A 46,310-nucleotide genomic window follows, 5' to 3' on the forward strand; every position below is an offset into this window, starting at 1 on the left:
AGATTTAGTGCAACCCTTTTCTGAGAAAAAGTGCCATTTAATCCAATTAATTTAAAAGAATCGCAAAAGCGATCAATTAACCAACAGAAAAGGGTGTTTTTGTTTATAAAACAACCAGGCTTCTGCACTATCCCCTTAACCGCTAAGGCAATTCTGGCATCTTTACGGGAACAGAATGCGTCACCAACATGCCTTGAGGGTCGATCGAGACTTGATAGGCGAGCACTTCTACCCCTCTTTCTATGACTTCGACAAAAGCTTGTGCGTATTTGGGGTCAATATGTGTTGCTGGGGTAACTGAATCAATGCCGGTGTGGCTCACACAAAAGAACATCACGGCTCTATGGCCTTCTTCTACCATGTTTGCCAACTCATAAAGATGCTTTCTGCCACGCTCTGTCACCGCATCGGGGAAATAGCCTAACCCGTCTTCTTCTAATAAAGTGACGTTTTTCACTTCCACATAGCATTTACGTCCATCCGCTCCTGTTAGCAGCCAATCGATTCGACTCTTCTCGCCGTATTTCACTTCGGCTTTTTGCTCGCTGTAACCGACCAGTTCAGACACAACACCATTGGCAATGGCTTCCCCTACTAACTTATTAGGGTATCCGGTATTTATACAGGCAAGGTGCTGTTCGTCTACTTCGACCAACTCCCAGGTATAAGCCAGTTTTCGTTTCGGATTATTGCTTTCAGAGACCCATACTCTTGCATTATCTTGCTGACAGCGTTTCATTGACCCTGTGTTGGGGCAGTGGGCGACAATGACCTCACCCGTTGATAGCTCAATGTCTGATAAAAAACGCTTATAGCGTTTAATCAAACGCCCTTCCAATAATGCTGTCGGAAACTTCACTGATTAACCCCTTACCCATCAATACGATATCTAATGTAATACACGCTTGCGCCAAAGTTTACACGCTCAGCGGCCTCAAGGATAAGCGCTTTCCTTTGCAGCCAATCCGAACACCATGCACTGAAACAAAGAAGCTGTCATAAAAATATAACAAAACAGCGCGACACTATACGGCATCCGCCTTATGGCTTTACTTTCATCATTAGTCCGCCACCCTCACCCACATCGAGTGTTGACATTACGAGAGTCACGATTAACATATATGGATATACGTATATCATGATTGGAGCTTAATATGCTGCCTCACCAGTTTTTTAAATTACTTGCGGACGAAACCCGAGTGCGTTGTTTGTTAACCATCGCCCGCGAAGAAAAGGTTTGTGTAGCCGAACTCACACATGCTCTTAATGAAGGGCAACCTAAAGTCTCACGCCATTTGGCTCTACTGCGCTCAAGCGGAGTCATTGTCGACACCCGACAAGGCCAATGGGTGTTTTACCGCTTATCGGATACGTTACCTGGGTGGATGAGAAAACAAATTCGTGGGTTAGTGGAATCTAACTGCCTGAAAGAAGAATACCAACAGGACATTAAACGCTTATCAGAGATGAGCACCCGTCCAGAATGTTGCCTTTAAAGGAGAATGACAATGTCTATAAAAGTAGGAATCAATGGTTTTGGTCGTATTGGCCGTTTGGCACTGAGAGCGTCATTCGATTGGCCTGATATTGAGTTCGTCCACATTAACGATGTCGCAGGTGACGCCCCTACTCTAGCTCACCTACTGGAATTCGACTCGGTACAAGGTCGTTGGGCGCACGAAGTCAGCAGCAATGGTAACCACATCATCATTGATGGGAAAAGCATTCCTACTTCACAGGAAAAAGACATCGATGCGGTGGATTGGTCCGTTTGTGATGTGGTCATTGAAGCAACTGGCAAACACAAGAAAACTGAGATATTAAATAAGTATCTCGAACAAGGCGTTAAACGCGTTGTGGTTTCTGCGCCGGTTAAAGAAGCCGGTGTGGCGAACATCGTCATGGGAGTGAACGATCACACCTTCGACCCTGAGCAACATCGCATTGTGACGGCGGCGTCTTGCACAACAAACTGCATCGCGCCTGTTGTTAAAGTGATTCATGAGAAACTTGGCATTGAGCAATCCTCCTTCACGACAATTCACGATCTAACCAACACACAAACCATTCTCGATGCACCTCATAAAGACCTACGTCGTGCTCGCGCTTGTGGCATGAGCTTGATCCCGACCACCACAGGGTCAGCCACCGCCATCATCGAAATTTTCCCGGATCTAGCAGGCAAGATAAATGGCCATGCGGTGCGAGTGCCTCTGGCGAATGCCTCACTGACAGACATCGTCTTTGATGTGAAACGCGACACCACGGTGGAGGAAGTAAACGCGCTATTAAATGAAGCTTCTGAAGGTGAATTAAAAGGCATTCTTGGTTTCGAAGACCGCCCGCTGGTTTCCATCGATTACAAAGGCGACCAACGCTCCACTATTGTAGACGCACAATCGACCATGCTCGTTGGCTCTCGTATGGTGAAAATATACGCTTGGTACGATAACGAAATGGGCTATGCAACGCGTACAGCAGAGTTAGTTAAAAAAGTAGGCATGGCTTAAGGAGCAAACAAGATGACCCACCCGACATGGGAGCTGCCAGTAACAGGATCACAAGCCAGTCTAGTACTGACTCCTTGTCCTGGCACTAAAAGTACATCGCTAAGCGACAGCATTGCTCAACTCAAAGAACAAGGTGTGACGACCATTGTCACAGCGTTGAATGCAGATGAGATGCAAGCACACGGTGTTGAGGCGCTCCCGGCAATAATAAAAGCCGCTGGGCTCTCATGGTTCCATCTTCCAATCGAAGATGACTGCGCGCCTGGCAACGATTTTATTGCGCAATGGCAGCAAGCCTCACCGCAACTGCATCAAGCGATTGAGAAAGGGCAAAAGATCGCCCTGCATTGCATGGGCGGGTCCGGTCGAACAGGCCTATTAGCCGCTCACCTCCTATTAGAAAGAGAATGGCCCTTAGCGCAAATAATTAGCCAGGTGCAATCGTTAAGGCCGTCGGCGTTTACCAAACAAGTGCAAGTGCAATACATACAGCAATTCGCGAATCAGTAACCAACATAAAAGAGCTGCCTAGGTAGCTCTTCTCTTAAAGAGAGCGGCTATGTTTTCTCAGCTTAACCAGAACGTTCGTCAGTATATGCTGGTCACGTTTAATTATTGGAACTTCACGGTAACCGACGGCGCCTTGCGTATGCTGGTTATTTTGTACTTTTATGATTTAGGTTATTCCACGCTAGAAATAGCATTACTATTTTTATTCTACGAATTCTTTGGTGTGGTCACTAACTTAGTCGGCGGCTGGATAGGCGCTCGACTCGGTTTAAACCGTACCATGAACGTGGGCTTGGCCATGCAGATTGTGGCCTTACTGATGCTCGCACTACCAGCACCCTGGCTTACCATTCCTTGGGTCATGGCGGCGCAAGCCTTATCGGGCATCGCCAAAGACTTGAATAAAATGAGCGCCAAAAGCGCCATCAAAACCCTAGTGCCCGCCGATGCCCAAGGCACTTTGTACAAATGGATTGCGATCCTTACTGGCTCCAAGAACACACTAAAAGGTGCAGGTTTTTTCTTGGGTGGCGCTCTGCTCTCTTTAATAGGCTTCCAGTATTCTGTAGCAGCCATGGCAATCGTGCTGATGTTTGTCTTTATCGGCAGCTTAATTGGTTTAAAAGCGGATTTAGGCAAAGCCAAAACCAAACCTAAGTTCTCGGAAATATTTTCCAAGTCAGGCAGCGTTAATATTCTGTCCGCAGCGCGTATGTTTTTGTTCGGCGCTCGGGATGTTTGGTTTGTCGTCGCCTTACCGATTTACCTAGGCTCGGTGTTTGATTGGGACCATAGCGCGGTGGGTGGTTTTCTTGCCCTATGGGTGATTGCTTATGGCTTGGTGCAAATCATTGCACCTAAAATCACCAAGCTAACATCAGGTGAATCACCGGATGGCAGCGCCGCTTTGCTCTGGGCTTTAGTCCTTGCGATGGTCACTGGCTTAATTGCATACGCCATTCAAAATGCATGGCATCTAGAAGTGGTGATTATTGTCGGCTTAATGGTGTTTGGCGCTGTGTTTGCGGTTAACTCCTCGCTGCACTCTTACTTAATCGTAAGCTACGCCAAAGACGATGGCGTGTCCCTTGATGTAGGCTTCTATTACATGGCCAACGCCATGGGACGCTTGATCGGCACAATGCTGTCTGGCTGGGTCTTCCAAGTCTGGGGATTCTCCGCTTGCCTCTGGGTGTCATTTGCTTTTCTCATCACCACCACCCTAGTGTCTTTGTGGTTACCAAAACACAAAAAACACGTCACAGACCAATAACGAAACCATCAGAAACAAAAAAGCCCGCTATCTAGCGGGCTTTAGAGTGTCTATTGCTGTTCAGTGCAAGACGTACTTTTGCGTCTTCCCTACTCCTCCATAATTCGCAGCATAAACTCATCAAATAACGGCACAGTGAAAGCGGTGTCACCATGATTAGGCGCCCAGATCATACCTTTCTTAATTAAGCTATTTCGAACCGGTGCCACATCAGAGACTTTTTTCTTCATCGAATCCGCAATATCGCCTGAGCGATGCGGTCCAGCCCCAAGTTTGGCCATTTCATTAAGATATGTCTTTTCTTTGGGCGTTAACCTATCAAATCGTACTCTAAAAAAACTCTCATCAAGTTTAGCAATTGTAAGGTCCGTAGAATTAACCACATCGTCTTTAGTAATTGGACTCTCTTCTGCTAAGTCCCAGGTATGGCTTCCCCACTCCTGAATAAAATAAGGGTACCCTTGCGTTTTACTGATGATTTCATCGACCGCTTCGCTGTCAAACTCAACACCCTCATCCTTAGCAGGGTTAACAATCGCCTCTTTAGCCGCATCCTCACCGAGCGCCCCCACCTCAGGGTAGTTAAACAGTCGCTCTGCGTAGGATTTTGAGTTACCAGCTAAGCCCCTTAACTGCGGCAAGCCTGCGCCAACCAAGGCAACGGGCAGCTTTAATTGAGCACATCGATGAAGCGCGGTAATCAAAGCAGCAAACTGTTCTGAGCGAACATATTGAAGCTCGTCAATGAACATTACGATAGCCGTTTCACCTGCTTTAGCAGCATGACCAACTTCTACCATTAATGCCGTCAGATCGGCTTCTAAATCACCATTATCGGCAAGCCCAGCCTCAGGTTCTTGGTCAAACCCAACTTCGATATCGCCAAAAGTAACTTTAAGCGACTTGGCAAACCCCGCAAGCGCCTTCAAGGCGCGAGTTGCCGCTTCTTTTGATTGATCAAGGCGACTAAGCTTGAGTAGCCCTAGCCGTAATTGAGGACTAAGAAGAGAGGGAAGAGAGCGATTTTCTGGCGCCTCAATATAAATAGTATGAACGCCCATTGCCTCAACATCCTGGCGCATCTGTTCAAGCAAAACAGTTTTTCCAACGCCCCTCAAACCAACCATAAGCATGCTTTTCACAGGCTTAGCTCGCATAATTCTGGCAACGGTAATCTTCAAGTTGTTTCTAAGCTCATCCCTGCCTGCTAATTCATGAGGCTGAGTGCCCGCGCCCGGAGTGTAAGGGTTATCGATTGGGTTCATTTTCACACCAACATAAGAGAGTTATTGAAGTTATCAATAAATAATAACTTCAATAACTCTCTTATGCAAAGAAATAGCTCATTTTTTGAACACCAAAAATACAATAGACATCACAACCTGAGAAATCCTCTCGTCTTTCTTTAGGCCTCTTGGCAATAGCAACAAAAAAAGCCCGCTAGAAAGCGGGCTTTAGAGTGTTTATTGCTGTTCAGTGCAAGGGGTTACCTAGCGCTAAGTTATTCCCACTCTATCGTTAATGAGGGCCGTAAGCCCTTTAACTACGGCTATTTGGGGCTTGGCTCTGTCGTAGTACCATTATTAGTACCATGTTCAGCGCTTTGTTTCGCCTTTTCTTCCCGGCGACGCTTGAGCTCGGCACGCGCCCAAGCAGAAGACTTGGCCATGTCGCGACGAAGTGCATCTTTCTCTTTGACTGAAAGGAAACAAGGAGTCACTTTAACTCGACACATACGGACTTCCATCTAATTAGAGCACATTAGTTCAGGAAAAGTAGTTACAATACAGGGATGACCTCGGGGTGCTCCTCAGAATAACTATCGAAAGCTTCTGAAATCTGATCCAAAGATTCCCATTTAATAGCACCAACGGGGAGCTGACCGTCTTCAACAATAGCTGTAAGTAACTCTTTTACTGTTCTATATATATCTTCGTCACGTAATTTATCAATAGCATTTTGAGGCTTACCAGCATGTATACATTCATCAAAATATGCTGCTTCAAAGTTAATTATAGATGCATAAACACTGCTATAAACACTCATTTGATCTGCTATTTTAGCATTATTAGTCCATGCTGGATTAGTTTCAATATTCCTTCTATTTTCATCTTTAAACTTTCTGTTTTTTATAATCTGCTTAGTATCTATATCATGAAGAACAAAATAATCTTTCTTGAAATGATTTAGTATTTTCATGAACATGCTCACTTGTACCTTACCATTACACCTAAGTACAAGAAGCTCATTGAATATAGAATTTTCATGATGTTCATTTTTATCATCATAGATAATTTTACTAAAGGCACTAAATTCAGTGTCGCCCTCTACCAGTAACACTTTACCCCCAAAGAAGAACTCTAATGCATCAGGTCTCATCAAGTTTAGAAGTTTCAAATCTTCACTTTCATCTTCATTGAAAGCAACATCTTCTGGTCGAAATATAGTTGTAGCCTGAACATTATCGTTCTCAATTTCAACTCGTATAATCTTTGTATGATCTCTTGTTAAGTCAATAAAACTAGGAGAATGTGTTGTCACCATGACCTGCCAATTATCATGCATTTCAGCAAGATCATAAAGCATATCTCTAGTCTGCCTACACGCTGAGGGGTGTAAGCTAAGCTCTGGCTCGTCTAACAAAAGTAAATGGGACTTTATAGAGCCAAGTTCAGCTATTTTTTTACCTTTCGACTCATACCCAAGATCAGCAATTGCCTTTAAGAGAGACCATAGTAAGGTTCGTCGAGCTCCACTGCCATGCGACTCGATGGGAAATAGTGAATCATTTTTACCAAATGATATTTCAACGTCATTAGAATCAAATATTTTTATATTACTTGAAACTACCTCATCGCTAACAACATTTATGTGTAAATTATGATTAGGAACTATTTTCTTTACGTATCTAGATATATCACCAGCTATAGACTCCAACCCTTCTCTTGCATTATCAATAAATTCAGACTTCAAACTATTTAAATTCTCATATATAGACGAGAAATCAAAGTCATGCTTTTCTGACTTAAAGCTTTTTATCTGGTCTTCCAGTAATACTTCAACTACTAAGGATTTAATCACATTGTTTTGAGCGTTAGGATCATCGAATGTATCAATTAAGTGTGCTTTCGGTCTCTTTTTTCGAGATGCATTATCAGAGGCCCAAGGGCATTTAGGTGGTGCATCAGTATCGACAGCGAACCTTCCCAAATCAACTCGATAGCCTTTCCTAACAGGTGCTACATTAGGTCTTTCCCATACAAATTGTTCTTTAACTCTAACATACTCACTATCTTCAATCGGCTCTTGAAACTTCTCACCTGGAGTATCATCGCCTGAACAAAGAATATGTAGTTCAACTGTAGGATAAGACTCTGGATCACTAATAATACAATTATGAAAATCGTCTTTAGTCAACTTCTCACTATTTACAGCAGCATGGTAAGCCTTCAGAATTGTGCTCTTACCATAGTTATTTCCACCTACTAGAATTACGATTTCATCTAGCTCAATTTCAACAGGCTGATGGCCAATTGATTTGAAATTTTTCACCACAAATTTTTCCAGCTTAACTGCCATGTTACATATACTCATCATTGAAGGATTTTTAAGAGGATAGACCCAAAGCACACACGATAAAAGACATGACAGAAATAAGCTGATTCCTATCAAGAGAACAACCAACTCTGGGCTAATTAGAACTTATAGGTAATCGAGTACTTGATTCCACCGCTCTAGACTCACCATTGCCTTATTTTTTAAGGCACACCCCAAAAAAGAATTACAGAAAGTTATCCCACAAATTCAAATAGTTTTGAGATAAGGCCTGAATTTTGTATTCACTTTAAGTTAGGCCATAGAGCCCTTTCCAACAAAACTCGCTATCTCTTCGTTCCGCTCTCTTTGCTTCTCCTGGGCGTAGTCGACGTAATCCTCTACATCAAACGTGTGTTTCTCAGGGTCGCGTTCTTGCCAGTCGGCGTGGGCCTGGTGGGCTTCTTCCTGGTCTGACTCAGATAACTCATTAAAACCACCGCTTTGGTTTATCCAGCCTTCTTGGCCGCCAAGTGAGTCACTGCCGAAAGATGGCGATTGTTCGTCGCTGGAGCCTTCCCCTTCTTGGTGTCCCATCGAATCATTGCCTGTGTCCATGCTTTCGCGGATAGATGAAGCCAAACGGCCACCCGCAGTTTGGCTGACTTTATTCTGGAAGCCACCCATTGCTTTAGAGCCCATACCTTTGGCAAGGGCCGATGCGGTACCGGCAGCCACTCGGCCAGCGTTGGCCGCACCAGTCATAAAGCCACTTGATGTTTGGGCCTGCTCGCTGGAATGGGTATCGCCAGCACTTTCAGATACAGATTCTTCACCAGGTGCGTGAGACTCACCGCCAGAGAAGCCAGCGGCTTGAGCAAAAGGCGTTTCACCCTCACTGCTGCCGGTATCGCTATTTGAAGCGCTAGAACTAGAGCCTCCAAACTCAGGCATCGGGCCTTCTGACATGCTCATTTGAGCTTTCTCAAAAGCCGCCTTCACGGCACTGGCTCCACCGGCCATATTGGTCGCTCCAGACATAGCCGCTCCGCCAAGTGCTGCGCCGCCGGACATAACGGCTGCACTGGCTCCCACTGCTCCACCGATCAATGCACCCACACTAAATGAACTACCTGAGCTGGCCGCAGCTCCACCACCAGGGATTAAACCCGCAATCACATTCGGCACAGAGTTTATCAATATCACCATAACCAGCGACACCACGAAGATCACTAGCAATTCATCAAGGGGCGCGCCTTCCGATAAATCGGTGTGGTAGCCATCAATGATGGAAACGGCAATACCGACTAACAACGTCATAGTCATCAGTTTTAAGGCGATACCGGCCACACTGCGAAAGTAATTCACCGCAATATCAGAGGTCCAACGAGAGCCACCAAAACCCAAGACAAAGATACCGGCGTAAGCAATGATCCAAGCAGTGATCAATGCTAGTAAGACGTTTGCAGCCACGATGGCCATACAAGCTAAGATAGCTAACGAGGTGAGAAAGATAGATAAGTTGTCAATCGGACTGGTGACACTGTAGCTATCCACCGCCTTTGCCAGAATATCGAAGGCAATATCTATCGGCGTAGATGGATGATGGCTGTAACAGGCAGATTGCCGAAGCGATTAAAGCTTTTGAAGATGAATGGAAGCCCTACTCATTAGAGTCTAAGTGCTATCCGTTGATGGGCCTCATTAACCGGTTACTTGATCCTGCAATTGACGATTACGTTCGCTCTCTACCGAGCAGTCCTCCACACAACCTATGTGGCATCGGCATTAAACACAGCTTCGGCGGCCTACTTGATCAAATAGGTTTTGAAACAACTTATCGCTGTCTCCGTGAAAGCATTAGGCGTTTTGAAAAATCGGATTATTTCTCTTCTGAACAGGGCGATGAGTTCATAGCAACAGCATCGACTCTTATGTTCTTAGCTGATCAGTTGCGCGCAAAGAGACCTGTCCGAATTCCTATTAAAGATGAGCAACAAAAGCCTCGTGGCGTTTATAAACGCTCAGTCTCTAACTTCTGGCCGGAGTTCTGCCCACTATCTGGCGAAATATCCGAGTACCAAGCCTTTATCTCAAATCCAAACATGAGTAAGGGTAAAGAAGATGATCTTCTGCTTAGCTAGTACTGCTCGAGTCATAGGCCTCGAAATTCCGATGGGACATGGAACCCTCTATACAAGCAGGCGATCCAGTCTAAAGAGCAGTTCGATATTGAATTTAAGAGACTGCTATGCCTAGTCAGCCAGCCACATAAGCCCAATGCTATGTCTGGTGATGAACTGATCGATAAGTATTTTTTCTATTACCTACAAGACAAAATGCCTACCCCTGAACAAATAGACGATTGCTGGAATAGTGTTCAGGATATCTTTGCTGAGCAAGATAGGCTTGATAGCGCTACATGCGAATTGATAAATGAGAGAATCTCTGAGATATACGGTACGTCTAATGCCCTAGAGCGTATGGATATACGCCAATTACGCCATATGGCCCGCCGTATGGTTGATTTAAGGCTCAACGATAGAAAGAAGAGAATGCTTGCCCTAAAAAAGCAGGATCTCAACCATAAACAGATTTCAGCAAAATTAGCTGAAACTGAAGGTAGAACAATCTCATCTCAGGCAGTATCGAAAGCGTCAAACGGTATCAGAAAAGAATTCATCTTGATATGATGTTTGATGGGGTTGAGCCTTTATGGGTCGTAATTTAGAATTTGGTGTCCTAGACTGAAATGTATATTTAGTAACGAGCATTTCTAGGAGCTCACTATGGTATGAAGCAATGAATTACAGGCAGCTCGCAAAAATTTTTACCAGCTCAAATATCTCAAAGGTCGCTGCAGGTGACCTTGAGCTAGTGCAAAGGATCACCAGTGAGTTCCCTTCGTTGAAAGCTGCACAGACTCTTCATGATATATTCGAAGAGTCCTATAAATTGCTATGTAAGCATTATCCGAATGAATATGTGGTAAAGAATATAATTGCTAACAATATATTGTTGGGGACTCACTCACTTAACACTGCGAGCATGTTAAGTGAGTTACGAATCGGCTCAAACAAAGCTGATTGTGTAATCATCAATGGCCATTCAACCTGTTATGAAATAAAAACAAAATTTGATTCTTTAAAACGGCTTCCAGAGCAGCTTCTCTCTTATACCTCATCATTTGATAAAACATACGTAGTGACTCACGAGACACACCTTGCCGAGTTACTCGAAATACATGAGTCTATGCCTAAGTTTGGGATATTAATTTTGAACGAAAGAAAGCAGCTAAGCCGAAAAATTGAAGCCCCTTTAAACACAAATTTTGATGCCGATTTAATGTTCCACACACTGCGAAAAGATGAATATACTGAGATTGCAAAACTTATTACTGGCTCTATACCATCATGCTCTCCAACAGACCTATTCAGCCAGTGTAAGGAAATATTCTGCAACGCCAATAATGCGGATGCAAACGAGTATTTTAAAAAGGTTCTTAAGCGTTATAGGAAAAATGATCATAACTTCGTGAGTCGGCTACCAAGATCAATGAAAAACCTTGGAATTAGTTATAATATTCACACAAAAGAAAAGGACTCTATCTTATCTTATTTATCGCGTTTAAATAATTTGAACAAGGAGATGTGTAATGTACTTCCCATACATGAGGGGCAAGCAGTATGAGCTTCTGGCCCTAAAAGAAGTCGCTCTTAGACTTAACCCTAAAAAAGTTAGTCCGATCATTGAACCTGTAACCGATGATATTAAGAGACTATGCTCTGCTGTTGAGGTATTAAATAACCATTCAGTAACCCCCCACATCATAGTCAACCCTCAAGTAGGGGATCTTGCAAGCGATTCTCCTGATTCGTTGTATACTGAAATTTCAAATAATTACTCTGTATCCTTCATCCCGTGTATTAGGATAAGCAACCAGAACCTAGCGTACACCCAACAACTTCTGCAGCAGCTGGCATCAGATGAAATATCTTTTTCGTTACTAATAGAAGAAGACATACCATCAAACATAAATAGTTACACATCAAGATCAGTAGCAAATATAATTCGGGGTATTACTAGCTACTCTCATTCTTTCAGTAATTCCCTTCCAAATAGCGTCATTATTGAAAGTTCATTTCCATCAAAAAAGCGTAACGCAGACTATAGTAGAACACCGCAATTCTTCTCAGATGCTCATTTGACTTTTAAGCAGCCTTTGATTCATCACCAAATTGGCTTTGGAGACTTCTTAACAATTGATGATGTTTGGTCAACATCTGGTGGGCCTGCTTTTGTTATTGCTATCCATATCACATTCATAGATAGCTCAAATAAAAACATGTATGTAAAACATAGCTTGTCAATTAAAAACCCTAATGATCAGAGTGACCCTGCAGGTAAATTTAAAGAAGCACTTCAGGAAATGATTCACTTCGCAAATGCAACGCCAAGTATTGATCAAAACACTTTAGGTTTTCAACAGTACATAAATATACATCAAAATGGGAGCTACCCAGGACTAGCCGTACCTAAGAAGTTAAGTATGATGCATCATATTGAAACTATAAATAATTATATTTAACAGCAATCGAATAACCAGAGAATAAAAATCATTCTCTGGTTATAGACTGACATCTTAATCCCCTGCAAATAACCCCTAATCCTTCGACAAACTAGATTGATCTTTCTTCTGACGAGCATGGTTTTCATTAACCCTCTCATCAATCATATCCGCCCAATCCTGCAACATGGCCGCGCGCTGTTCTCGGTACTCGGCTTTGTTGTAAATGGCTCTGACGCCTTTCTGTTCATGGGCTAGGCATTTTTCGACCCAGTCACTATTATAGCCCGCTTCATGGAGCAAGGTACTTGCTGTACGGCGTAGATCGTGGGCTGGTCACTGGCTTAATTGCGTACGCCATTCAGAATGCATGGCATCCAGAAGTGGTGATTATTGTCGGCTTAATGGTATTTGGCGCTGTGTTTGCGGTTAACTCCTCGCTGCACTCTTACTTAATCGTAAGCTACGCCAAAGACGATGGCGTGTCCCTTGATGTGGGCTTCTATTACATGGCCAACGCCATGGGACGCTTGATCGGCACAATGCTGTCTGGCTGGGTCTTCCAAGTCTGGGGTTCTCCGCCTGCCTCTGGGTGTCATTTGCCTTTCTCATTGCCACCACGCTGATATCGATCGGCTTACCGAAACACAAACGCCCAGTCACAGCCCAATAACGAAACCAACAGACACAAAAAAGCCCGCTAGATAGCGGGCTTTTTAATGGTTTGGCTGGTTAGAGTCTAAGGCACTTAATGATTTTCCCCTTGAGAGGGGTTTATCAAAACTATATTAGCACTACTCAAAGTACGCCATAGCAAAGTCGATAAATAAGCGCACTCGCATTGGCATATGGTCACGGTCGCGATACAACATAAATAGTGTGCGAGCTTTACTGTGCCAATCTGGCAGCACATGTTTGATTTCACCTTGCTCAATCATCGGCTGTGCAAAATAATCTGGTACATATCCAATACCAAGCCCTGCCTTAACAGCATGAGTTAGCATGAGAATTTCATCAACTTCTAACCTAACATTCTTATGAGGATAGTAGTCAAACGACTCACCAGTTTCCTTTTGCACTAAATACCAAGGTGTCATTGGCCGGCAAATGATAGAGGCATGTCCACTCAAATTTTCCGGCTTAGCTATGTCCGCTATATCGAAATTGGGATGCGCACATAAAATGAAGTGAATATCTTTTAACGGTCTCGCCACCCAATTTTCAACTACAGGATCACCAACTCGAAACACTACATCTATCGCTTCTTCTTCAATATCTATTAGAGAGTTAGAAGAACTAAGGTCCAATTGAATATCTGGATACTTAATCAGGAAATCATAGAAAATAGTGCGCAATAACTGTGAGCCCAGATTTATAGGGGATGAAATACGAATTTTCCCTTGCGGCCGATACTTATCTTGATGCAATCCTATATCAATCTCATCGATTTCATCAAACAACGAAGCAAAACGCTGAAAGTAATGCTTTCCCGTACTTGTTAGAACAACCTTGTGGGCATCTCGGTTTAATAAACGAAGCTGCAAATCTAATTCTAGCTGACGAATACGACGACTCAAAGTAGACAGCGGCATTCCAAGAGATTGGGCAGCATTTTTGAAACTACCTAAATGCGCTATAGAACAAAAGCAACGCAGGTCGTCTAAAGAATATCTAGGTTTCATTATCGGTATCTATGCTCCCATTTTTAGCTATTTATCCAATTATTGAAATCTATACACTAAGTGACTCATTTAGACAAATCACTTGGAGCGACCATGAAGCTTGATTCCACACTAAAAGCCATTGTACTTTTGATTATTTGTACCTTTTTTTGGGGTAGTTGCTTCCCTATTGGTAAACATGTTTTAGATGAGGTTAATGCGCTTACTTTAGTATTTTGGCGCTTTATGATTGCAGCCATATGCTTAGCGGTATACCTCAAAGTCATACGTACACCTAAGCCACACTTAGAATTTCAGCAATGGATTTGGGTTATTTTTGTCAGTGTCATAGGTGTTGGTGGTCTAAACCTTTGTCTATTTACCGGCTTAACTTACACAAATGCGACTAATGGCTCCTTGATCATGGCGCTTAGCCCACTAATAACGTCACTGATTGCATGTATTGCACTTCGTATACCGCCTTCGTCTTCTCAGTGTTTTAGCCTGTTAGTAAGTTTAACCGGTGTCCTTATAGTGATTACAAATGGTCATTTAGAGTCGTTACTTTCAATTAGAATTAACTACGGAGATCAGCTCATTTTCTGCGGTATGCTAGCTTGGAGTATCTACACCTACTGTAGCCAAGGGATCAGCAACTGGATGCCAGTACTCCCTTATACTTTTATTGGCATGTTAAGCGGAGCCACTGTCATTGGTGTTATGTGTTTAATGTCGCCTGAGATACATCCATTCACAGAGCTGTGGAGCACAACCACCTTAGGTATAGCCGAAGTCGTGTACATAGGTATGTTTGGCACAGTTGCCGGTTATTTATTATGGCTAAATGGTGTGCGTCAGCTTGGCTCTGCGAACGCTGCATTATTCTTCAATCTTGTTCCCATTTTCTCTGTACTCACTTCATTCATACTTGGCCAAGAAGTTACAAAGATTCAACTTATTGGCATTACAGTAGTCATTATAGGATTACTACTGCCAAATATTAAGCGACTCAAACTCCAACCTAAAATTAACAGTGAAGCCTAAGCTAACATTTACTGAATCTCCTCTTACGTATCGGCGGTTAAGTTACACCGACATAATAGCAATTGCGCTCAAACAATTTAGCTCGTCATTCACTCAAGTTTTACACACCCACCTAGAGCGAGAACCATTGTCGATTTTCTAGATACGCTAATTTCTGAAAATCAACCATCATTCTCACAATAAAAATGCCAGTCAGTTTGAGCTGACTGGCATTTCAATTATCTTCCAAAGGCTTTATTAGCTATTGATAGCCCGCCCTACTCCCACTCGATGGTAGCCGGTGGCTTAGACGATACATCGTACGTCACGCGTGAGATGTGTTCGATCTCGTTGATGATACGACCAGATACCGTTTCCAACAATTCGTATGGAAGGTGAGCCCAACGCGCTGTCATAAAGTCGATGGTTTCAACCGCACGAAGCGCAACCACGTATTCATAACGACGACCGTCGCCCACTACACCAACCGATTTCACTGGCAAGAAGACGGCAAACGCTTGGCTTGTTTTATCGTACCAACCAGAACGACGAAGTTCTTCAATGAAGATAGCGTCCGCACGACGTAAGATGTCTGCGTAGTCTTTTTTCACTTCACCTAAGATACGAACACCTAGACCTGGTCCTGGGAAAGGATGACGGTAAACCATGTCGTGTGGCAAACCAAGTGCAACACCTAGCTTACGTACTTCGTCTTTAAACAATTCACGTAGCGGTTCAACCAGTTGCATCTTCATGTCTTCTGGCAAGCCGCCCACGTTGTGGTGAGACTTGATAACATGTGCTTTACCGGTTTTAGACGCTGCTGATTCGATGACGTCTGGGTAGATTGTGCCTTGCGCAAGAAACTCAATGTCATTCAGTTTTGACGACTCTTCATCGAAAATTTCAATAAAGGTGTTACCAATGATTTTGCGTTTTTTCTCTGGATCATTTTCACCAGCAAGCTTACCAAGGAACAAATCTTCAGCATCAACACGGATGACTTTTACGCCCATGTTGTCAGCGAACATCTTCATTACTTGATCGCCTTCGTTCAAACGAAGCAAGCCGTTATCTACGAATACACACGTCAATTGATCGCCGATCGCTTTATGCAATAGCGCCGCCACAACAGAAGAGTCCACACCGCCAGATAGTGCTAGTAGAACTTGTTTGTCGCCCACTTGCTCGCGCATTCTTTCGATCGCGTCTGTCGCAATGTTGGCAGGTGTCCACAAGGTGTCACAGCCACAAATATCAACGATGAAACGAGAAAGGATTTTGCCACCCTGTAGGGTGTGAGTGACTTCTGGGTGGAATTGCACACCGTAGAATTTTTTCGCTTCGTTGGCCATGGCTGCGATTGGGCAGCTGTCCGTTGATGCCATCAAAACGAAATCTTGTGGCATTTCTACCACTTTGTCGCCGTGGCTCATCCAAACGTCCAACATAGCAACGCCATTGTTTGCTTCGTGGTCTTGAATGCCTTCGAACAATGCTGGGCCGTCGTGTTTGCGGATTTGAGCGTAACCGAATTCGCGGATTTCAGAACCTTGAACTTTACCGCCCAATTGCTCGGCCATGGTTTGCATGCCGTAACAAATACCAAAAACCGGCACACCCAATGTGAATACCGCTTCAGGAGCGCGTGGCGAACCAGGCTCAGGCACGGACTCAGGGCCACCCGCTAGGATGATACCTTTAGGATCGAAATCGATAACGTCTTGATTGTCCATATCAAAAGCACGGACTTCACAGAAAACACCGATTTCACGCACGCGGCGCGCAATCAATTGCGTGTACTGTGAACCAAAATCAAGAATAAGTATTTTATGAGCGTGGATATCTTGCGACATTGTTAGCCTGTCCTTTCACTCTAATTCAATAAGACTTTCTCTTTTGACACTAGAGTAATGAATAATAGTAAGAGCAATCAAATAAAGATGGGGCGTGTAATACGCCCCATCTCGCTTACAATTTATCCGCGATTAACCCGCGTGATAATTTGGCGCTTCTTTGGTGATGGTCACGTCGTGGACGTGGCTTTCACGCATGCCGGCACCGGTAATTTTTGAGAATTGCGTTTTCGTACGCATAGTCTCAATATCGGCAGAACCTGTGTAACCCATAGAAGAACGTACGCCGCCCATCAACTGATGAATCACTGACGCCATTGGTCCTTTGGAAGCCACACGGCCTTCAATGCCTTCTGGAACCAACTTCTCAACACTGCTTGAGTCTTGGAAGTAACGGTCGCTCGAACCTTGAGTTTGAGACATCGCGCCTAGCGAGCCCATACCACGGTACGCTTTATAAGAACGACCTTGGAACAAGACAACTTCGCCTGGTGCTTCATCCGTACCAGCCAACAAGCCACCAACCATGATTACGCTCGCGCCTGCGGCAATCGCTTTAGCGATATCACCAGAGAAACGAACACCACCGTCGGCAATGACTGGAATGCCGCGAGGCTCCATTGCTTCTGCTACATTAGCAACCGCGCTGATTTGTGGAACACCCACACCAGCAACGATACGAGTGGTACAGATAGAACCTGGGCCGATACCTACTTTAACACCATCAGCACCGGCATCCGCTAGCGCAATGGCTGCTTCAGCAGTGGCAATGTTACCGCCGATAACTTGAATGTGCGGGAAGTTTTCTTTTACCCAACGAACGCGATCAATAACGCCTTTCGAGTGACCATGGGCAGTATCAACAACGATGACATCGACGCCAGCGTCAGACAATGCTTTAACGCGATCGCCTGTGTCTGCGCCCGTACCAACCGCTGCGCCTACGCGTAGACGACCTTCTGCATCTTTACATGCATTCGGGTAAGTAGTGGCTTTGTTGAAGTCAGTAACGGTTACCATGCCGCGCAATTCGAACTGATCGTTAACGATCAATACTTTCTCGATGCGGTTCTCATGAAGTAATTTACGGATAGAGCCAGCAGAAGCACCTTCAAGAGCTGTTACTAGACGCTCTTTCGGCGTCATAATGTCTGCGACACTTTTATCAAAATCTTTAACGAAACGAACATCACGGCTGGTTACGATACCAACTAGGTCAGTACCTTGAACAACAGGAACACTTGAGATGTTGTTTGCTGCTGTCAATGCCATCAGCTCATGAACGCTGGCTTCAGGATTGATCGTAACAAGGTCTCGAACGATGCCGCTTTCGAATTTCTTAACACGACGCACTTCTTGAGCTTGCTCTTCGATGGTCAAGTTTTTGTGGACAATGCCTATGCCCCCTTCTTGAGCCAAAGCAATCGCCATGCGGTGTTCGGTAACGGTATCCATCGCAGAAGACGTCAGCGGAATGTTTAGCTCGATGTCTTTTGTGATTTTCGTTTTGAGGCTAACATCCTTAGGAAGAACTTCGGAATAGCCGGGGATGAGCAATACGTCATCAAACGTTAAAGCTTCTTGCACGATTCGTAACATAATGGGGAGTTTCCAATGCCAACAAGGGGAGTTAAGATGGCAAGTAATTCTACTCCAATAGTCGCATTCGGTAAATCAAAACCACGAGAGATTGATGAAAAAATTTACAACAAGCCCAGCATCAGAAACCGCATTTACCGTCTCGCAACTAAACCGACAAATTCAACAACTTCTCGAAGCCAGCTTACCTTGGATATTAGTCGAAGGTGAAATCTCCAATTTAGCCAAACCTGGCTCTGGTCATTGGTACTTTTCGCTCAAAGACGACCGCGCACAAATTCGTTGCGCCATGTTCAAAGGCAAAAACAGCGCGGTACGCTTTCAGCCCAAAGATGGCGATAAAGTGCGCTTACGCGCCCGCGTCACCTTTTATGGCCCACGCGGCGATTGCCAACTCAGCGTAGAAGGCATGGAATCCGCCGGAGAAGGCGCACTGCAACAAGCGTTTGAACGATTAAAGAACTCACTGCAAGCTGAAGGCCTGTTTGCAACAGAACACAAAAAGCCACTGCCAACACAACCAGAACGCGTGGCGATCATTACCTCATCGGTTGGCGCGGCGGTGCGCGACATGATCATCGCCTTTCGTCGTCGCTTCCCGCTGACAGAATTAACCATTCTACCGTCATTAGTTCAAGGCAAGGATGCGGCGAAAAACATTCTCAAACAATTAACCCGTGCCGATGAAAGCGGTTACTTCGATGCCATCGTTATTGGCCGTGGTGGCGGCTCGTTAGAAGACTTGTGGAGTTTTAACGACGAAACCCTAGCCCGCGCCATTTTTCACGCCAGTACGCCGATTGTCTCGGCGGTGGGCCATGAAACCGACTTCACTATCTCCGACTTTGTCGCCGATGTTCGTGCGGCCACACCAACCGCTGCGGCGGAGTTGTTAAGTCCCGATAAAGCACAACTGATTCGTCAAATTGCCCAGCAAGAAAGCCAACTGACCCGACGCATGTCGCGCATTTTAGAGCAAAGCCAGCAGCAATTAGACTTCATGATCAAACGCATTCGCCATCCAAAGGAGCGCATTGATCAACAACAAAACCAGCTAGATCAACTCAAGCGCCGCTTGCAACAGAGCCTTGAACGCACAATCCAAGAACACAAAGTCAAAACACAAAACCTGGAACACAGGCTGCAAAAAAACACACCCGCGCGACGCATAGAGCAAAACCAAGAGAAACTGCGTGATATCGACGCTCGATTAGCATTGGCATTAAACAACACGCTAACCAGCAAACAAACCAGCTTTGCTCGCCTCATCGACAAGCTTAACCTCGTCAGTCCTTTGAATACCTTGTCGCGTGGCTACGCTATTGCCTCTAAAGACAAACAAGTAATTCGTTCGGTCAACGAGATAGAAAAAGGCGACTCTATTAAGGTTCGAGTGCAAGACGGCGAAATCAACTGTACCGTGGCGGCGACGAAAGCCATCGGCTAGTGTGGCTTCTCTGTTTAGGCGCTGATCTAGGCACTTATTTAGGCGTCTTAAAAGAACCAACAGATACGCTCCACGCGCAGGCGCGAATAGTCGCTTTACCTGTTGGTTTCTTTAAATTATGAGCCAGAAGCCCTCACAGCCCATACCGTTCTATTTTCTTGATCAAGCCTTGCCGCGATAGGCCGAGTTGTTTTGCGGCTTGGGTGCGGTTTTCTTGGGTTGTGGCGAGGGCTTTTTGAATCAATCGTATTTCCAGCGCTCGGACTTGTTCATCTAAGGTGGCGTCACTGTCCGGCGTTGTCCCTATAGCTGGGGCAGCATATGCGCCAGTCGATGGATACAGCAAATGAATGTCTTCCATGGTGATGTGGCCTGCAGGACAGATCGAGGCAACGCTTTCTAGGGCGTTTTTCAATTCTCTCACATTGCCAGGCCATGCTTGCTCTCGAAACCATTGCACGGCCTCATTGCTTAATAGCAAAGTCTTTTCTTGTTTGGCTCTTAGGTTCGTTAGGAAAGCTTGCAACAAGACAGGCACATCTTCTAAACGCTCAGCTAGCGATTGGGTTTCGATGTTGACGCCTTTAATTCGGTAGTACAAGTCTTCACGGAAGCGCCCTTCTCGCACTTTCTCTACCAGATCGGCATTGGTTGCCGAGATGACGCGCACATCGATGTGCTTTTGTTCACGGCCGCCAACGGGGAAGAAGGTGCCTTCTTGCAAGACTCGCAGCATTTTGACTTGCATGGTAAGTGGCATTTCTCCGATTTCATCCAGAAAAAGCGTGCCGCCATCGGCGAGGCTTAATAACCCTTCTTTGTCTTTTTCGGCTCCCGTAAACGCGCCTTTCACATAACCAAACAACTCACTTTCAAGCAGTTCGTCGGGAATCGCGCCACAATGAACAGAAATAAACGGTTGTCGAGCACGATGACTCAAATCATGCAGAGTTCGAGAAATCACTTCTTTCCCTGTTCCCGACGGCCCAGTGACTAACACTCGAACGTCCGTTGGGGCGATGCGCTCTATCAAGGCACGGATTTTTTGCGCACTCGATGAGTGGCCAATATAGGCAGCAGCCCCTTGGGCCGATTGACCCGCTTGCTTTAACTGATTGAGCTCCCGCTCTAAGGTGGTTTTGGTAATGGCGCGACGCACCACCACCGCGAGCATTTCTGGATCAATGGGTTTGGCAATAAAGTCCCATGCGCCTAAGGATACGGCTTTTAAGGCCAAATCCCGATCCGCATGACCGGTAATGATAATCACTGGACGCCCATCAAATTCCGCCATGGATTCCAGGGTAATCAGCGGGTCAAAGTGTGGTGGCATCGACAAATCAAGCAACACCAAATCCGCATCAAACCCCACCATCGCCTGACGCGCTTCTTCTAGGCTACCTGCGGTTCTTACTTGATAATCTTGGCCCGCTAGCCAGCGGCTCGCTAACTCACGAAAGGCGGGTTCGTCGTCGACTAATAGAATTTTATTTTGCGTCATTTAATGGCCTATCACTGGCGCGGTGCCAGATACTGTTGCGTCGTCAGAAGTCGACTGAGGTAAAGGGAAAGAGAGCTCAAAGGTCACTGGCCAACCGGCGTCACTGCGGTGAAAAATCCGCCCTTGATGGGCATCTAATATACGTCGAACAATAGCAAGACCAAGGCCGCTACCACCCGCTCGTTTCGTCACAAAAGGCTGAAACAAAACCTCACCGGTTAATGCTTCGTCTATTTTAGGGCCATTATTATGCACCTGAATCACCACTGCATCGGTACTGACTCGCGCCTGAATAGCCAATTTTCCATCCGCTTGATTACGTAAAAATGCCACCGCATTATCAATCAGGTTAATAAACACCTGCTGCACTCTTTGATAATCTGCTGGCAGCTCAATGGCGTCGTCTATGTCCAACTGGCACTCGATCTCGCCAAGGTGTGATTGCGCCACAATACTCGCCACCAGCGCATGCAAAGGCACCTTGGTTTTGTGCAGAGCCAATCCGCCTGAATACACCAACATATCGCTCACCAAGCGATCCGCTCGCTTGAGCTGGGTTTGAATGTGCTGACGTGTTTCAACAGGAGCATCGTAAGCCGCCATCGAAATGATATTCAATGGGTTACGTAACTCATGAGCGACTGCCGCCGACAAACTGCCCAATTCAACCAGGTGCTGTTCGTCTAAGCGTTTGCGCTCAGCGACGGCAAGCGCCAATGAACGTTCTAACAAACCACAACTGGTGGAAAACAAGGAGCCGAATACTTCAGCGGTTAGGCGCATTCCCGGGCTGGCATCGTTCCAGCCAACCAAAACAGAATGCCAACCTTGATCAGTACGGTTCACAATAAGTGCCAAGGCACGCTCTTCTTTCAAGTTGTCTTTATGATGATTTTGCACATCTATGCGTATGTTTTGTCGTATCTGTGAAGAGAGTAGGTGTTCACCAACAGAAATCAAACTGGCCCAGTCATGGGCTTCTTTTAACTGTGTCGACCAAGTATCTAATACCTGTTCGTTTAATACTGCTCCGGGGTAAATAAGGCGCGAAATAAGCCGATTAAGCGGTTGGTAGATTAACGCTGACACCACCAAGGTAAGCAGCGAATAGAGCCATAACTGCCAACTGGGCACGTTCGCCAATGCCTGCAACCCCACCCGCCCTGAAACCACACTGATCACAGAAATCAAACACAAGATCACCAGCATCATCGCCAACCAAAGCAGAGCGCGATTGGCGAACGCATTCACCGACAAAATCTGATAGCGCACGACGGCGTACACCAACAACAGAAGATAAGTGGGCAATAACAGCATCGGATAAGGAAACCAGCTGATACCAAAGGAAGGAAATACAAAACTGGTGGCCAGTAATAACCCCCATGCACCGACGCCAAACATGGCCAAAATAGAGCGTTTTTTGTTGCCCGTATGACGATACCAACCAAACAACAATACCCCATGGGCGAGCATGCCGATCAAGATGGTGTACACCAGATTAAACGCACCCGCATTGGTAAACACAAAGAAAGAACGCGTATCGAATGTTTGGCTCGCCGCACCAGCATCCACCCACCAGCTCTGGAGTACCACCGCGATACTGGTTAAATAGAACCAAGGCAGGTTTTTAGCCAAGCGCCTCAGCCAGACGTCTTTTGCCGAGCCAGAGTAGACAAACCGGATTGCAAAATGGAGGAAAAAAGTCGGCATTAAAGGGTTCGCCAAAATGATGTGGACACCCACTTGCTCATACCCCTGAAAAAGCGCCACATGACCAAAACACCAGATCGCCATCATGATGGCAAAACCAGCCAATGCCTGTAGCTCGCCTTGATTTTGCGCACGCCAAAGCAACCATGCCGCCACCAGTAAGCCACATACGCTGGAAATCAGCATAGACACTTCGAACATCAGAGAAATCGTCAAACTGTAAACCTCGTTGACACTAAAAGAATGGTGTAATCGTAAACCTTGTTTACAGGCAATTCAAAATGAAATTTTTATTACTTATAAATCAATAAGATACGAAATATGGAAAGCTGGCCTCTGTCTTGCTTAGCAATAGATAAATTGATCCACATCAATATCACTGCAATTAACAAGGTACTTACCATGAATACTGCCTCTTTTATGACTGAAATCATCACGCTGGCGAGCATTTTTTGCCTAGCCATTTCTCCTCTTGCCGTTAAACAGCTGTTTCTAAAGAAGTCTTGATTTAGAGCGCTCTTAGGCTAGGAGTAGAGCGGCGTGTGTTGCCCTACTCCATCTCGTCTTTTGTTTTACTTAGGTATCACTATGGAACATTTTGACTCAGCGATGCTATCGCGTATTCAATTCGCTTTTACCGTCAGCTTTCATATTATTTTCCCAACCATCACGATTGGTTTAGCAACCTTGATTGCCCTTTGGGAAGCGCTCTGGCTGAAAACAGATGACCCACGTTATTTGCAGCTGGCTAAATTTTGGATCAAACCCTTTGCTATTACCTTTGGTATGGGTGTGGTCGGTGGCATCGTCATGTCTTACGAGTTTGGTACTAACTTTTCCAAATTCTCTGAAATCGCGGGCCCCGTACTTGGGCCATTACTGGCATACGAAGTACTGACAGCCTTCTTTCTTGAAGCTGGCTTCTTGGGTGTCATGTTGTTTGGTTGGCAACGAGTCGGTCGAAAAGTCCATTTTATTTCAACACTGGTTGTGGCGATTGGCACTTGGATTTCATCGACTTGGATCATGGCGGCTAACTCATGGATGCAAACGCCGCAGGGCTATAAAATTATCGATGGCGTTTTCCATGTAGAAAGTTGGATGCAGGTGATCTTTAACCCCTCTTTCCCTATTCGATTGACACACATGTTACTGGCTTCGCTGATCTCGGCGTCGTTATTGGTCGCTGGTGTTAGCGCGTTCTACTTATTAAAAAAACGTCATGTGAACTTCTCTAAAAAAGGGCTTTCCATGACCATGTGGCTGTTGTTGGTGCTGACTATTTTACAAGTCAAAGTCGGCGATGAATCTGGCCTAGAAGTAAAAGAGCATCAACCAGCGAAATTAGCGGCGATGGAAGGTATCTGGGAAGCGCAAGAAAGCGAAGTGCCACTACTGCTATTCGCAATGCCAAACATGCAAACCGAAGAAAACGATTACCAACTGGGTATTCCGAATCTTGGCAGCCTAATACTGACTCACACACTGGACGGCTCGGTTACCGGTTTAAAAGCCTTTCCAAAAGAAGACCGTCCTTATGTGCCCTTGGTATTTTGGTCGTTCCGCGTGATGGTTGGTCTTGGTATGGGGATGGTCGCCATCGCTCTGGCCGCCTTGGTCTTACGCCGCAAAGGCAGATTGTATGAGAATAAATGGTTCTTACGTGCAGTGACTTTCTTTACACCTATGGGTGTGGTCGCAACCATTGCCGGTTGGTATGTCGCAGAAACAGGCCGTCAACCTTGGGTTATTTATAACCTGATACGAACCTCAGATGTGGTCTCACCACTGCCTGCTGAGCGCGTGCTGTTTTCGTTGACTATGTTTGTGGTGATCTACTTTCTACTGTCTCTTGTCTATCTCTACTTTATGCGCAAATTGATTCGTAAAGGACCGCCTAAAATGGCGACCCTAGAAAAACACCTTATTGGCATGAACGCTCCCGGCTATGCTCTGGCATGGGTGAAAAACTTGAAACATGAAGATCACGAAGGAGAGAAGTAATGGATTTACCTTTATTTTATTTCTTAGTACTGGGATTCTGCATTTTCATGTACGTCTGTCTTGATGGCTTTGATCTGGGCATCGGCATCTTATACCCCTGGTTTGATAAACCAGGGGAGCGCGATCACTTAATGCTGTCTATTTCACACGTTTGGGATGGCAATGAAACTTGGCTCGTCATGGGTGGCGCCCTGCTCTATGGCATTTTCCCTGCGGCGTATGCGGGCTTATTGTCTATTTTGTACATTCCCTTAATGCTGATGCTGTTTTCTTTGATATTCCGCGGTGTGGCCTTTGAATATCGCTTTAAATCTGATCGCTCGCGTCCGTATTGGGATTTTGCGTTCAGCGCAGGTTCCGCGGTGGCGGCGTTCTGCCAAGGCTTGGTGTTGGGAACCATAGTTCAAGGGATTCCAGAAGGCAGTGAAGCTATGTCTAGTCTGCACTGGATCACGCCTTTCACCATTTTTACAGGCTTTGCTGTGATGGCTGGGTATGCCATGTTAGCGGCGTGTTACCTCTATATGAAATCACGTGGCGTGATCCAAGCTCACGCCGCCAAATTGGCTAAAGTCTTGTTGGTCATGGTGATGATTGCCATGGCCGTAGTCAGCATTTGGACGGTATTCACTCAACCAGACATCAAGGAGCGTTGGTTCTCAGGTAGTCACTTCTTATACCTAGCGCCACTGCCTATCTTGTGTTTGATCGCCGCCGTTGTGTCTTGGAAAGATTTGCACAGCCATCGCCATGAAGCGCGCCCATTTTGGTGTGGCATTCTGCTTTTCTTATTAGGACTAGCAGGCTTGGTAGTCAGCGTATTCCCTTACTTGATTCCACATCAATTAACCTTATGGCAAGCCGCATCGCCTACCACCAGCCTTGAGTTCTTATTGCCTGGCGTGTGTATTTTTATCCCTGTGATATGCATCTACACCTTATGGGGATACCGTGTCTTTTCGGGGAAAGTCGAAGACTATCAGGAGGGTTACTAAGATGTGGAAAACACTCAAAGCAAAAGCCGATAACCTCAAACCATGGCAATGGTTCTGCTTGCTCTACTTAGGGGGATTTGTTGGTGTTTTACTGATCTCACAAGTTATGAACTTGGCGGTGTTATTGTTTATTTAAAGCCGTCAAAAACATAACTATAAAGCGGCTTTCGAGCCGCTTTTTTAACGCCTATTTTTCACCACATAGGGGCTGCTTTCTTGTATAAATAGTCAATACGGTTTAGCTTTCTTACTACAAAGCCCTTTTTTCTGCGGCTTTTTTATTGGAGGCACTCATGTCTGCAAAATTTTCTATTGAACTAGAGTCATTTCACAAAATCTCCGCCATACCCAACGCATGGACTCGTCCACAATTCCTCGCTCTCATGACATTAATGGAGTTAGAGGATGGCCTAGAAGAGTTAACCGATGCCGAGCTGAAAGACATGTGTCTCATGTCTTTAAATGATTTAGCCCCAGCTGACGCCGCCAATGTCGTGTTAACGTCGCTTTTCTCTGACGATGTGACCCCAGGTAAAATCGATCAATTGAGCCATGAAATGGCCGATGACAGGTTGTGGGAAGAATACTCAGATTGCCAATTTCATGAACGCTTTTTTAATGCCTATGGCTTATTACGCGAAGCCTTTAACGGCATCTTTGCGCAACCGACTGGCGTCGACTTTAGCATCACCCTTCATGCTAAAAATGCCTCTGATCTTGAGCTCCTTGATACCGACTTATCCGCTAATTTAGTTCGTTTGTTGTCCTGTGGCCTAGGCGATAACGGCTTAATGCACCGCCTCTATGAAGAACAACTCAATGGCGATGACTTCCCGCAAGCCTCTGGGATTTTGTGGCAAATCGAAACACTTGCTAGCGAGAAGCATGAGCGTAAATTTAAGATGATCAGCTCTTCTTTTTGGTTTGGTGTTTTGGAAAATTACGACTCATTTGACGCAATACTCACACCACAAAGTTAATCGCCTGTTTGTGAGCAAGGCTATCTAGTCGCGTGAAGGCACCTTGATCATACGCGTCATAGCCATTGCTCGCGTTTTTCTAACACGCCATGTCGCGTTAATATGGTGCTGTTAGATCCCCCCAATAATAAGACTAGGATTGCTTACAATGAAATTAGAATCACTTGCTCTTCATCATGGTTACACCTCTGAAGAAACCACCAAAGCCGCTGCGGTTCCCATTTATCAAACCACGTCCTATACCTTTGACGACACACAGCATGGCGCGGACCTATTTGACTTAAAAGTACCTGGCAATATTTACACCCGCATCATGAACCCAACCACCGACGTGCTAGAGCAACGCGTCGCTGCGATGGAAGGTGGCATTGCAGGTCTAGCGGTGGCGTCTGGAATGTCGGCGATTACCTACGCGATTGAGTGTATTTGTGATGTTGGCTCTAACATTATTAGCACCAGCCAACTGTATGGCGGTACTTACAATCTATTTGCCCACAGTTTTCCGCGCCGCGGAATCGAAGCGCGTATGGTGTCTGCCGATGACTTTGCCGGTTTTGAAGCCGCCATCGATGACAACACCAAAGCGATCTTTTGTGAGTCCATTGGCAACCCAGCGGGCAATATTGTCGATATCGAAGCACTGGCGGCCATTGCCAACAAACACGGTATTCCTCTGATTGTGGATAACACAGTGGCAACCCCATTTTTGTGCCGTCCATTCGAGCTAGGCGCGCACATTGTGGTGCATTCCTTAACAAAATACATTGCGGGTCACGGCACCACCGTCGGCGGCATGATTGTCGATTCTGGTAAATTTGACTGGGTCGCCAACAAAGAACGCTTCCCAATGATGAACGAGCCAGACCCTTCCTACCATAACGTGGTGTACACCGAAGCATTAGGCGCGGCGGCGTACATAGGTCGTTGTCGCGTAGTGCCACTGCGCAACACTGGCGCGGCGTTGTCGCCACACAGTGCATTCTTAATCATGCAAGGGCTTGAAACATTGGGCTTACGCATGGAGCGTCATTGTTCTAATGCGGAAAAATTAGCCGCCTACCTACAGAGTCACGAGAAAGTAAACTGGGTCAATTACGCGGCGCTTCCAGACAGCCCATACCATGCCCTCAGTCAGCGTATCACCAGTGGTAAAGCCTCTGGCGTGTTGAGTTTTGGCGTGAAAGGTGGCTTGGTTGCTGGCACGCAATTTATCGATGCGTTAAAAATGGTATTACGACTGGTAAACATTGGCGATGCGAAATCCCTTGCTTGCCACCCAGCGACCACGACGCACCGTCAATTGAATGAAGAAGAGCTCACCAAAGCGGGAGTCAGCACCGACTTAATCCGTATTTCTGTCGGCATTGAGAACATTGAAGACATTATTGCCGATATTAGCCAAGCGTTAGACGCGGTAAATGGTTAATTTATTTCCGTTATAGTGGAAAAATATAGATAAACAAAACAAAGGGTTATTGAAGAGTAACCCTTTCTATTTTGGCGACCTTCGCTGTATCTTTCATTCTTTGTACATCTGTACATTGGCGCTTGTTAGTAAACAACGTAAGCTAACAAACCCAACCACCTTTGCTTCAAGGAATTTGAAATGACCCGTAGGGATATGTTGATCGCACTCGCTATTATTATTGCATGGGGCCTTAACTTCGTTGTCATTGCTTGGGGGTTAGACGACCTTCCCCCGATGATGTTGGGTGGTTTACGGTTCTTAATGGTGGCAGTGATTGGCTCGCTCTTTTTCAAGCGTCCAAAAACGCCACTTAAATGGTGGTTTTTATACGCCCTTCCTCTCAGCTTTGGCCAGTTTGCCTTTTTGTTTAGCGCGATGAAATTCGGAATGCCAGCAGGGTTAGCGTCTCTTGTTTTGCAGTCTCAGGCGATTTTCACACTGCTCTTTGCGGTTGTTTTCTTAAAAGAAAGCGTTCGCCCTTATCAGGTCATTGCTATTGCCATTGCCGCCGGCGGCCTGGCTACCATCGCCCTTGAAAATGACAACACCAGCATGACCTTGATTGGTTTTGGCTTAACCTTAGTGGCTGCCACCTGTTGGGCATTAGGCAATATCAGCACCAAGGTGATTAGTAAAAAAGGCTATCACGCTAACGTCAACTTGGTCATTTGGAGCTGCTGGATTCCACCGCTGCCTTTCTTCGTTTGCTCGTGGTTTATTGATGGCTCCGATGTCATGGTACAAAGCCTACAAAACATCAATTGGGGCACCATGGCAACTTTGGCCTATTTATCCATTTTTGCAACCGTGGCCGGTTATGGATTATGGAGCTACTTGATGTCTCTCTATCCAGCCGCGACCATTGCTCCTCTCACACTTGGCGTCCCTGTCGTTGGCCTCACCACGTCGGCTATTTTACTGTCCGAATACATCAGTCCACTGCAATGGATTGGCATCTTGTTCGTTCTGTTAGGGCTAATACTCAACACGCTAGGTGGGCGCTTACTGGCTCGTAGAACCAGTAAGCAAACGCTGGTTTAACGCTCTTTTTTAGATCCGTCTTTTTCTTGCTGCTGGGCGTCTAGTGTATCCGCTAGGCGCGCGACTTGCTTTTGCAGCTCACTGATTTGAGTCACCAAGGCTTGGTGGTTGTTTTCTTGTGCGTCGTGTTCTTTTTCAGCGGTTTCTCGCGTCATCACATCAAGCACCACACCCACCATCATATTCAAGAAGACAAACGCGGTTAGGAAGATAAAGACCACATAAAAAATCCAGCTTAATGGGTACACTTCCATTGTTTCGTACATGACGTCGGTCCAATCTTCAAAGGTAGCGACACGAAACAAGGTCAACATAGAAATGGCGATATCTCCCCATAACTTGTCGTTAATATGCTCGAAAAAGATCGAACCTACCGCTGCAAAGATATAGAAGATAATAAACATCAGCAGGGCAATGTAGCCCATTTTAGGGATGGCTTTGATCAGCGCATTAATCAAAAAGCGCAAATCAGGAATAATAGAAACAAGACGTAAGACGCGGAATACTCTCAACAATCGCGCCACCAGCACCATGTCCGTATCTGACATGGGTACTAAGCTGCCAATCACAATGATCGTATCAAACACATTCCAAGGGTCTTTAAAGAAGCGCCACCTGTCATCGCACGCTAAAAAACGTAAGCTCACTTCAACCAAAAAGAAGACGGTAATGAAGGTATCTAGATAATTAATCGCCAGTTCGACACCAGAGGGTAACGAGTAGGTTTTAGCCCCTACCGTCAGCGCCGCAATAATAATGATGCTGATAATAAAACCCTGGAACCAAACGCTTCTTTCAACTCGCTTTACCAGCGCGAAGGCATTGCCTGAACGACTCATTTCCATTAATTTCTCTACCTAAATAAACTCACAAGAACCCGACATGAAAGACCTTCAAGTCGTTGCTAAGTTCAGCATACCAGAAGAAAATAATCGTTTTTATGGCATCGCATCAGAAAAAGGATTAAGTCCGTTTAACGCGGACCACTTTCATGATTTCCACAGGAATTCCGGCGACCATTTCTTGAGTGGGGTAATAGGTTAGATTAACGCGTGCACCACGTAATGTTCGGTATTTGCCTTGGCGTTTGAAACGAAAAGGGACATCGTAGCCTTCAATCATTAAGGTGTGCTGAATCCAGTCGTCCTGTGCACGCTGAACATGAGATTTGACTTTGAGCACATCCGATTGAATAAGCTCATCGTTTTTCTTTAGTAACGCTTTTGGGTCAGACTGCATAGCTCGCTCTCTATTCTGAAGGATGAGAGAGATTGATTATGACACAAAATCCTATGCAGCTGAAAATATTGATTGTTTTTTGTTCGATTTTAGACGTCTTGTTTCTCTTCTAGTTTGTCCATTAACTTACTCATGCCACGAGCGGCTTTTTCATCAATAAAGCGAATTACCGGCTTTTGCAAAATCAAACTATTTGGGTAAGTAACGACATCTCCTGACAACCTTTTAATAATCACATGGAAGCTAGATATATCGATTATTTGACCTAAAATTTCGTCGTCTTTATCCACAACCTTCACCCAATCGCCAACGTGATAGGGAAAACCAAAGAAGATAATCAAACTCGCAGTGATGTTACTTAGGATCGACCATTGGGCAAATAAAGCGATGCCCACAACCGCAAACACAGAAGAAAAGAACACTTCCAGCTGCCCGTAACCTACGCCCATAATCAAACACGTCAGCAGTACACCAATGGCAATCAAGCCTAGCTGAAGCATTTTAATCACATAGCTCACTCGCACATCTGCAACGGCTTTCTTTCTGCCAAATAACACAATGCTATTGCTTATAATGCGGCTAATAATGATAAAGCCGATGACCAGTAATATGACTAACCCAATTTGTAAAATCATTGTCTTCTCTTAATATCTCTTATCATTTCAACAGCACCTTGTTTTTTATAAGGCGTAAAATAAAACACAGGGCACAATCGCTAAACTCATTAAATTACCAATCAACACCATCGAAGCCACTTTATGAGGTTCCTGCTGGTAGATTTCTGCCACCATGTAGTTCAATACCGCTGGCGGCAAACAAGCGAAGACCAGTAAGTAAGCAAAATCCTCAGCCGAGAGCCCTACTGTTAGCTGCCAGATAAAGGCCATAATAACCCCACTCAAAGGACATAAAAAGCCACTAATAACACCTAATTTCCAATGACTTAGATCCACCTCCGTCATCCGCACCCCTAGCGCAAATAACATCAAAGGAATGGAGATTTGACCCAACATATCAACAGAGACGCCAACGGCGGGGGCCAATGTCCAGCCTTGCAAGCTCCATATTAGTCCCAAAATTGTCGCGATGATCATCGGCATTTTTAAGATATTCATAATCTTAGTTTTTGGGTCTAATAAATACATGCCAACGGTAAAATGCAGTAAGTTCTCAGTGAGAAACAAGACCACGGCAATGGGCAAGGCTTTTTCACCAAACGCCAACACCAAAAGTGGAATGCCAAGATTACCGCTGTTATTAAACATCATAGGCGGTACTAATGTTTTAGCCGACACCCCTAACCATCGGCATAACGGCCATACTAATAGTCCAGAACCTAACACCACGCATGCAGCCGCAATAATAAGCCCTTGATATTGAGCAATATGAAACTCTTTTGCCGCCATTACCGAGAAAATCAAAGCCGGAATAAAAACGCTCATATTTAATCGATTCGCTACTGTCATATCAGTTGGACGAACACGAGCGTATACAAAACCGACAAGCACAATACTTACCAGTGGAAAAACAGTATTCAGGATTTGGAGAAATACTTCTGACGTGTCCATATGCCAACTCAAAATGTAGGAGGCTTCTAGCTTACCTTTGTTATCAAAAAACACCAGCGTACGGAGTAAGAATCAAAAGACAAAATGAGATTAAGGTTTTTCTACTAACATCGATGGAATGAGAATAAAGCGCTGGAGAATAGGCTGCCCTTGCAGCAGTTTAATACCAATTTCTACGGCTTTGTTGGCCATAATAATAGGACGCTGAATCGCCGTTGCAATCCAAATATTATCCTGCTGGATAGCATCAATCGCAAATTGGGCGCCATCCACTGAGGCTAAGAAAAACTCAGTCCGGTTTGCTTGTTTAGAAGCCTGCAACGCCCCAAGAGCCGTTGGATCATTAATTGAGAAGACGGCATCGAGGTGTGGGTATTTTTCCATTAAGTACGTCATTGCTTCCATTCCCCCTTCTGCACTCCCTGTGCCATTTAAACGATCACTTAATAGCGTAATCTTAGGGTATTTTTTCAACACAGACTTACACCCAGCCACACGTTCTAAAACAGAAGACACAGACACGCCATTTATAATGGCAAAATTACCGCGATAATGAATTTTCTTCGCAAGTCGCTCACAAGCCAACATGCCAGCCTGAACATTGTCTGTGGTGATGGTCGCATCCGCCCCTTGGGCGTTCATGTCGACAGCCACCACTTTTATACCCGCTCTTTGTGCTTTAGCGACCACCGGTGCTATTTTATGCTCATCTGCTGCCGTCAAAATAATCAGATCAACCCCTTTGTCGATGAAGCTATTAACCTGTTGAATTTGACGGTTTATGTCATAAGCATCGGAATGTATATACATTTTGACAGAGTGATGGGTCAGTCGCTCTGCGGCGGCCGTAGTCGCATCAATCAATTTAACAAAATACGGATTACCAAGATCTGAAACGCTAATGCCAATCGACCTTAATTGTGTCGTAGCAGGAGCAATCGACGGCGTAGCATGCGCCAGCAGACTAAGGAGGAGAATACTTGCAAAAACAATAGGCAAACATAGGGTCGTCATCATTTTTCGCATCGATACAGAGCACATGTTTACCACTGGCTTTTGCATGTATCACCTTTTCTATTGTCGTTAAGCGCCCCCATTGTTGGACGCGCTTAAGGTTGTTCTTCATGACACCGCTTGAGTGTCACTCTCTACTTCCATTGCCCCTGTCATAATAGCCACTGCATCTGACATCGAATGGGAAAGAGGTGTAATCACTGCCGCTCGTTTACCAAGCCTGTGTATATGAATGCGGTCAGCCACCTCAAATACGTGCGGCATGTTATGACTGATTAGGATAATCGGTAAACCACGAGACCGCACCTCTTTGATCAAGTTCAGCACTCGGCGCGACTCTTTTACTCCCAGTGCCGCTGTCGGTTCATCCATAATCACCACTTTACTGCCAAATAAAGCAGAGCGAGCCACCGCGACGCCCTGGCGTTGACCGCCAGATAGGGATTCCACGGCTTGGCTAATATTTTGAATCGTCATCAGCCCTAACTCTTCCATTTTGGCTTGAGCACGCTCTTCCATGGTTTTTTTATCTAGCATCCGAAAAACAGACCCTAAAATACCCGGTTTACGAATCTCACGCCCCAAGAATAAATTATCGGCAATGTTCAATGCTGGAGAGACGGCAAGATTCTGATAAACCGTTTCTATGCCTAACGAACGAGCTTCCATCGGTGACGAAAAATGCACAGGGTTACCATCTAGAAATATCTCGCCTTCATCAGGCGATAACGCACCGGATAAGGCTTTAATCAAGGAAGATTTTCCGGCACCGTTATCGCCAATAATTGCCAAAATTTCACCCGGATAGAGCTCAAAATCCGTATGGTCAATCGCCGTAACACTACCGTAGCGCTTTACCAGACCTTTGGTTTGAAGAACCGGCATCTGTTTAGTGATTGTCATTATGCTGTCCCCTTTCTGATCCACTGATCAACGCCTACCGCGACGATAATAAGAATACCAACGGTGAATTCTTGCCAAAGTACATCCACACCAGCCAGCGCCAAACCATTCCTGAATACACCGACCACTAAGGCGCCAACCAAGGTTCCAAAAATAGAGCCCCGACCACCAAATAAGCTACAGCCTCCAATCACCACCGCGGTAATACTGTCTAAGTTGGCGGTATAACCCGCTTGCGGACTGACTGAGCCAATGCGCCCAATCAAGACCCAAGCCCCTATAGCACACACCACACCAGCCAATACATACACAGAAAGTAACACTCTATCCGTTCGAATCCCCGCGAGCTTTGCCGCGGCCGGATCATCGCCCGTTGCATAAACATGACGTCCCCAAGCGGTCCAATTTAAGGCATACCAAATGACGCAAAATAGCAGCAGCATTAGTAAGGAGCCGTACGTTAAACGTGCGCCGAAAACATTAATAGTTTCACCCAACCACTGTAACAAAGGCGCGGTGGCATTAATGTCTTGTGAGCGAATGGTTTCGCTTTTTGAATACCACAAATTCAAGGCAAAAAAGACATTCCACGAGCCCAAGGTAGCAATAAAAGGGGGTAATTTCATGCGCGCAATCAGCAGCCCATTGATCAACCCAGTTAACGCACCAACAGCGATACCCGCCAACAGCGCCAACCAAGGGTCCAACCCATAATCAACCGCCATACGCCCCATCACCACAGAAGAGAGCACCATTATGGCCCCCACAGACAAATCAATGCCTGCGGTTAAAATAATCAAGGTTTGAGCAATACCAATCACCCCAATAATGGTCACTTGCTGCAACACTAAAGACAAATTAAAGGGGTGTAAAAAGCGGTTTCCTACAATCAAGCTAAACGCAATGATTGCCAGCACCAGAACAATGCTCGGGGCGGCTACGGGGTATTTATGTAAAAAACGTTGGAAGCGGTGGGCGAAGGTTTCATTACGCTCAAACTTAGCCACGTAGGTTTGTGCTTGATCGGCCACCTTATCATGGTCAAGTACCGCAGTAGATACTTTAGGATCAGTCGTGCTCATACATTACTCCAATCAGAAAAAAGCACCGCTAGCCATAATGGCTAACGGTAAAACTAGGCGGGTTTCGCGCCTATCTATCAGACAATGCTTAACCCCAGCACATCGCTAGGCCTGTTTTGGAGGTAACAGATTTGATCCCGCTGACTGGCTCATCGGTAATGAGTTGGACACCTGTATCGAAGAAATCCAAACCATCGGTCGCGACAGGGCGAGTGCCTGTTTTCGCGAACTGTACGATCGCTTCTATACCTTCAGACGCCATTTTAAGAGGGAATTGCATGGAGGTTGCATCTAGCGCACCCGCTTTGATGTTCTTGACACCGGGGCAGCCGCCGTCGACTGAAACAATCATCACTTGTTTCTCTAACCCGAAGGATTTCAGTGCTTCATACGCCCCTGCGGCGGCAGGTTCATTGATGGTGTATACCAGATTAATCTCTGGGTCTTTTTGCAGTAGGTTTTCCATGGCTCTGCGGCCACCTTCATCCGAGCCTTGTGTTACATCATGACCAACAATACGCGGATCTGTTTCATCACCAATGCGTGTAGGGTCTTTGATATCGATACCAAAACCTTTTAAAAACCCCTGGTCGCGAGCAACATCAACCGTCACCTGGCTGGTACTGAGGTCTAACAAGCCAATCTTCGCTTCTTTGGCTTTATCACCCAATTTGGCTTTCGCCCAAGCACCAATCATTTCGCCCGCTTTAAAATTGTCGGTTGCAAACGTCATGTCTGCGGCATTAACAGGATCAAGCTGAGTATCTAAAGCGATCACCAAGAGGCCTGCTTGTCGCGCTTTTTCAATAGTAGGAACGATCGCAGCAGGGTCGCTTGGCGTGATTAAAATGCCTTTTGCGCCAGATGCGATCAGGTTTTCTACCGCTTTTACTTGGCTCTCATTGTCGCCATCATAGCGGCCAGCAAATGTTCTAAGATCCACACCCAGTTCCGTTGCTTTCTCTTGAGCACCTTCTTTCATTTTGACGAAAAATGGGTTGGTATTGGTTTTAGTGATGAGACCTATAATAGGCGTGTCTGCCATAACGACAGAGGAAAGAGTACCAGCGGCCACAAGGCACGCTAATTTCTTATAAGAAAAGCGAGGCATGAATGTCATGTTAAACTCCAATATTGTTTTTATTATTGGCTGCAAAAGCCAGTGAACCAGGACTGCCAGATCTCTGCTTCGTTGCTTACTATGCAAAATAAAAACTAATGGAAAATTTCATACACCGAACTTTATTTGTAATATTTGTAACAATTCAACTTTCTACTTTTAACACTCCTCCTAAATCGTTGATGGTAAAGGGTTTTGAAAGAAATATATCCGTCTCATCGAGACTGTATTTTTGCATTACTTCTTCATAAGGCAAACCAGACATCAGGACCACAGGTACACTTCCTACCTGCTCCCCCTTTCTCTCGTGTTTAATATGATGCGCTAATTCAACCCCGTTCATTTGCCCTGCAAGGTTCACATCTGACAAGATAACATCAGGAGTAAACGACATTTCCAAAGCCGCTAGAACGTCTTCTGCCCGCTCAAAACACTGCACTAATAAACCCATTTTCTGGCACTGCTCGCGCAAAGTGTCTTGTACTGCTAGGTCATCTTCTAACAACCAAAGTAAGCTCTCTTTTGGTAAACTAATCTTGGCGATTGGCACTTTTTTTGTGGCGGCGACAGTCTGTGTTTCTTGTCGTTGAGCAGGCAAAAAGAGGCACACGCGAGTCCACTTCCCGTATTCAGACGTCACCTTTATTTCACCGCCGCTTTGCTTCACAAAACCATAAATCATACTTAACCCTAAACCACTGCCTTTGCCCACGGGTTTGGTGGTGAAAAATGGTTCAAAGATACGACTTAACACGGCGTCAGAAATCCCTTCCCCTGAGTCTTCTATTTTAATTCGTACAGCGGCAACCTCGCTGTCCGGTAGAGTGCAGCGCTTTGTTGAAAAAGAGAGTTGCCCACCATCTGGCATGGCTGCGGCACTGTTTAGCGCCAAATTAAGCAGTGCATTTTCTAATTGTGACGGGTCAATTAAGCTCACCTCATCGGCGCACTGTAAATCGCAACTCACATTTATATGAGCGCCCACGCTGTATTCAACTAAGTCCAGCATGCCTTCGATTAGGTCATCAATGTGCGTAGAAACAGGGAATAATTGTTGTCGGCGGCTGAAAGCCAGCAAGCGTTGCACTAGATTACTGCTTTTTTCAGAAACGGCTAATGCTCTCTCAATGTAGCGTGTTTGGTCCGCCGTTTGCGGCTGGGAATCTGCTAACATTTGCAAATTCCCCATGATTGCCGCCAATAGGTTGTTAAAGTCATGGGCCACACCGCCGGTAAGCTGCCCTAGCATCTCCATTTTCTGCGCTTGCCTTAGCTGACTTTCCACACTTTTCCGCTCTGTTAAGTCTGTATACAAGGTGACAAAACCGCCTTCTGGCATAGGTTTAGAACGGAACTCTATTATCTTTCCAGATTCAAAATGCCGCTCAAAACTCTGACTGCGGACATGACGTGCGACGTTCACCTCATCCATTTGAATCTGCTTACTTTCTATATTGAGCGTCGTATGCTCTCCCTTATTAATCCGCCGCTGAACTTCATTAATTGGCATCCCTCTACTCAGCTCATTAGGCTCAAGCGAGAAAAGCTGCTCGTAACCTGGGTTCCATGCTAACAAGGTTCCGTCCGCAGAAAACACGCTCAATCCATCGTTCATGTTGTCAAAAATAGTTTCCAATAAATGTTTCTGCTCGGACAACTCTGCGGTGACTTCCAGCCTCCGAATAGCATCACACCGAAACACTTCAAACGCCTCAGCTAACGTACCAATCTCGTCATTACGCTTAATCGGCAAACGATGTGCGTCTGTACGACCTAACGAAAGCTGCTCCATATCTCGTGTTACGGCTTGCAAATCCCGCGTCATTTTCTGGCTTTGCCAATACAGTCGAGTAAGACCAAGTAACAGGAAAACAGAGATGCCAATAATCCAATGCTGACCATTAGATACGAACGCCGACACGGATTCTCTTTGCCGGGTTACCTTTTTCTGCAAACGGCCAACAAACTGACTTACTTGCGCACTCAGCGCTTCAGATTTGGCTCGAATGGAAATCAGTAAATATCTCTTTCTCTCTTGGATCTGCGCCAAACGATGGTGAGCAGCCAGAAGATATTGCGCAATATCGGCCGCTTCTCCATGATGACTTTGCAACGCCAATTTATTAAAAATACTATCGGGCACATTGTCTGGCGACTCCAAAAGCTGCAAGAGCCAATCCAGTCCTTGCCGAGGATAAACAGAGTAACTTTTCCCTTCTTGCGGTGCGATATGCCGGATACGAAACTGCTGGGCGTAACTGTCCTCGCGAATATAAAGCTCTTCTCGTACCAAAGAGACTAATTCTTCTAGCGTCTTTTGTAAGTCATCAAGCCGTATATCTATGCTTTGTCTGAAACTGCTGTCCAGTAAACTATTCGCCACACCACGTAACGCTAAAATACGCAGATGAATACGCTTAGATTCTGTTTGCAATTGAAAGGGGCGACCTGAGCCGGCGGTATAAGGTGCCGTTGCAGCAAGCTGTGCAACGCCTTCGGCAAGCGTTAATGACGTGCTAATTTCAGGCAATGTTTTTGCTTCAAAATCCGACAGAGTCGCTTCACTGACTCGCATCGATTGCCAACCAATGGCGACCATAAAAAACGCAACCACACTGATCACTAAAATAATGATGGAGGCTTTTTGTCGAATGCTAATAAAGCGCATTTAACGTTTCCTAACAGGCCCTTGGAAGAAGTATCCAAGGCCTCGTTGGGTTTTAATAAATTCAGGCGTTTTAGGGTTACTCTCAATCTTCCTGCGCAGGCGTAAAATTAATACATCAACGGTGCGATCAAAGACATCAGACTCAATGCCGCGACTTTGATCAATAAGCTGCTCACGCGTAAATACTCGATCAGGATGATGAATCAAGGCTTCTAGCAAAGAAAACTCTCCCAGCGTTAGCACGACTTGCTCTCCTTTTTGGTGAATCAATTGGCGGGCGACAAGGTCCAAAGTCCAATGACCAAAATACAAGCATTCATGTGCTTCAGCTATGTTTTCAACACTGGGCACTTGCTGAGCAGAACGGCGTAACAGGGCATAAATACGTGCCGCTAATTCACGTAAATTAAACGGCTTCATCATATAATCATCGGCCGCCAGCTCTAAGCCCAAAATACGATCTGTTTCATCTCCTTTTCCTGTTAACATCATGATTGGAAAAGAAAAATGTTCCCTCACTTCTCTAGCAAGATGCAAACCATCCTCTTCGCGTAAGTACAAATCCATTAACAGTAAATCAACCTGGGTTTGCTGCAAATGGGACCACATTTGCTCCCCTGTTTCTGCTTCCAAAACACAATAGCCTTTTTGTGAAAGCGCATCACAAAGCAACAACCTAATGTCTTGATCATCATCTACAACGAGTAATGTTTTTTTATTTTTTTCGTTCATAACACCGCTTACTTCCCATTTTTACTCTAAGGGTTAGTCAAATTAGAGTATCCGCTGTTTGCTTTATATCATGCTAAAGTTAATCACGTATTAACAGCACAATGATTCCAAGATGAAAAGTAGACACATAGACTTAGCCTTTGCCGCCGCAGAGCGGAGCCTATCAATCTCCCAAGATGAAACGGTTCTACAGGTGCTCATCAAGCATGAAATCCCCATTAAACACGCCTGCCTTAATGGTGTGTGTGGCGTTTGCTTGACGCCGTTACTGGCTGGCGAGATTGATTACGGGCAACAGCAGCCAAGAGGCTTAAACCAAAAAGAATTAGCTCAAGGGTACTTTTTACCCTGTATTGCACGCTGCCAGTCCGACATTACAATCGCGGAGCCCAAAGTGAAGGTTCGATAACAAGCCAAAAACAAGTATTATGTGAAGAGTCATTTTACGAGCCATGTTATGTCCCCTTCACTGCCGATTTACGATTTAATTCCTGCCTTAAAAGCCCAGCTGAATGACGCTCACGAGGCCATTCTTGAAGCCGCACCCGGCGCGGGTAAAACCACTGTGGTGCCACTGGAATTAATGAACGAAGCATGGCGTCAAGGACGAAAGATCCTGATGCTAGAGCCACGACGTTTGGCCGCTAAAACCGCGGCGAAACGACTCGCGGATTCGTTACAAGAACCCTTAGGCAAACGCATCGGCTATCGTATTCGGCACGAAGGAAAAGAAAGCAACGAGACACAAGTGTTGGTCGTCACCGAAGGCGTACTGACGCGCATGCTGCAAGACGACCCTAGCTTAGACAATATCGCTCTGGTTATTTTTGATGAATTTCATGAGCGAAACCTACACTCTGATTTGGCTTTTGCACTGTGTCTGCAAGCCCGTGAACTCTACCGTGACGAGGACCCTCTAAAACTGCTCGTCATGTCCGCCACGCTAGACACCGCATTATTAGAGTCGCGCTTAGGCTGCCCGACTCTGACCAGCCACGGTCGTGGTTTTCCAATCGAGACACACTATGCGAATAAATCCTTAAAAACCGCCGAGGTAGTGGACGAAGTCGTTCGCCTTACCTACCAAGCGTATCGAGAATACCCCGGCAGTTTGTTGGTCTTTCTGCCAGGCCAGAAAGAAATCCGCCAAGCTGCGACACAATTACAACAACGTTTAGGCAATGACCCCGAGGCTAAGATTCGTCCCCTCTACGGCGAATTGAGCCTAAAAGAACAGGAAGCCGTCATCCAGCCAGCCATCGCCCCAGAACGTAAAATCGTCTTAGCCACCGCCATCGCCCAAACGAGCTTAACCATAGATGGTATTCGAATTGTGATCGACAGCGGTTTGAGCCGAGAAGCTCAGTTTGACGCCAACACCGCCACCACTCGCTTGCATACACGTCGTGCAACACAAGCCGAAACCACACAAAGAATGGGGCGGGCAGGACGAACAGAAGCCGGCGTCTGTTTACGTTGGTGGAGTGAAGAACAGCAATCTCGTTTGGCACCACAAGCTCAGCCACAAATAGAGTGTGTCGACCTGAGTACTCTGATGTTAGAAGTGGCAAAATGGGGGGCTCAAGATCGTTTAGAATTGGACTGGGTGACACCGCCGCCAGAAAGTCATTGGCAGCAATCGGTGGACTTACTGCGCTCCTTAGATGCCCTAGACGCTCACGCCTTTGAGTTGACCGATCATGGTCAAAACATGGCACAACTCGGTTTAGATCCACGGTTGGCTCAGTTACTTATTTTAGGAAAACGTTGGCAACACAGTGAATTGGCTTGCCAAGCTTGCGCTCTGTTATCCGAAGGGGACCCTTTTGCTCAGCAATCCAGCGATTTCGAGAGCCGTATTGATTGGCTTAATCAGCACCTAGCCATGTCGAGTCGTCGCCCTAGAGCGGTTTACCAGCACTCAGTGAAACAATGGCTAACACGCAGTCAAAAATTACCCCTTGAGACTTCATCCATCCGCGCGGAAGATGCCTCTGTATTGGGGCTCTTGCTGGCGGGCGCATTTACGGACCGCATCGGGAAACGCCTCGACCAACAGGCAGACAAGGTACGTTTTAAATTAGCAAATGGGCGTATAGCAACCTTAGAAAAACACGATACCAACGCGCAGTCGGACTGGCTTGTGGCATTGGATATAGGGGGGCATCAAGGACAAGATGCGGACCGTATTTTCCTTTCTCAGCCACTCGACATTAGCCTTGCTAAAAACATATTAACGCACCTTTTTATCACCCGAGATCATTTAGAATGGTCAAAACAAGAAGGCCGCTTGATCAGTGAGCAGCAAACTTGGATCGGCAAGCTGTGCATACAGCGTAAAAAGAACAAGCAGCTCGACCCTGAACAAATTCGAAATGCTATGCTCATACAGATACGCAAAGTCGGCCTGGAAGCATTGCCCTGGGATAAAGACAGTCTACAGCTTAAGGCTCGAATACAATTTGCCGCTCAGCATGATAGCCAGCATGATTGGCCTGATGTTAGTCACGAAGGACTACTCGCCAACCTTAATGAGTGGCTCGGTCCCTATCTGGCCAATATCACGATGCAATCGGCGCTGAACAAACTTAATCTCAAACAAATAATGCTCGATAGCTTACCCTGGGCATTACAAAAACGCCTAGCCGATGCTGTCCCCGAGAGACTATCGGTTGCTTCTGGTCATCAGCATTTGATTGATTATACCAACCAAACTCCCACCTTAAGTGTGAAGCTACAAGAAGTGTTTGGCATGACAAACTCACCAAAAGTATTGGGCCAAAGTCTAAAGCTGGAACTGTTATCGCCGGCGCAACGGCCCCTGGCTGTTACCCTAGATTTGCCTTTCTTTTGGCGTGAAGCCTACCCAGAAGTGAAAAAAGAAATGCGCGGGAGATACCCAAAACACCCTTGGCCTGATGACCCTATAAGTGCGCAAGCTACCGCAAAAACCAAACGAGCACTGGGTCAGTAAGCAAACTTCATTTAGTCCAATTGCGCTAACGCTTGCGCCGTAAGACGTCGGCTAAAAGCTGTGTTTTTAACATGATCGGGGCTCCATCCTACAATAAAGCGATGGAAGTCCGCCCAGGCTATGGGGAATAATGACTGCCACTCATCAATCACCGCCGTTGCCAAATCTTGCGATTCGCCTCTGGCTACGATGGCCTGACCTAACTCGGCAAAGTAATGTTCTAATAAATACGTTAACGAGGCGGTTAAGTCTTCTTCAGATAACACACTGCCGAGAAAGTAAGCGACGTCCTGCACACCAATACCAGCACCGACATATTGAAAGTCCACGGCGGCAACCTGCAGCCCATCCTCAGAGAAACAAAAGTTCGCCACCTTAGCATCGCCATGAACCAAGGTTTGGTAATGAGCTTGTAGTAAAGATTCACTTACTTGGTAAGCCTTTTCTTTCAATGGACCTTCTTCCATCGCTTGCCACTCATCTTGCCGTGTAGCTAGATGCCAATAGGTTCCGGTCGGCCATAACCTCTGTGGCCAAACGGATCGCTCAGCGTTTATCTGCTCCCTAGGATGCAAGAATTCTCCATGAAAATGCGCGAGCCAATTGAGACAAACCAAGCAGTCCTCTACCGATAAGCGCGTGTGTCGTTTCGCCAAACCTAAGCTGTCTAGATCTTCCAATAATAAGTATTGGTCGCCCGTGTCTTCATTAAAATACACACCATAGCAGTCAGCAACACGGCATTTGTCAGAACAACGAGCCGCCCAGTGTTGATACCACGCCGCTTCCACATGATAAGACTGAACCTTCCTTTGATGCGCAAAATCAGAGTGCCAGCCTCGCAAATGGGTTACTTTTTCAGGAAGACGGATTTGTTTCAGTATGACTGTTTTAGACATTTCCGCAGCCTTAACCTGGTATTTTGCTATCTCTCCATAGCCGCTCCACAAAGACTGAACCTTTCCTAAATAGTTAACTTGGCTCGCATTCAACTGTCTCTTGATGAAAATGTCTGGGATCATTGGTATGCTCTGTGCTAATAATATGCAAGTTGCTGACAGATTATTGAAAAACTGTCATTAAAGTGTACGAAAATACGCGGTGAATTACTTTCAAACAATGAAGTTAGTGATCTTCATTTAACCTAGTCTGTCTGGATAATTTTACATGGAACCCCATAACAAGCTTTCTAATAGAGAACTTTTTAATATCGGTGTAAGGCTGGTCAAATTTGCTTGGGTTGTCGAAATCTTAGCGGTTAGTATCGGTTTCCTGATTTCTATCATCGTCTCTTTTTCGGTTTATACCCAACTCGATAAAACAGACCGCACACTCAATTTTGGGGACTATAGTAGTATTTTAGTCGCCGCGCTGCCCTTTGTACTGGTTGCTGTGGTTGAAGCGGCTAAAATTCCAGTAGCAACAGCCATGATGTATGCCAAACATCGCTCTTGGCGCCTGCTATTTTTTGTCGGCCTTATTATGCTGGCCACCATAACATTTGAAACCATGTTAAATGGTTTTGAGCGTAACTTCTCTGGACTCAACATCATTATTGACGACAGAAAAAATGAAGCGCTATTACTGCAAGACAAAATCGATGTGTTAAATCGCCGCAAAGAAGAAATTAATATTATCCACCCTCAACAGGTGGATGAGAATTACCAAACGAGTATTCGCAAAGCGAATGACGCTTACTACAGCACTCTAGGTCGAGAACGAGAGCACGTTAATAGCCAGATCGCAAAGTTGGGCTCAGAGGATTCAGTAACCCAACAGTACCAAGCAGAAATAACCGCCTTGAACCAAAAAGAAAGAGAGATATACAACACCTGGGACAAAGAGCGTGAAGTCCTACAGCAACGCTTAAGAGGCCTTCTAAATAGCTATGTAAGTGGATCAGAAGAAGACAAAGCCAAGCTGCAAAAAGAACTAGACCAGCTAAAAGCGGAAATGAAGCAAAAAATGGACGACGCCAACTTCTTCACTCGTTCACAAGTAGAAAGCAAATATCGTAGATTAATTGCGGAAAAAGAGGATCGACTCTATACCGTGTCAGACCGCACCATTGGTGATGATGCACTCGCTAAGCAAACTCAGAGTGAGCAACAACTGCAAGATCAGCTGCAAGTGTTAGGTCGAGATTACCAGAAACGCATCGACCTTGGTCGAGAGCGTATGGCCTATCTTGAAGAGCAAATTCTAAGTCAAACACAGGACATAGAACAGAAACGCTCAGCCTATCAAAATAACTACGCAAGAGTCTTACAGCTGGCTGGTCAAAATCGTAACTCGACCACAGCAAGAGCCGCACAGGAAAAAGATAAACAACTGGCCCAATACGATGAAATTCAAGTAGAAGTCAAAGCCATTGATAACGATATCTATGATATTCAACAACAGCAGAGTCTGATCAAACATGACATCAACCGTTTGGTAAATTCCAATCAAATATATCGTCTAGCCGCTTATATCAGCGACAAAGAGCAAGCCATTGAAGTACCAAAATCCATGGTTGGCTTAGTCGCATTAATTTGGTTCGCTTCTCTTGCCTTTATCAGTGCAGTAACGGGTGTCTTCCTTGCTATTGCCGGTATCTACATGCAACGCATCTATGCAAAAGACGACGACTATAATGTGGTTCCGAAAAGTGAAGAGCCAACACAACCCTAGTCAAAAATAAAAATGGCCTCATTGAAGTGACCTCCAAGAGTTGGACTAACCAACTTTATGGAGGCACTTCACGCAGAAGGCCATTTTTTCCATCCTAAGCACACCAGATTTAACCCAACCTCCCTACCATTTTAAAGCAGCCTCTAATTTACAAAGTGGATAACTACCTGAGTTATTAACAGGTAAAAATATTGAGCCACCTCTGACGTTATAAAAGTTCCTCATCGATTCAAACACCGCGATACTGGTTAGCACACCTTTCTTACTTTCCACCACACCTTAACGCTTCGCTAAAAGGGGTCAGGTCCCTTTAAACAATTTGGCGTCAGCTAATTTGCCGGTTACGACTAGGGTCAGAGCCCTTAAACATCAAGAGATGTGGTTGGTTGGAGGCTGTGCGACTTTTTAAGGGGTCTGACCCTGCGGACGGTATGCGCAATCAGTGTGAGAGGTTCTTGTTTTTCATCTGCGCTGACGCGTCGAGCTTGCGAGACAGGCGCAAGCAAATGGAAGAACAAGAATCGGCCGTTTTACTGAAGCAGAGAGTCCAACGGTTACGACTAGGGTCAGAGCCTGAGGTATCCCCACGAATTTGATATAAATAACAATTAGTTAACGCAAGAAGGGAACGTTCATGGCCCTTGGTGATCAATAATTT

At 45.5% G+C, this 46,310-nt stretch carries 42 protein-coding genes and 1 pseudogene; 20 read left to right on the forward strand and 23 right to left on the reverse strand.

Annotation, left to right across the window (positions count from 1 at the left end; genetic code table 11):
* Positions 1 to 142: 142 nt before the first annotated feature.
* Positions 143 to 859 carry a DNA/RNA nuclease SfsA gene (gene sfsA / locus ACIGBN_RS16530; RefSeq protein ID WP_133004526.1) on the reverse strand — a complete coding sequence of 239 codons (717 nt, stop codon included), beginning with the start codon at positions 857 to 859 and terminating at the stop codon, positions 143 to 145.
* Positions 860 to 1,154: 295 nt separating this feature from the next.
* Between sfsA and ACIGBN_RS16535 the strand changes: the two genes are divergently transcribed.
* The 4 genes from ACIGBN_RS16535 to arsJ are packed head-to-tail and all read left to right on the forward strand — an operon-like array spanning position 1,155 to position 4,293.
* Positions 1,155 to 1,496, forward strand: coding sequence for a metalloregulator ArsR/SmtB family transcription factor (locus tag ACIGBN_RS16535; RefSeq protein WP_133004527.1), 342 nt, complete (start codon positions 1,155 to 1,157; stop codon positions 1,494 to 1,496).
* 12 nt (positions 1,497 to 1,508) lie between these two features.
* Entirely contained in the window at positions 1,509 to 2,510 is a 1,002-nt protein-coding gene (locus tag ACIGBN_RS16540; protein WP_396666634.1) for an ArsJ-associated glyceraldehyde-3-phosphate dehydrogenase, read from the forward strand.
* 12 nt (positions 2,511 to 2,522) lie between these two features.
* On the forward strand, positions 2,523 to 3,020 hold the full coding sequence (locus tag ACIGBN_RS16545; RefSeq protein WP_396666636.1) for a cyclin-dependent kinase inhibitor 3 family protein: 498 nt from the start codon (positions 2,523 to 2,525) through the stop codon (positions 3,018 to 3,020).
* Positions 3,021 to 3,069: 49 nt separating this feature from the next.
* Positions 3,070 to 4,293 (forward strand): organoarsenical effux MFS transporter ArsJ, encoded by a 1,224-nt coding sequence (arsJ, locus tag ACIGBN_RS16550; RefSeq protein ID WP_396666638.1) that lies wholly within the window; start codon positions 3,070 to 3,072, stop codon positions 4,291 to 4,293.
* 89 nt (positions 4,294 to 4,382) lie between these two features.
* Here the strand turns inward: arsJ and ACIGBN_RS16555 are convergent, their stop codons facing one another.
* From ACIGBN_RS16555 to ACIGBN_RS16570, 4 genes are all read right to left on the reverse strand, one after another.
* Positions 4,383 to 5,558 (reverse strand): ATP-binding protein, encoded by a 1,176-nt coding sequence (locus ACIGBN_RS16555; protein ID WP_396666640.1) that lies wholly within the window; start codon positions 5,556 to 5,558, stop codon positions 4,383 to 4,385.
* A gap of 284 nt (positions 5,559 to 5,842) precedes the next feature.
* Entirely contained in the window at positions 5,843 to 6,028 is a 186-nt protein-coding gene (locus tag ACIGBN_RS16560) for a hypothetical protein (protein WP_396666642.1), read from the reverse strand.
* Positions 6,029 to 6,072: 44 nt separating this feature from the next.
* Complete coding sequence (locus tag ACIGBN_RS16565) at positions 6,073 to 7,872, reverse strand: ATP-dependent nuclease (protein WP_396666644.1); 1,800 nt, start codon at positions 7,870 to 7,872, stop codon at positions 6,073 to 6,075.
* Positions 7,873 to 8,142: 270 nt separating this feature from the next.
* Positions 8,143 to 9,417, reverse strand: a complete 1,275-nt coding sequence (locus ACIGBN_RS16570; protein WP_396666693.1) for a type IV secretion system protein — start codon at positions 9,415 to 9,417, stop codon at positions 8,143 to 8,145.
* A gap of 8 nt (positions 9,418 to 9,425) precedes the next feature.
* On the opposite strand from ACIGBN_RS16570, the gene ACIGBN_RS16575 reads away from it, so the two are divergent.
* The 4 genes from ACIGBN_RS16575 to ACIGBN_RS16590 all read left to right on the forward strand — a co-directional run bounded on the left by ACIGBN_RS16575 (position 9,426) and on the right by ACIGBN_RS16590 (position 12,415).
* Positions 9,426 to 9,971 carry a hypothetical protein gene (locus tag ACIGBN_RS16575; RefSeq protein WP_396666646.1) on the forward strand — a complete coding sequence of 182 codons (546 nt, stop codon included), beginning with the start codon at positions 9,426 to 9,428 and terminating at the stop codon, positions 9,969 to 9,971.
* Between the two features lie 141 nt (positions 9,972 to 10,112).
* Positions 10,113 to 10,520 carry a hypothetical protein gene (locus ACIGBN_RS16580; RefSeq protein ID WP_396666648.1) on the forward strand — a complete coding sequence of 136 codons (408 nt, stop codon included), beginning with the start codon at positions 10,113 to 10,115 and terminating at the stop codon, positions 10,518 to 10,520.
* Between the two features lie 109 nt (positions 10,521 to 10,629).
* Positions 10,630 to 11,517: a sce7726 family protein gene (locus ACIGBN_RS16585; RefSeq protein ID WP_396666650.1), complete on the forward strand. Its 888-nt coding sequence runs from the start codon at positions 10,630 to 10,632 to the stop codon at positions 11,515 to 11,517.
* Entirely contained in the window at positions 11,483 to 12,415 is a 933-nt protein-coding gene (locus ACIGBN_RS16590) for a sce7725 family protein (protein WP_396666652.1), read from the forward strand. The genes ACIGBN_RS16585 and ACIGBN_RS16590 overlap by 35 nt, the downstream gene beginning before the upstream one ends.
* A gap of 75 nt (positions 12,416 to 12,490) precedes the next feature.
* Here the strand turns inward: ACIGBN_RS16590 and ACIGBN_RS16595 are convergent.
* Positions 12,491 to 12,724 (reverse strand): annotated as a pseudogene (locus ACIGBN_RS16595) (tyrosine-type recombinase/integrase); the annotation flags it as partial.
* On the opposite strand from ACIGBN_RS16595, the gene ACIGBN_RS16600 reads away from it, so the two are divergent.
* Positions 12,703 to 13,020 (forward strand): hypothetical protein, encoded by a 318-nt coding sequence (locus ACIGBN_RS16600; protein ID WP_396666654.1) that lies wholly within the window; start codon positions 12,703 to 12,705, stop codon positions 13,018 to 13,020. The pseudogene ACIGBN_RS16595 and the gene ACIGBN_RS16600 sit on opposite strands and share 22 nt — an antisense overlap.
* 168 nt (positions 13,021 to 13,188) lie before the next feature.
* On the opposite strand, the gene ACIGBN_RS16605 is transcribed toward ACIGBN_RS16600, so the two are convergent.
* Entirely contained in the window at positions 13,189 to 14,076 is an 888-nt protein-coding gene (locus tag ACIGBN_RS16605) for a LysR family transcriptional regulator (protein ID WP_133004531.1), read from the reverse strand.
* A 93-nt stretch (positions 14,077 to 14,169) separates the two neighbouring features.
* Between ACIGBN_RS16605 and ACIGBN_RS16610 the strand changes: the two genes are divergently transcribed.
* Positions 14,170 to 15,099, forward strand: a complete 930-nt coding sequence (locus tag ACIGBN_RS16610) for a DMT family transporter (protein ID WP_396666656.1) — start codon at positions 14,170 to 14,172, stop codon at positions 15,097 to 15,099.
* Positions 15,100 to 15,356: 257 nt separating this feature from the next.
* Here ACIGBN_RS16610 and guaA read toward each other — a convergent pair whose 3' ends face one another.
* Complete coding sequence (gene guaA / locus ACIGBN_RS16615) at positions 15,357 to 16,934, reverse strand: glutamine-hydrolyzing GMP synthase (protein ID WP_341565429.1); 1,578 nt, start codon at positions 16,932 to 16,934, stop codon at positions 15,357 to 15,359.
* Positions 16,935 to 17,066: 132 nt separating this feature from the next.
* Positions 17,067 to 18,533, reverse strand: coding sequence for an IMP dehydrogenase (gene guaB / locus ACIGBN_RS16620; RefSeq protein WP_133004534.1), 1,467 nt, complete (start codon positions 18,531 to 18,533; stop codon positions 17,067 to 17,069).
* A 94-nt stretch (positions 18,534 to 18,627) separates the two neighbouring features.
* Between guaB and xseA the strand changes: the two genes are divergently transcribed.
* On the forward strand, positions 18,628 to 19,980 hold the full coding sequence (gene xseA / locus ACIGBN_RS16625) for an exodeoxyribonuclease VII large subunit (RefSeq protein ID WP_396666659.1): 1,353 nt from the start codon (positions 18,628 to 18,630) through the stop codon (positions 19,978 to 19,980).
* Between the two features lie 133 nt (positions 19,981 to 20,113).
* On the opposite strand, the gene ACIGBN_RS16630 is transcribed toward xseA, so the two are convergent.
* From ACIGBN_RS16630 to ACIGBN_RS16640, 3 genes are all read right to left on the reverse strand, one after another.
* Complete coding sequence (locus tag ACIGBN_RS16630) at positions 20,114 to 21,481, reverse strand: sigma-54-dependent transcriptional regulator (RefSeq protein ID WP_396666661.1); 1,368 nt, start codon at positions 21,479 to 21,481, stop codon at positions 20,114 to 20,116.
* Entirely contained in the window at positions 21,482 to 23,407 is a 1,926-nt protein-coding gene (locus ACIGBN_RS16635; RefSeq protein WP_396666663.1) for an ATP-binding protein, read from the reverse strand.
* Positions 23,408 to 23,484: 77 nt separating this feature from the next.
* Positions 23,485 to 23,655, reverse strand: coding sequence for a hypothetical protein (locus tag ACIGBN_RS16640; RefSeq protein ID WP_396666665.1), 171 nt, complete (start codon positions 23,653 to 23,655; stop codon positions 23,485 to 23,487).
* A 124-nt stretch (positions 23,656 to 23,779) separates the two neighbouring features.
* Between ACIGBN_RS16640 and ACIGBN_RS16645 the strand changes: the two genes are divergently transcribed.
* From ACIGBN_RS16645 to ACIGBN_RS16670, 6 genes are all read left to right on the forward strand, one after another.
* Positions 23,780 to 25,195, forward strand: coding sequence for a cytochrome ubiquinol oxidase subunit I (locus ACIGBN_RS16645; RefSeq protein ID WP_396666667.1), 1,416 nt, complete (start codon positions 23,780 to 23,782; stop codon positions 25,193 to 25,195).
* Complete coding sequence (gene cydB / locus ACIGBN_RS16650) at positions 25,195 to 26,190, forward strand: cytochrome d ubiquinol oxidase subunit II (protein WP_133004540.1); 996 nt, start codon at positions 25,195 to 25,197, stop codon at positions 26,188 to 26,190. The genes ACIGBN_RS16645 and cydB overlap by 1 nt, the downstream gene beginning before the upstream one ends.
* 1 nt (position 26,191) lies before the next feature.
* On the forward strand, positions 26,192 to 26,326 hold the full coding sequence (locus ACIGBN_RS16655) for a hypothetical protein (RefSeq protein ID WP_279433454.1): 135 nt from the start codon (positions 26,192 to 26,194) through the stop codon (positions 26,324 to 26,326).
* A 157-nt stretch (positions 26,327 to 26,483) separates the two neighbouring features.
* Positions 26,484 to 27,170 (forward strand): hypothetical protein, encoded by a 687-nt coding sequence (locus ACIGBN_RS16660; protein ID WP_396666670.1) that lies wholly within the window; start codon positions 26,484 to 26,486, stop codon positions 27,168 to 27,170.
* A gap of 148 nt (positions 27,171 to 27,318) precedes the next feature.
* Complete coding sequence (locus ACIGBN_RS16665; RefSeq protein WP_396666672.1) at positions 27,319 to 28,596, forward strand: O-acetylhomoserine aminocarboxypropyltransferase/cysteine synthase family protein; 1,278 nt, start codon at positions 27,319 to 27,321, stop codon at positions 28,594 to 28,596.
* A 180-nt stretch (positions 28,597 to 28,776) separates the two neighbouring features.
* Positions 28,777 to 29,679 (forward strand): EamA family transporter, encoded by a 903-nt coding sequence (locus ACIGBN_RS16670; RefSeq protein ID WP_396666674.1) that lies wholly within the window; start codon positions 28,777 to 28,779, stop codon positions 29,677 to 29,679.
* On the opposite strand, the gene ACIGBN_RS16675 is transcribed toward ACIGBN_RS16670, so the two are convergent.
* The 10 genes from ACIGBN_RS16675 to ACIGBN_RS16720 form a co-directional block, all read right to left on the reverse strand.
* Positions 29,676 to 30,524, reverse strand: a complete 849-nt coding sequence (locus tag ACIGBN_RS16675) for an ion transporter (RefSeq protein WP_133004544.1) — start codon at positions 30,522 to 30,524, stop codon at positions 29,676 to 29,678. The two genes, ACIGBN_RS16670 and ACIGBN_RS16675, sit on opposite strands and share 4 nt — an antisense overlap.
* Positions 30,525 to 30,642: 118 nt before the next feature.
* Positions 30,643 to 30,918, reverse strand: coding sequence for a hypothetical protein (locus tag ACIGBN_RS16680; protein WP_133004545.1), 276 nt, complete (start codon positions 30,916 to 30,918; stop codon positions 30,643 to 30,645).
* Between the two features lie 89 nt (positions 30,919 to 31,007).
* A complete protein-coding gene (locus ACIGBN_RS16685; RefSeq protein WP_133004546.1) occupies positions 31,008 to 31,553 on the reverse strand; it encodes a mechanosensitive ion channel domain-containing protein in 546 nt (181 codons plus the stop codon).
* Positions 31,554 to 31,598: 45 nt separating this feature from the next.
* A complete protein-coding gene (locus tag ACIGBN_RS16690) occupies positions 31,599 to 32,486 on the reverse strand; it encodes an AEC family transporter (RefSeq protein WP_396666677.1) in 888 nt (295 codons plus the stop codon).
* Positions 32,487 to 32,576: 90 nt separating this feature from the next.
* Positions 32,577 to 33,548 (reverse strand): substrate-binding domain-containing protein, encoded by a 972-nt coding sequence (locus ACIGBN_RS16695; RefSeq protein ID WP_396666679.1) that lies wholly within the window; start codon positions 33,546 to 33,548, stop codon positions 32,577 to 32,579.
* A gap of 60 nt (positions 33,549 to 33,608) precedes the next feature.
* Complete coding sequence (locus tag ACIGBN_RS16700) at positions 33,609 to 34,403, reverse strand: ATP-binding cassette domain-containing protein (RefSeq protein ID WP_396666681.1); 795 nt, start codon at positions 34,401 to 34,403, stop codon at positions 33,609 to 33,611.
* Positions 34,403 to 35,485, reverse strand: coding sequence for an ABC transporter permease (locus ACIGBN_RS16705; protein ID WP_133004549.1), 1,083 nt, complete (start codon positions 35,483 to 35,485; stop codon positions 34,403 to 34,405). The genes ACIGBN_RS16700 and ACIGBN_RS16705 overlap by 1 nt, the downstream gene beginning before the upstream one ends.
* Before the next feature lie 88 nt (positions 35,486 to 35,573).
* Positions 35,574 to 36,605, reverse strand: a complete 1,032-nt coding sequence (locus ACIGBN_RS16710) for a sugar ABC transporter substrate-binding protein (protein WP_133004550.1) — start codon at positions 36,603 to 36,605, stop codon at positions 35,574 to 35,576.
* Between the two features lie 145 nt (positions 36,606 to 36,750).
* Positions 36,751 to 39,273 carry a PAS-domain containing protein gene (locus ACIGBN_RS16715; protein ID WP_396666684.1) on the reverse strand — a complete coding sequence of 841 codons (2,523 nt, stop codon included), beginning with the start codon at positions 39,271 to 39,273 and terminating at the stop codon, positions 36,751 to 36,753.
* On the reverse strand, positions 39,274 to 40,005 hold the full coding sequence (locus ACIGBN_RS16720; RefSeq protein ID WP_133004552.1) for a response regulator: 732 nt from the start codon (positions 40,003 to 40,005) through the stop codon (positions 39,274 to 39,276).
* Positions 40,006 to 40,117: 112 nt separating this feature from the next.
* Here ACIGBN_RS16720 and ACIGBN_RS16725 point away from each other — a divergent pair, with 112 nt between their 5' ends.
* Together ACIGBN_RS16725 and hrpB are read left to right on the forward strand one after the other, a co-directional pair.
* On the forward strand, positions 40,118 to 40,414 hold the full coding sequence (locus tag ACIGBN_RS16725; RefSeq protein WP_133004553.1) for a 2Fe-2S iron-sulfur cluster-binding protein: 297 nt from the start codon (positions 40,118 to 40,120) through the stop codon (positions 40,412 to 40,414).
* Positions 40,415 to 40,462: 48 nt separating this feature from the next.
* Positions 40,463 to 42,979: an ATP-dependent helicase HrpB gene (gene hrpB / locus ACIGBN_RS16730; RefSeq protein WP_396666687.1), complete on the forward strand. Its 2,517-nt coding sequence runs from the start codon at positions 40,463 to 40,465 to the stop codon at positions 42,977 to 42,979.
* A gap of 11 nt (positions 42,980 to 42,990) precedes the next feature.
* Here hrpB and ACIGBN_RS16735 read toward each other — a convergent pair whose 3' ends face one another.
* Positions 42,991 to 43,878: a phosphotransferase gene (locus ACIGBN_RS16735; protein ID WP_396666689.1), complete on the reverse strand. Its 888-nt coding sequence runs from the start codon at positions 43,876 to 43,878 to the stop codon at positions 42,991 to 42,993.
* A gap of 268 nt (positions 43,879 to 44,146) precedes the next feature.
* Between ACIGBN_RS16735 and ACIGBN_RS16740 the strand changes: the two genes are divergently transcribed.
* Positions 44,147 to 45,652 carry a hypothetical protein gene (locus tag ACIGBN_RS16740; RefSeq protein ID WP_396666691.1) on the forward strand — a complete coding sequence of 502 codons (1,506 nt, stop codon included), beginning with the start codon at positions 44,147 to 44,149 and terminating at the stop codon, positions 45,650 to 45,652.
* The last annotated feature ends 658 nt before the right edge of the window (positions 45,653 to 46,310 follow it).

The organism is Marinomonas sp. NPDC078689 (assembly GCF_044542435.1).
GTDB classification, from domain to species: domain Bacteria; phylum Pseudomonadota; class Gammaproteobacteria; order Pseudomonadales; family Marinomonadaceae; genus Marinomonas; species Marinomonas arenicola.

Coding starts and splice junctions, on each gene's coding strand:
- ACIGBN_RS16700 (WP_396666681.1), bottom strand. CDS start 34,403: ATGACAATCACTAAACAGATGCCGGTTCTTCAAACCAAAGGTCTGGTA.
- ACIGBN_RS16555 (WP_396666640.1), bottom strand. CDS start 5,558: ATGAACCCAATCGATAACCCTTACACTCCGGGCGCGGGCACTCAGCCT.
- ACIGBN_RS16690 (WP_396666677.1), bottom strand. CDS start 32,486: ATGGACACGTCAGAAGTATTTCTCCAAATCCTGAATACTGTTTTTCCA.
- ACIGBN_RS16610 (WP_396666656.1), top strand. CDS start 14,170: ATGAAGCTTGATTCCACACTAAAAGCCATTGTACTTTTGATTATTTGT.
- ACIGBN_RS16640 (WP_396666665.1), bottom strand. CDS start 23,655: ATGGCTAGGCAAAAAATGCTCGCCAGCGTGATGATTTCAGTCATAAAA.
- ACIGBN_RS16675 (WP_133004544.1), bottom strand. CDS start 30,524: ATGGAAATGAGTCGTTCAGGCAATGCCTTCGCGCTGGTAAAGCGAGTT.
- ACIGBN_RS16665 (WP_396666672.1), top strand. CDS start 27,319: ATGAAATTAGAATCACTTGCTCTTCATCATGGTTACACCTCTGAAGAA.
- cydB (WP_133004540.1), top strand. CDS start 25,195: ATGGATTTACCTTTATTTTATTTCTTAGTACTGGGATTCTGCATTTTC.
- ACIGBN_RS16740 (WP_396666691.1), top strand. CDS start 44,147: ATGGAACCCCATAACAAGCTTTCTAATAGAGAACTTTTTAATATCGGT.
- ACIGBN_RS16670 (WP_396666674.1), top strand. CDS start 28,777: ATGACCCGTAGGGATATGTTGATCGCACTCGCTATTATTATTGCATGG.
- ACIGBN_RS16585 (WP_396666650.1), top strand. CDS start 10,630: ATGAATTACAGGCAGCTCGCAAAAATTTTTACCAGCTCAAATATCTCA.
- ACIGBN_RS16705 (WP_133004549.1), bottom strand. CDS start 35,485: ATGAGCACGACTGATCCTAAAGTATCTACTGCGGTACTTGACCATGAT.
- hrpB (WP_396666687.1), top strand. CDS start 40,463: ATGTCCCCTTCACTGCCGATTTACGATTTAATTCCTGCCTTAAAAGCC.
- ACIGBN_RS16560 (WP_396666642.1), bottom strand. CDS start 6,028: ATGTGTCGAGTTAAAGTGACTCCTTGTTTCCTTTCAGTCAAAGAGAAA.
- ACIGBN_RS16630 (WP_396666661.1), bottom strand. CDS start 21,481: ATGACGCAAAATAAAATTCTATTAGTCGACGACGAACCCGCCTTTCGT.
- ACIGBN_RS16725 (WP_133004553.1), top strand. CDS start 40,118: ATGAAAAGTAGACACATAGACTTAGCCTTTGCCGCCGCAGAGCGGAGC.
- ACIGBN_RS16660 (WP_396666670.1), top strand. CDS start 26,484: ATGTCTGCAAAATTTTCTATTGAACTAGAGTCATTTCACAAAATCTCC.
- ACIGBN_RS16685 (WP_133004546.1), bottom strand. CDS start 31,553: ATGATTTTACAAATTGGGTTAGTCATATTACTGGTCATCGGCTTTATC.
- ACIGBN_RS16535 (WP_133004527.1), top strand. CDS start 1,155: ATGCTGCCTCACCAGTTTTTTAAATTACTTGCGGACGAAACCCGAGTG.
- ACIGBN_RS16590 (WP_396666652.1), top strand. CDS start 11,483: ATGTACTTCCCATACATGAGGGGCAAGCAGTATGAGCTTCTGGCCCTA.
- ACIGBN_RS16545 (WP_396666636.1), top strand. CDS start 2,523: ATGACCCACCCGACATGGGAGCTGCCAGTAACAGGATCACAAGCCAGT.
- ACIGBN_RS16575 (WP_396666646.1), top strand. CDS start 9,426: ATGGATGATGGCTGTAACAGGCAGATTGCCGAAGCGATTAAAGCTTTT.
- ACIGBN_RS16695 (WP_396666679.1), bottom strand. CDS start 33,548: ATGCAAAAGCCAGTGGTAAACATGTGCTCTGTATCGATGCGAAAAATG.
- ACIGBN_RS16645 (WP_396666667.1), top strand. CDS start 23,780: ATGGAACATTTTGACTCAGCGATGCTATCGCGTATTCAATTCGCTTTT.
- ACIGBN_RS16735 (WP_396666689.1), bottom strand. CDS start 43,878: ATGTCTAAAACAGTCATACTGAAACAAATCCGTCTTCCTGAAAAAGTA.
- ACIGBN_RS16540 (WP_396666634.1), top strand. CDS start 1,509: ATGTCTATAAAAGTAGGAATCAATGGTTTTGGTCGTATTGGCCGTTTG.
- ACIGBN_RS16655 (WP_279433454.1), top strand. CDS start 26,192: ATGTGGAAAACACTCAAAGCAAAAGCCGATAACCTCAAACCATGGCAA.
- ACIGBN_RS16715 (WP_396666684.1), bottom strand. CDS start 39,273: ATGCGCTTTATTAGCATTCGACAAAAAGCCTCCATCATTATTTTAGTG.
- ACIGBN_RS16680 (WP_133004545.1), bottom strand. CDS start 30,918: ATGCAGTCTGACCCAAAAGCGTTACTAAAGAAAAACGATGAGCTTATT.
- ACIGBN_RS16710 (WP_133004550.1), bottom strand. CDS start 36,605: ATGACATTCATGCCTCGCTTTTCTTATAAGAAATTAGCGTGCCTTGTG.
- ACIGBN_RS16580 (WP_396666648.1), top strand. CDS start 10,113: ATGTCTGGTGATGAACTGATCGATAAGTATTTTTTCTATTACCTACAA.
- guaB (WP_133004534.1), bottom strand. CDS start 18,533: ATGTTACGAATCGTGCAAGAAGCTTTAACGTTTGATGACGTATTGCTC.
- ACIGBN_RS16565 (WP_396666644.1), bottom strand. CDS start 7,872: ATGGCAGTTAAGCTGGAAAAATTTGTGGTGAAAAATTTCAAATCAATT.
- guaA (WP_341565429.1), bottom strand. CDS start 16,934: ATGTCGCAAGATATCCACGCTCATAAAATACTTATTCTTGATTTTGGT.
- ACIGBN_RS16720 (WP_133004552.1), bottom strand. CDS start 40,005: ATGAACGAAAAAAATAAAAAAACATTACTCGTTGTAGATGATGATCAA.
- xseA (WP_396666659.1), top strand. CDS start 18,628: ATGAAAAAATTTACAACAAGCCCAGCATCAGAAACCGCATTTACCGTC.
- arsJ (WP_396666638.1), top strand. CDS start 3,070: ATGTTTTCTCAGCTTAACCAGAACGTTCGTCAGTATATGCTGGTCACG.
- ACIGBN_RS16605 (WP_133004531.1), bottom strand. CDS start 14,076: ATGAAACCTAGATATTCTTTAGACGACCTGCGTTGCTTTTGTTCTATA.